Raw genomic sequence first — 57671 nt, 5'->3', positions numbered from 1 at the left:
TCCGTGGCGATCACGCCGGAGCCGAGGCCGCGCTGCACCATCTCTTCTTCCCCGCCCCAGGGGGAACGGGGTTGGCCGAAGAACCGGAAGAACTGCTCCATGTCGCCGCCGTTCGGCCCGAGGGATTGGGCGGGCCGGATCACGCGGCTGCTGGTGACGGTGACCACCGAGGGGACAACCTCCCGCGCCACCGCCGTGAAGGCTCGGCTCATGTTCTTGGCCGCCTCGACCGCCTCGCGATCCGCCGGCTCCATCGCGCCGGCCGGCGTCACGACGGCGTCTCGGAGCCCGAACGCGCCGCTCCCGAAGGCGGCGCCCAGAGCCGCCGCCAGGACGAGCGCCGCGACGTACAATCCGGCCCTCCTCCTCCGTCCGTTGCTGTTCATTTCATCTCTCCTTTCCGTACCGTTTGTGATTTTTCGAGGGAAGGGGCTCGCCCCTCTTGTTCGTCTGTTTTCACCGGCGGGGGGATGCGCGGTTCCCATAAAAGATAGAACCGGTCCCCGGCTCGGACAAACCGGCCCCTCCCGCGCGCCGGAACGCCTTCTCCGGCGCGGCGTTGCGCCCGCCCTCCTCCGGCCCGCGCGGGCACCGCCGCGGCATCCTTCTCCCGTCCGCCGGCAGAACACCCTGGATCGCCGTCTTCATTCTTCATACAATCCGGGCGGAAGGAAAGAAGGAGGACTCGCGTTGATCAACCGTTGGATTCTGCTCGGCGTTCTGGCTTTCTTGGTGATCGCGGGCGTGGCGGTTTTCGTCGTTTTCGCGCCCGCCCCCTCCGACGAGAGGGGGACCGACGGCATTTTGGTCCCCCGGGGACCGGTGGGAGTGCTCGACCGGCCGCCCGAGGAGATCCTCTGGAATCCGGTCCGCGGGGCGCGCTCCTATGGCGTGGAAATCATGGACGCCCGGCAACAGTTATTGTGGAAAGGACCCGCCGACCGGGAGTCGATCCTCTTCCCGGCGGAGTTGGAGGAGCGCGTGCGGGGGGGAGAAACCTTTTTCTACAGGATCACCGCGCGGGGCGCTCTCGGCAAAAAGCTGGTCTCCTCGGAGGCGGTTCTCTTCCGCTGCCGCCCCCCCGCCGATTCCACCGGCGATTGAGAAGCGGCGGGGCGGCCGGGACTCCTTCTTGCAAGAGAGAGGATCAGGAGGGGGAGAGGGGACGGCCTGCTTGGGCCGCCACCTTGAAACCATATGGAACACATAGAGTTACGGTAAGGACACCCAGCGCCCCCGGCGGGCGACGTGACCGATCGACACAGGGAATGTGGTCGTTTCGATGCACGGAGGAGGCGAAGATGAGAGGAGTCATGGGGACGATCGCGGCGGCGCTGATCCTCGGGATCGCGCTGACCGGATGCGGCAAGTCGATCGAGATGGAGCGTCTCGATCCGACCACCGACCTGCAGTACAACACCAAGTGGTCCCACGTGGACAACCAGAAGGTGGCGGACGAGCTGGTGGAGTCGATGCTGAACGCTCCCTGGATCGCCGAGTTCACCGCGCTCAACCAGGGAGAGCGGCCGGTGGTGATCGTGGACGACGTGAAGAACGCCACCGCGGAGCACATCGACGTGGAATCCCTCACCGACCTGATCCGGACGAGACTGGTCAAATCGCAGAGGGTCCGCTTCTTGAACAAGGAATCCCGCGACTCGATTCTCGAGGAATACAAGTACCAGCACTCCGGCGTGGTCGATCCCTCGCGTGCGGTGCGGACCGGCCGGCAGGAGGGGGCGATGTATATCCTCACCGGCGCCATCGCCTCGATTCAGTCGACGCTGGACAAGAAACGAATCGTCACCTACAAGACGACGCTGGAACTGACTAACCTCGAAAGCGCGATCATCGAATGGACCGACGACGTGGAAATGGTGAAGCACTTCGAAGCGCGGGGGACCAAATTCTGATCTCCGAATCCCCGCGACTTTTCGCACGGCGGCCGGGTCCGCGCCTTTTTCGGGCCCGGTCCGCCGTCCTCCTCGCGCTTCTCGCGCCGCTCCTGCTCGCCGGTTGCGGCGTCTCGGGCCTCCAGAAGCGGCGCGCCGGCTACACCCTTTTTTACAACGGCGACATGGAGGGGGCGGCGGCGGCGCTCGCCGACTCGACGGACGATAAAAACCGTCTCCTCTACGCCCTCGACCGGGGGGTGATCGCCCACACCTCGGGCAGGCCGGAGGACTCCAACCGTTCCTTCGCGAGGGCCGAGGACTACATCTTCGAGCTGGACGTCACCGACGTTTCCGATCAGGCGTCCTCTTTTCTCGTCAATGATTATCGCATCGCTTATAAAGGAGAGGACTTCGAGAAGGTCCTGGTCCATCCCTTCAAGGCGCTCAACTATCTCGCCCTGAACGATCCCGACGCGGCGCTTGTGGAGTGCCGCGCCCTCAACAACCGGCTGGTGGAGATCAACGAACGGCACGGAGGAGAGAGCGTCTACAACGACGACGCCTTCGCGCGCTATCTCTCGGGAATCATCTACGAGTCTCAGGGGAACCGGAACGACGCGCTCGTCGACTACCGGCTGGCCGATTCCGCCTTCGTCGGCTACGGACGAAAATACGGAACCCCCTACCCGCCGTCTCTTCAGGCGTCCCTTCTCCGGCTCGCCGAGGCGCAGGAGATGGGCCATCTGGTGGACGCCTTCCGGGAGCGTTGGCCGGACGTGAAGTGGGTCCCCTGGCCGGAGAGGCGCGCGATGGCCGAGGTGGTTTTCGTCCTCGAGACGGGCCAGGCGCCGGTGAAGGAGCAGGCGCGCTTCGACGCCGTCGCGGGCGAGGAGGACGGCGCCCCCACCGTTCTCTCCATCGCCTTCCCCAAGTATCGGGTGATCCCCCCCGAGGTCGGCCGGAGCGTGCTCCGCGCGGGGGAGCGCGCCGCCGGGGACGAGCTTGTGGAGGACGTCTCCTCCATCGCCGTCAAGGATCTCCGGGACCGCTACGGCCGCGTGGTCGCCAAGGAGATCGCCCGCGTGGCGGCGAAGACGGTCGCGTCGGAGCAGGTGAAGCAGAAGAACGAGATTCTCGGCTTCCTTCTGAACCTGGTGAACAGCGCCAACGAGCAGGCGGACCTCCGGAGCTGGGAAACGCTGCCGGCGCAATTCCGGATCGCCCGCGTTCTCGTGCCGCCCGATCTCCCCTTCCCGCTCTCCGCCGACATCTACGCCCCCGACGGGCGCAAGATCGAAACCGTCGGTCTGGGCGAATGGACCCTCCGCCCCGGCGAGACGCTCTTTCTCTATCACAGGACGCTTTACTAGCCCGGATCGCGCGCGCGCTTTCCGCCGCGGGTTCGGCCCGCGGACCGCGGAGTCCTTTTTCAGCGGGAGCGCGTGACGCCGATCCGCGGGCAGAGCGCCTCCACGACGCAGAGGGAGCAGAAGGGGGAGACCGGTTTGCAGACCTGCCGGCCGAAGACGATCAATAGACCGTTCAGTGTTTTCCAGTGGCGGCGGGGGAGCTTCGCCCGGAGCGCCGCCTCCGTCTCGTCGGGGGAGCGGGTCGCGACGTAGCCCCAGCGGTTCACGATCCGATGAACGTGGACGTCCACGCAGATCCCCGCCTTGTCATGGGCGCGGATGAGAACCAGATTCGCCGTTTTTCGTCCCACGCCGGGGAGGGCGAGGAGCTCCTTCATCCGATCCGGGACCCGGCCGCCGTGTCGTTCGATCAGGATCCGCGCGATCTCACGCACCGTCCGCGCCTTGTTCCGGTAGAAGCCGACCGGGTAGATCGCCTTTTCGATCGCCGCCGTCCGAAGGCGGACCATCGCCTCCGGCGAAGGCGCGATCGCGAAGAGCCTCTCCGCCGCGCCCTCGGTGGTCTCGTCCTTGGTGCGGAGGGAGAGGACGCACCCGATCAGCGTCCGGAAGGGATCGCGCTCCCGCCGCCGCTCCGTTCCGTCTCCGTGCACCGGGTCCTTCCAGTTCGGCCGGTCCCGGCGGAGCGCGGAAAGCACGCCGTCGATGTTTCTCTCGTCGATCACGGGAGGCTCCTTTTTCGCCGCCCGCCCATTCTAGCGCGAAAACCGGTCGCCGAGGCTTCGTTGACGGGCGCGGGGACCGTTGTTATTCTCGGGAACCCCGGCCGGACCGGCCGGGTGTGAGCGGCGGCAAGGCTCCCCTTCGACATAAGGAGATGACGTTGGACGCGGACCTGCAGGCTGTGGAACGGCTGAAGGAGGCGCGGGAGAAGATCCTGGCCGAGGTGCGGAAGGTGATCGTGGGGCAGCAGACGGTGGTGGACGGCCTCCTCACCTGCCTCCTGGCGGACGGGCACTGCCTGCTCGTCGGCGTGCCCGGTCTCGCCAAGACGCTTCTCATCAGTACGCTCGCGAAGGTGCTCGACCTCGAATTCAACCGGATTCAGTTTACGCCGGACCTGATGCCGAGCGACATCACCGGCACGGACATTCTCGAAGAGGACCGGGGGACGAACCGGAGAAGCTTCACCTTCATCCGCGGCCCGGTCTTCGCCAACATCGTTCTCGCCGACGAGATCAACCGAACGCCGCCGAAGACGCAGGCGGCGCTCCTCCAGGCGATGCAGGAGCACGAGGTCACTGCCGGCGGGCGGACCTACGACTTGGAGCCCCCCTTCTTCGTGCTCGCCACGCAGAACCCGATCGAGCAGGAGGGGACCTATCCGCTTCCCGAGGCGCAGCTCGATCGTTTCATGTTCAACCTTTGGGTCGACTACCCTAAGGAGGACGAGGAGCGGACCATCGCCGAGACGACCACCAGCGCCTATGAGGCGGACCTCAAGCGTGTGCTCTCCGCCGCCGAGATCAACGACCTGCAGCGGCTGGTGCGCCGCGTGCCCGCCCCCTCCCACACGGTCCGCTACGCGGTGCGGCTCGCCCGGGCGACCCGCCCCGTCCTTCCGGGATCGCCCGATTTCGTGCGCGATTGGGTGAGTTGGGGCGCCGGACCGCGCGCCTCCCAGTACCTCCTTCTCGGCGCCAAGACGCGCGCCGTGCTGGACGGACGGTACGCTCCTTCCGTGGAGGACGTGATCGAGGTGGCCCCCGCCGTGCTCCGGCATCGGATCGTGACCAACTTCACCGCCGAAGCGGAGGGAGTGGAGGCGCTCGACATCGTGCGCCGCCTGATCGAAGCGGTCCCGCGGGACGAGCGATGAAGACGGACCGCGAGAGCCGGCGCTTCCTCGATCCGGAGGTGGCGGCGCGGCTCTCGCGCATGGACATCAAGGCGCGGCTGGTGGTGGAGGGCTTCGTCGCGGGCCTCCACAAGAGCCCCTACCGCGGCTTCAGCGTCGAGTTCGCCGAGCACCGCCAGTACATGCCGGGCGATCCCCTCCGCCACGTGGACTGGAAGGTCTACGCCAAGTCGGACAAGTTTTACGTCAAGGAGTACGAGGAAGAAACCAATCTCCGCGCTTATCTGCTCCTCGACGCGAGCGGCTCCATGGGCTACGGCTCCGGGGCGGTCACCAAGTTCGTCTATGCCGCGCAGCTCGCCGCGGCCCTCTCCTATTTGATGCTCCGCCAGCGCGACTCGGTGGGTCTGGTCCTCTTCGACAAGGAGGTGCGCCGCTTTCTGGCGCCCCGCGCCTCCGGCGTCCACCTGCACCGGATCCTGCGGGAGCTGGAAGGGGCGTCGCCGTCGGAGGAGACGAACACGGCGGGCGCGCTCCGCCGCCTGACCGAACGGATCCGCCGCCGCGGCCTGGTGATTCTCCTCTCGGACCTGATGGACGACCCGGACCAGGTGCTGACGGCGCTCCGCTACTTCCGCCACAAGAAGCACGAGGTGGTGGTCTTCCACATCCTCGATCCGAAAGAGGTCCGCTTCGACTTTACCCGCGAGGCGCGTTTCGAGGACATGGAGAGAGAGGACCGCCTGCTCGCCCAGCCCTGGCGGATTCAGAGGGAGTACGCCCGGGAGGTGGAGCGCTGGCGGGACCGCTACCGGCGCGAGTGCGGCGAGCATCGCATCGACTACAACTTCATCGAGACCACCACGCCCTACGACACGGCGCTCTATGCCTATCTGGCGAAGCGGGCGCGGCTCGGTTAGCGGGGCGGGGTTCCGGGGTCAGCGAACGCGGGGAAAGAGCAGGCGGTAGGCCTCGCGGCCGGCCGTGTCCACCGCGCGCACCAACACTCGGCGCCGGCCCGGTCCGTTGTAGATGTGGGGGGCGCTCTCCAGAGGCAAGGCCCGGGAGCGGCCGGTCCTCTCCGCCGTCCATCCGGGCGCGAAGGTCTCCCCGTCCCAATCCCAATCGACGGCCCACTGATCGATTCCGTCCGTCCAGGAACATTCCCGCGCGTCCGATCCCTCCTCCGCGCCCGGATCGTAACCGTCCAGGCGGATCGTCCGCGCCCGCCCCGGCGCGCGGCGGAGGGAGGCGCGAAGCGACGGCAGCGGCGGAAAAGAGGTCGCGCCGCCGTTCTCCTCCTGTTCGTCCATCAGATCGGTGGGAATCGGGACGAGGAGCACGGGCGGGCCCGCGGCGGAGAGACGCTCCGCCTCCTCCGCCGATCCCGGGAGGAACTCCCATGCGAGGAGGTGCGCTCCCCCCTTTCCGCGGGCGCGGGCCGCGCGCCGAATCGCCTCGGGGCCGGGCCGCTCCTCGGGGCCGAAGACACGAACCACCGCGTTCCCCGTCCGGCCGTGGAAGGGGTCGGCGTTCTCCGCCGGCTCGGCGCCGTACCGCTCGAGGAGGAAGCGCCGGTAGTCGCGGTTCGCTTCTTCCGGCGAGGAGCCGTTCGCGCCGAAACGCTCCAGCGTCCAGAGGGCGCGGTCCGCCCCGTCCAGGTCGAGCAGGCGGAAGGGGGGGACCCGGTCCGCGGCGAGGAGGCGTTTCCGCGTCACCCGAATCGCGGCGGGGCTCCGGTCGCAGGCGATCCAGCGGCGGCCGAGGCGCTCCGCCGTCGCCGCCGTCGTTCCGGATCCGCAGAAGAGATCCGCCACCAGGTCGCCCGGATTCGTCGAGGCGAGGATCATCCTCTCCAGGAGCGCCTCCGGTTTCTGTGTCGGATAGTCCAGGCGTTCCGGCTGGTTCCCCCGGAGGGCGGGAATGTCGAACACGTCCCGGCAACGCACCCAGGTGAACCGTCCGCCGCCGTCGTCGTGGATCTCCACGTTGGAGAAGCCGTACCGGTGCATCAGGTAGGATTTTTCTTTTTGCGGGTTCCAGGTCGCCCGGGCGGGATCCTTTACGTAAAAAAGTATGTTGTCGTGCTTGCGGCCGAAGCCGAGGCGGTCCGGCGCGCCGCCGGTCTTGTAGAACCAAATGATCTCGTTGACGAAGGAAGAGGCGCCGAAAACCGAGTCGAGCATCAGGCGGAGCGGGGCGGCGACCCGATAGTCGACGTGCACGTAAAGGGCGCCCCTCGGAGAGAGCAGCTCCCGAATTCGGAGGAGGCGTTCCTCCATCCGTGTGAGATAGGCGGGGAGGCCGCGGGCACGGCCGTCCCGGTAGGCGCGCGCGCCGGAGCGCGGGCCGGCGCCGGAGGGCGCGGGGACTCGGAAGTCCGTCCCGGTGGCGAAGGGGGGATCGATGTAGACCATGTCGACGCGCCCGCGATAACGGTTCAGGAGCGCGTCCAGAACGGGCAGGTTGTCCCCGCGGATCAAGAGATTGGGTCGGCGGGCGCGCCCGCCGTAGCGCTCCCGCTCCCGGAAGCGGAGAACCGGACGGCTCGTCTCCTCCGCTTCGTCCCCGTTCCGCCGGCCCGTCCACGAAAGGGAAACGCCCCGGGGATCGCGGGCGATCTTCCGGTGAACCTGCCGACCGGGCGTTCTCTTGTTCCCGGTTTTTTTCAAGTGAGTCCTCCGCTCGCGAACGTCTCTCCCGGACGGGCAGAATATAGCGGGCGCCATTCTCCGCGGCCAGGGGATTGTGCGGCCGGGCCGGCGGCGGCCGTCGCCGGTCGCGCCGGTGCGGAGAGAGGCGTTTGCTTGACACGCCTTGCGTCGACATGCTACGTTTCGCGCGTATTCCGGGTATCGCGTCGCGTTCGGCGGATCCCGAAGGCTGACCGGAGGAGGGCGACGGAAGAGCGTTTCGGTTCGCACAACGAAAGGGTCATCGTCCGCTTCTCGTGACCGGCTCGTCGCGTACGTCGGCGGGCAGGGGGTGCTGGGTATGCCGTCGAGAGAGGAACTCGGAAAAAGGATCAAGTCCGTTCGGCTCGAAAAAGGTTTGACCCTGAAGGAAGTCGAGCTTCTCTCCGGCGTCTCGATGACGCACACCTCGCAGATCGAGCGGGGGATGACCTCGCCCACCGTCGGCGCCCTCGAAAAACTCGCTCGGGCGCTCGACAAGACCGCCAGCTTTTTTATCGAGGAGAACGCGCTCGAGGAAACCTGCCGGGTTTGCAAGCCGGACCGGTCGATCCTCTCCAACGAGGAGCACGGCGTTCGTCTCGAGAGCCTCTCCAACGGCATTCCGGGCGGGATGCTCCACTTTTATCATCTCGTCGCCGAGCCGGGCGCCAAGCCGCCTACCCCGCGCTCCCATGCGGGGGAAGAGGCGATCACCGTCCTCAAGGGGAGCCTGGAGGTCGTCATCGGCGAGGAGCGGTACCGCCTCAAGGCGGGGGACAGCATCCACTACAAATCGGACCAACCGCATTATTTCTACGCATCCAACCGCCACGGCGCCGAGGCGATCTGGGTGGGAACGGCCGTCCCCCTCTTCTGATTCGGGGATCGAAATCGGATCCTATTGCGACGCGTGATCGCGGGCTGCGATCCGGTTTCTCCGTCGCCCGCTTCCTCATCGTAGCTCGGGCTACGACTCCGGGAGCGGGCTTGTCCGAAACCGGTCTCGCTCCGCGCTCCCGCGCCTCATGTACGGATCCGATTTCGATCCCCGAATCTGTTTCGTGCGGAATCGCGAACGTCGTGACGAATTCCCCTCCGCTCCTCCGAACCGAAAGAGGGAAAATCAAGGGCGGTGGAAACCGAACGGACGGGTAATCCTTCTCGGAGTCCGGGGCGTGCCGCCCCCTGGGTGGGTTCGTGATCGCCACGGAGTTCCCACAAGGGTGCGACCTCGCGCGGCCATTTTTCACGCACCTCGAGAGGTGGGGGCCCCCGTCCCGCCCCTTCTCCTCGAAGGATCACGCCGTCCGTCCGGGAAAGAAGCGGAGAGGATGGCGGGAGAGGGTGAGGGTGCCTTTCCTTCCACCCCCGGCTCTCCCTCCGGGGCACGGTGTGGGGAGAGGGACGGACGGGTAATCCCTCTCGGAATCCACTCCGTGAATCCCGGCCGGTTTCTTCCCTCCTTGCCCCCCGTCTTCCCCCTTCCCTTCCGTCGTGTTAGATTGAACCGGTTCGAGCCCCGGCGGTCGGACCCGGGCGGATTATTTCGGTGTGCAATGCGGGCCGGCCCGTGGCCGGTGTTTTCCCGTATCCCTTTGGTGGAAAATGACTTTTCTGCAATCGATCTTTCTGGCCGGGTTGGCCGCCGCGCTCATTCCGGTGTTGATCCACCTTCTGAACCGCCCCCGGGCTCGGGTGGTGCGTTTCAGCACGCTCGAGTTCATCCGGCGCCTGCAGATCAAGAAGTCCCGCAGGATCCGATTCCGCGAGATCCTGCTCCTCCTTCTCCGGGTCGCGCTGATCGCGCTCCTCGCCCTCGCCTTCGCCAGACCGGCGCTTCGCGGCGCCGCCGCCGGCATCGGCGGGCGGGCGCGCACTTCCGCCTGCATCGTGCTGGACGCGAGCTACAGCATGGGGTACGGGGAGGGGGACCGTACCCTTTTCGACCGTGCCAAGGAACGGGCCCGGAGCGCGGCCGATCTGCTGCAGGAGGGGGACGAGGCGCTTCTGCTTCTCGCCTCCTCTTCGCCCGAATCGCGCTTCGAGCGCCCGACCCATAACTTCCGTCTTCTCGATGCGGAGATCGATCGGGCGGTTCTCGGCGCGCGCGGGACCGATTTTTCCCTCTCTCTTCTGGAAGCGGCGCGCGCGCTGGAGGGATCGAGGAACGCCAACCGCGAGATCTATCTCGTCAGCGACATGCAGAGAATCGGATTCGCCGACGCCGGCGCGGCGGGAGCGGCGATCGCCGAGGCGGGCATCCGGCTCTTTCTTCTCCCGGTGGGGGAGGGGGCGCGCCCGAACCGGGCGGTGACCGGCGCGGAGCTTTACGAGCCGAGGCGTTTCGGCGAGACCCTGCGAATTCGGGCGACGGCGATCAATTACGGCGAAGAACCGACCGAGGGGCTCGTCACCCTGCTGCTCGACGGCGAGCGCCGGGGCACGTCGCCGATCCGCCTCGAGCCGGGAGGAACCGAGTCGGTTCTTTTCTCGGTCCTTCTCCGGGGCGGCGGGACGCACGCGGGGGAAATCCGTCTCGACGACGATCCCCTTCCTCGAGACGACGCCTTCTTCTTCACATTCCACCGGCCCGACCGGCTGGAGGTGCTTCTCGTCGGCGATCCTTCCGGCGAGGGGACGCGCTATCTGAGAAACGCCCTCGACCCGGACGGGAACGAGGGCGCCGAAGGGGAGGGGGGGATGATTCACGTCCAAACCGCCGACCCGAGTGAACTCCGTTCGATCCGCCTCGACCGTTTTCACGCCGTGTTTCTTGCCGGGCCGGCCGTGCGGGACGAGGGGGTGGTCGCACCCCTGGAGGAATACGTTCTCGGCGGCGGCGGCGTGGTGATCGTCCCCGGCGACGGAATCGACGTGGGCTTTTATAACCGCGTCCTCCTCCCCCGTCTCGCGGGAAACGTCCGTTTCGGGCCGGTGGCCTCTTCCCCGGGCGGGCTGCCCGCCGGCGTCGATCGTTTCGACGCCGAACATCCGCTCTTCACGGTGTTCCGCCAGGGGCTCGACCGGGCGCTCCGCGACCTGCGCATCTACCGCCACCTCCGCATCGAAACGGACGCCGCCGCCCGGGCGGTCGCGCGCATCGCCGACGGCGACCCGCTCCTGGTGGAGGCGCGGCGCGGGGCGGGCCGCGTCTTTCTCTGGGCGGTCGGCGCCGACCCGGAGTGGAGCGATCTCCCGACGCGCCCCTTCTTCCTCCCCCTCGTGCACGAGACGGTCCGCTATCTTTACTCCGGCGGCGCCCTGCACATGGGAAGCCTCGCCGTGGGCCGCTCTTACCGGAAGGACGTCACCGGGCTCGTCCTCGGAGAGGAGGTCCTCTGCCGCACCCCGCGGGAGGAGGTGGCGCTCCAGCCGAGAAGCGAGGGGGACAGGCTGCTCCTCGAGTTCGACGGTACCGGTCTCCCCGGTTTTTATCGGATCGAGTCGGAGGGGTTCGACGATCTCTTCGCGGTCAACCCGGAGACGGAAGAGTCGGACCTCGCCCCCCTTCCGGAGTCGGAGTGGGAGGAGCGTCTCGGCACGGACCGCTTCACGGTGATCCCGGAGAAGCAGCGCCCGGACCGGCCCGTCCTTCAGGCGAGGTACGGCCGGGAACTCCGGCGGGAACTGCTCTGGCTCGCCTTCTTCGTCGCCGTGGCGGAGCTGGTGCTCGGCCGCGGGCTGCGCCGCTCCGCTCCGATCCCGCGGGACGACTGATGCTGACCGACCTACGCGGAATTCTCCACGACACGCGGCCCTTTCGGGAGATCCGGCGCCGATTCGCGGAGGGGGCGCGCGTGGTGCCCGTCGAAGGGGCCGGAGCGTCGGTCCTCTCCTTCGCCGTCGCCGATATGGTGGAAGGAAGCGACGCGTCGGTGCTCCTCGTCCTTCCCCGGCCGGACGACGCGGAGCTTTTCGCCGAGGAACTGGAGGGGATGCTCGGCGAGGACCGCGTTTTCCTTTATCCCTCATGGGAACTGCTCCCCTACGAGAAGCATTCCCCCGGCCTGCATCTCACCGCCATGCGCCAGCGCGCCCTCGCCCACCTGATCCGCGGCGGCCCCGGCGTGGTGATCGCCGCCCCCCGGGCGCTCCAGATCCGCGTCGCCCCCCGGCGGGTGACCGCAGAGTACCGGGTCGAAATCAGCCGAGGCGGCGAGATCGACCTCGATCGCCTGAGCGAGCGGCTTGTTCAGATGGGTTTCACGCGGGCGCCCGTCGCCGAAGACGCGGGGGCGTTCGCCCGCCGCGGCGGCATACTGGACGTCTTCCCGGCCGGGAGCCGCATGCCGTTTCGCGTCGAGATGTTCGGCGACGAGATCGATTCGATCCGCGAATACGACCCGGAATCGCAGCGTTCCATCCGGGATCTGGACGCCGTGGAGCTGGCGCCGCAGCGCGAGTTCCCCCTCCCCGACGAGGCCGTGCGGCGCGCGCAGGAGGCCGCCCCGCCCGGCGAGGAGGGGGACCTGCTCGGCCGGGGGGCCCACTTCGAAGGGATCGAACGTTGGCTTCCCCTCCTCTTTCCGGACGCGGAAACCCTCTTCGATTATCTGCCCGCGGAGGCCCGCGTGGTTCTTCTCGAGGAGAGGGAGGCGATGGGCGCCGCGCTGGAGATGTGGGAAGAGGCGGAGCGGTTTTTCGGGAAGGACGCCGGCCCGGAGTCTCCCCCGCCGCCGGCCGCCGCCTTCCTGGACGCGCGCTCCCTCGAAGAGAGAATCCGCTCCTTCCCGCTCCTTTCGGCGCGCCGCGGCTCCCACGGCGGCGGAGCGGACGCGGTCGCCGTCGGCGCCATCCCGTCGCCTCCCTTCCTCGGCCGGACCGATCTCCTCCAGTCGGAATTACGGGGTTTTCTGGACAAGGGGAACCGCGTCTGGATCCTCTGCGACAACCAGGGGCAGGCGGACCGTCTCGCCGAGATTCTGGAGCCGTTCGAGGGGATGATCGCGGTCGGCCTCGGCCGGCTCCGGCGGGGATTCCTCCTTCCCGGCGAGAGGATCGTCGTCCTCGCCGATCACGAGATCTTCCGGCGGCTCCGCCGCCGCCGCCTCGATCGCCGCCGCCCCCGCGGCACGGTGATCGATAGCTACCTCTCCCTGAAGACGGGGGATTACGTGGTCCATGCCGGCCACGGCATCGGGCGGTTCCAGGGGATCGAGAGGATCGAGGTGGAGGGGACCGGGCGGGACTGCGTCGTCCTCGCCTACGCCGGCGGCGACCGCCTCTACGTCCCCGTCGATCAGATGAACCTGCTGCAAAAGTACAGCGGCGCCGACGCGGCGCGGCCCTCCGTCGACCGGATCGGCGGCACGGGCTGGGAAAAGACGCGGGCGAAGGCGAAGCGCGCCGTCCGCCACCTCGCCAAGGAGCTGCTCCGTCTCTACGCGACCCGCCGGGCGCGCCCCGGTTTCGCCTTCTCGGCGGACGGAGTCTGGCAACGGGAGCTGGAAGATTCCTTCTTATATGAAGAGACGGAGCACCAGGCCCGGGCGGTGCGCGAGGTGAAACGGGACATGGAGTCCACCGGGCCGATGGACCGGCTGGTCTGCGGCGACGTGGGGTACGGCAAGACGGAAGTGGCGGTCCGGGCCGCGTTCAAGGCGGTGCTCGACGGCAGGCAGGTGGCGGTGCTCGTGCCGACCACGCTTCTCGCCCACCAGCACCTCCGCACTTTCAGCGACCGCTTCGCCGGTTTCCCGGTGCGTGTGGAGGCGCTCTCCCGGTTCCGCCGCCCCGCCGAGACGCGGGAGGTCCGGGAGGGGCTCGCGCGGGGGAGCGTGGACGTGGTGATCGGCACGCACCGCCTGCTGCAGAAGGACATCGTCTTCCGCGACCTGGGCCTGATCGTGGTGGACGAGGAGCAGCGCTTCGGCGTCGCCCAGAAAGAGAAGCTGAAGAGGCTGCGGGAGACGGTGGACGTGCTCACCCTGACCGCCACGCCGATCCCGCGCACCCTCTACATGGGCCTCGCCGGCGCCCGGGATATCTCCATCATCGACACGCCCCCCAAGGACCGGCTGCCGATCATCACCGAGGTGATCGAATTCGACCCGAACGTGATCAGCGCGGCGATCCTGCGGGAGTTGGACCGGGGCGGGCAGGTCTATTTCGTCCACAACCGGGTCCGATCCATCGGCGCCATGGCCGCGTTCCTGGGGCGCCTCGTGCCGGAGGCGCGGATCGGCGTCGGCCACGGGCAGATGGCGGAGCGCCAGCTCGAGGGGGTGATGCTCGATTTCCTGGAGCGGAAGATCGACGTGCTCGTCTCCACCATGATCATCGAGTCGGGCCTGGACATTCCGAGCGTGAACACCATGCTCGTCAATCGCGCGGACCGCTTCGGCCTCGCCCAGCTCTATCAGCTGCGGGGCCGGGTGGGACGGTCGCGGCACAGAGCCTACACCTATCTGCTCGTGCCGAAGGAGCGGGCGGTGACCGAGGACGCCCGCAAGCGGCTCGAAGCGATCGCCACCTACACCGATCTCGGCTCCGGCTACCGGATCGCCAGGAAGGACTTGGAGATCCGGGGGGCGGGGAACCTGCTCGGCGCGGAGCAGCACGGTTTCGCCGCGTCGGTCGGTTTCGAGATGTACTGCAAACTGCTCGAGGAAGCGGTGCGGGAGCTGCGCGGCGAAGAGGGCCCGGCCCGCCGCGAAACGCGCCTGGAGGCGAGCGCCGACAGCTATCTGCCGGACGACTACGTGGGGGACCCGGACCTGAAGGTCATCCTGTACCGGCGTCTCGCCGAGACCTCCTCCGTCGAGGAAGTGGAGAGGATCCGGGACGAGGCGGAGGACCGCTTCGGACGGCTGCCGCCGGAGGCGAAGAACCTCTTCGACCTGCGCGGGGTGAAGCTCCTGGGCGAGGCGGCGGGTGCCGAGACGATCCGGCTCGATCCGCGGCGGATCCGGATCCGCTTCCCCGAAGGGGCGCCGGTGCCGCCGGAAAAGGTGCGCGCCCTGGTCCGTTCGTCGGCGGAGCCGCTCCGCTTCGACGCCAGCCGCGGCCTCCTGATCGAGATCGATCTGCCCCCGGGCGCCGACCCGGCGGAAAGGGCCACGAAAGTCTTGGCGGGCCTTGTCTAGTTTGCTAGAATGAAACACTTTAGGATATTCGTCTATCCATGGGCCCGCGTTGGGGGTCCGGGAAAGGAGTGTGGACATGTCCCGCGGAACGATGTACGGGATCATCGGTCTGGCCGTGATCGCGGCGCTGCTCGTTTTCTCCTGCGGCGGGCCGAAAGACCCGGTCGTGGCGAAGGTGGGGGATCACGGAATCACCCTCGGCGATTTCAACATCGCCTACAAGGCGATCACCATCTTCAACCGGCCCCCCTTGGTGACCTACGAGGACGCCGAGGCGTTTCTGCAAACGCTGATCAACAAGGAGATCCTGGTCACGGAGGCGAAGAGTCGCGGACTGGACCGGGATCCGCTTCTGCAAAAGGCGCGCGAGAACTGGTTGATGGAGCAGTGCATCCGCACCCTGTTCAAGGAAGTCGCCGAGGCGGACATGCAGATCACGCTGGCGGAAGTGGAGGACTACTACCGCCGCGCGCGCTCGCAGGTGCGGGCGCGGCAGATCCTGGTGGGGACTCTCCCCGCCGCCGAGGAGATCCGCCGCAAGCTCGAAAAGGGCGAAGACTTCGCCGTCCTCGCGCGGGCGAATTCGATCGACGAGGCGAGCCGCGCCCTCGGTGGAGAACTGGGGGTCGTCGACCACGGCCAGCTCGATCCGCCCTTGGAGCGGGCTGTTTTCAGCCTGAACCCGGGCGAGATCTCCGAACCGGTTCGAACCGCGCTGGGCTTCCACATCCTTCAGGTACAAGAAAAAATCGAGCCGAGCATGGATGATTTCGAGGAACAGCGGCACGCCTGCGCGGCGGAGCTGCGCTCCCGCCGGCGGAACGAGAACTGGAGCACCTACCTCGCCGAGGTCGAGTCCCGCCTGGACATTCGGTTCAACGACGAGAACGTGCACGCCTTCAACGACGCGCTTCCGCCACGGGAGAATGCCCAGTCGAGCGATTGGTATCAGAAGATGGACGACGCCTTCCGGGCTCGGGTTCTCGCGGAGTACGCCGGGGGGACGTGGACCGTCGGTGAGTTCCTCGGCCAGTACGGCCCGGACGTCGGCGGTCTCCCTTTCCGGTCGGAGGACGCGGACATGATTTACAGGGTGTCCGAGGCGGCGATCGTCAACAAGTGGAACTACGACGAGGCGAAGCGGCGCGGCCTGGACCGATTGGACGAAACGATCCGCGCCGTGGACCGCAAGGAGCAGGAGCGTCTTCTCGAATTGCTGCACGACGATCTGGTGAAGGACGCCGTCGTGCCGGACGAGAAGGTGCGTGAGCTTTACGAGGAGCAGAAGGCGGCGCTGATCATGCCCGACCGCGCTCACCTGATGATCATCAACACCCCCGATGTAGAGATGGCCAAGGAAGCTCGCGACAAACTTCGTCGCGGCGTCCCCTTCGAGGAGGTCTCCAAGGAGTATAACGAAGGCGCCCTCCGTGAGCTGGGCGGGGACATGGGGATGCGTCTCCGATCGAACATCGCTCCGGAACTCATTCCTTACGCCTTCGGCCGGCTCCGCCCCGGTCAGGTGAGCGACGTGGTCCCGCACCGGCAGGGCTACTTCGTGGCGAAGCTCGTCGCGTTGGAACGGGAGCACCCCATGACCTATGAAGAATCGGAGCCGGAACTCCGCGGCATGCTGCTCGCCGCCACGCAGGACTCCGTTTTCGCCGAGTGGATCCTGGCGAAGCGGGAGGAGGTTGGCGTGGAAATCTTCCCCGAGTCTCTCAACTTGATCGTCGAGGAGGCGGAAACCGAGGAGCCCTAGGATGAACAACCGAGCCGCCGTGTCCGTCGCCCTGGCGCTCTTTCTCGCGGCGGCCGCAGGTCCGGTCCTCTCCCAGGAGGTGGACCGGATCGTGGCCGTTGTCGGGGAGACGCCGGTGCTGGCGAGCGAGCTGAGGGAGGAACTGGCCGTTTACGCGGCGGAGCCCTCCCTGAAACGGCTCCCGCCGGACGAACTCAGACGCATGGCTCTGAATAAACTGGTGGAGGACCGTCTCTTTCTGGCCCATGCCGAGGACCAGGGAATCCGCCCCTCCGAAGAGGAGGTGGAGGAAGCTCTGGAGGGGAGCCTGGACCGCATGCGCTCCCAGTTCCCGACGGAGGAGGACTTCCTCGCCGCGCTCGCTTCGGAGAATCTCACCCTCGGCGAACTCCGGCGCCGGTACAGGGAAGAGGTGGAGAAATCACTCACCGTGCGCATGGCGGTGGACCGCGAGGTTCGCTGGAAAACGGAAGCGACCGACGCGGAGGTGCGCCGTTTCTACGACGACCACCTGGCGGATCTGCCCGATCTGCCGGAGCGTTACGGGATCGCGCAGATCTTCCTGAAACCGAACGCGGACAGCTCGGCCGAGGGGGGCATCATCGCCGCCCTCGAGGAGCTGCGCGGGCGCGTGCTCGCCGGCGAGTCCTTCCCCGACCTGGCGGTGGCGCACTCCGAGGGTCCCTCCGCGCCGAACGGCGGCGACCTCGGCTGGTTCGGCCGGGGGGACATGGACCCCGCCTTCGAGGAGGCGACTTTCGCCATCGCCGAACCGGGGGGGATGAGCGGCGTGATCCGCTCCCGCTTCGGCTTCCACCTGATCCAGCTCGTCGCCCGGGACGGGGAACGGGTCCGCGCGCGGCACATCCTGAAGATCGTTCCCGCCGGCGAGGGTGGATGGGACGAGGCGCGCGGGCGCGCCGCCGCGATCATGGACTCGCTCCGGGGGGGCGCCGATTTCGGCGGTCTGGCGATGCGACACTCCGATGACCGCGAGACGGCGGCCCGGCGCGGCGACGTCGGCGTTTTCGCCTTCAGCGACGTGACCGGCGAGATGCGGCGCGTGCTCTCGGAACTGAAGCCGGGGGAGTACAGCGAGCCGTTGGAGACGGAGGACGGCGTGCATATTTTCCTCCTCAAGAATCGATACGAAGCCGGGAAGCCGGGCTTCGGGGAGGTGGAGAGGGAACTCCGCCAGGCCGCCCGCGCGGAAAAACAACAGAAAGCCTATGATCGCTTCGTGGAAAATCTGAAGAAGAGTTACTACGTGGAGATCAAGGACGGGACCGAGGACGCCGCGGCGGGGGCGGAAGCGCCCCCCGCATCGCGGGATTGACCGGCCGGGCGCCGACCGGTTCCCCCACGGGGTAGGGACGCAGAACGGTGGTATCCCTCATCAACGCATCGAAATCCTACGCGGCCGGCGCGGCGGTCCGCGACGTCACCTTTCGGATCGAACGGGGGGAGTTCGTCTTCCTGATCGGTCCGAGCGGCGCGGGGAAAACGACGCTGCTCAAGCTGATCCACCACCAGATCTTTCCGTCCGCGGGGACGGTGGCGGTGGGCCGCTTTCGCAGCGACGCCATCCGCCGGTCCGAGATCCCCGAACTGCGCCGTCACATCGGTTTCGTCTACCAGGATTTTCGCCTGATCGGCGACCGCAGCGTTTTCGAGAACGTCGCCCTCGTCCTTCGCGTGACCGGCGCCCCCCGCCGCGCGATCCAGAGGCGGGTGCAGGAGACGCTCGGACAGGTCGGGCTGATGGGCCGCATGGGGGACCGGGCGGACGAGCTTTCGGGCGGGGAGATGCAGAGGGTGGCCATCGCCCGGGCGCTGGTGAACCAGCCCTTCCTGCTCCTCGCCGACGAGCCGACGGGGAACCTGGACCCGGAGACGGCCGCCGGCATCTATGATCTTCTGGAACGTGTGAACATCGGCGGCGCGGCGGTGCTTGTGGCGACCCACGACCAGGGCCGCGCCCGGGCGAGCGGACACCGGATCATCCGGCTCGAAAAGGGGAGGCTCGCGCCGGAGCCCTCGCCGCCGCCGCTCCGGCGGTTCCCCTCCGATCCCGCCGCCCCGCCGCGCACCCCGTTGGAGGGCTGAGGCCCGCGCAGGGAGAGACGGTGACGCTCACGCAGATCGAGCACGTGTTCCGCGAGCTGCTCTACGGGCTCCGTCGGAACCTCCGAAGCCACCTGGCGCCGGTGACCCTGATGGCGTCGGCGCTCTTCGTCTTCGGCCTCTTCGTGATCGGCACCGTCAACCTCCGCGAGACGATCCGGATCGCTCAGGAGCGAGTGGGGATCGCCATCTATCTCCGCGACGACGCGGACGAGGCGGACCGGGCGGAGCTGGAGGAGGTGCTCTCCAGACTCGGCGGCGTGCGGGCCGTTCGCTACCGCACCAAGGAGGAGGCGCTCGAGTCGTTCCGGGCGACCCTCGGCAGCCGGGCGTATCTGCTCGAGGGAGTGGAGGGGAATCCGCTCCCCGCCTCTTTCGAGCTGGATCTGTACGACGATTGGAAGTTCGCCGACCGGATGGGCGCCATGGCGGAGGAGATCCGTCGAATGCCCGGCGTGGACGTGGTGGTTTGGGGGGAGAGCTGGGTGGAATCGCTGGAGCGCTGGATCTACTTCTTCGTCGCCATGGACCTCTTTCTCGGCGCGGCGCTCGGCGTCTCCACTCTGCTCGTCGTCGGAAACACGATGAAGCTCGCCATCGAGGGAAGGCGCGACGCGATCCAGGTGCTCCGCCTCGTCGGCGCGCGGCCCTGGCAGATCCGGCTCCCCTTCCTGATGGAAGGAGCGCTTCTCGGCCTGCTCGCCGCGGCGATCGCCCTCTTCCTGCTCGACAGGAGCTGGCGCTTCGCCGTGGAGCGGCTCTCGGGCGTCCTCTTTCTCGGCGGCGGCGGCGCGGCGGCGTTTCTCCTGTTCGGCGCCGTGCTCGGCGGTTGCGGGAGCCTGCTCTCCCTCCACCGCTATCTGCGGGTGAAGCGATGAAGGCGCGGCGGATCGCCCGTTTTCTCCCTTGGGCGGCGGCGTTTCTTCTCGCCGCGGGCGTGCCGGCTCTCCTCGCCGCCTCGGAGGAGGAGGAGATGGAGAAACTCCGGCGGCGGATCCGGGAGACCCGCTCCGAAGTGGAGCAGCTCGCGGGCAAGGAGAGCGGTATTCTGACGAATCTGATGAAGCTCGACGAGGACCTCGCCCTCACCAACCGCCTTCTCTCCGGCCTCGAACAGCGGCGGCGGAACATCGAGTCCGGCCTGGAAGAATTGACAGAGGACGCGCGGGAGGCGGAAGAGGAACTCGGGCGGCGGCGCTCCCTTCTCCGTGATAGGCTGCGGGCGCTCTACCAGTACGGCGGTTATCACGAGTTCGAGATCCTCTTCAGCTCCCGTTCCGTGACGGAGCTGGTGGGGCGCTTCGAGAACATGGTCCGGATCGTGAGCCGCGACGACAATCTCTACCGCGCCGTTCTGGACGACCGGGAGCGGGTCCGCCGCGCCCGGGACGAGCTGGCGGAGCGGGACCGGGAGATCCGGTCCATCGAGGCGGAACGGGCGCGGGAGAGGCGCGCGCTTTTGCAGAGCCAGGCGGGCCGGCGAAAGCTGTTGCAGGACGTTCGGGGGGAGAAGGAGAGCCACGAGCGGCTGATCGCCGAGATGGAGGAAGCCTCCCGGGAGTTGGAGAGGATCATCGCCTCCCGGGTGCGCGACGCCGAGGAGATCGGCGGCCCCTCGCTCTTCGACGGCGGGGCGGCCCGTCTCCCCTGGCCGGTGGGTGGATCGGTGGTGCGCGGCTTCGGGAGCCGCCGCCATCCCGAGTTCGGCACGGTGGTGCGGAACAACGGGATCGACATCGACGCTTCCGGCGGGGCGGAGATCCGGTCGGTCGCGCCGGGGAAAGTGGAGTACGTAAGTACCCTTCCCGGCTATGGAAACTGTATTATTGTGCGGCACAGCGGAGGGTACTACACCCTCTACGCGCACGCGTCGGAGGTGTTGGTCGCGGCGGGGGCGCGCGTCGCCCAGGGAGACGTTCTCGCCACCGTCGGCGGGAGCGGCTCGGCGACCGGCGGCTCTTTTCATTTCGAGATCCGGAAGGGGACCGAACCGTTGGACCCCTTGCGCTTTCTGAGGGAAATCCGATGACCTGCGATTACATGGAAATCCGGTTCAAAAGGGGCCGGCAACAGTGGTACGCCAACCCCGAGGGGGTCGCCGTCGAGGTGGGCGACCTGGTCGTGGTCCGCGCCGATCGGGGGGAGGACATGGGCCGGGTGGTGCACCGCGCCGAGACGCCGATCCTTCCGCCCGGCGAGGAGGAGAGCCTCTTCGAGGTGGTTCGTCCCGTCGACGCGAGGGACGAAGAGGCACGCATGCGGAACCGCACGCGCGAAGAAGAGGCGCGGGAGATCTGCGTCACGCGGATCGAGGCGCGCAAGCTGGAGATGAAACTGGTCGACGTGGAGATGCAGTTCGACGGGAACAAGATCACCTTCTACTTCACCGCCGAGAAGCGGATCGACTTTCGCGAGCTGGTGAAGGATCTGGCGTCGACCTTCAAGACGCGAATCGAGCTCAGGCAGATCGGCGTGCGGGACGAGGCGAAGCGGTTGGACGGCTGCGGGCCCTGCGGCCGGAGGCTCTGCTGCTCCGGTTTCCTGCGCGGCTTCAGCCCGGTGACGCTCCGCATGGCTCGGGATCAGCACCTCGCCCTCGCGCCGAACAAGATCTCCGGCGTTTGCGGGCGGCTCATGTGCTGTCTCGCCTACGAGAGAGAAGAGTATCTGCGGGCTCTCTCCGAGTTCCCCAAGGTGGGCACGCGGGTCCGCACCGAGGACATGGAGGGGAAGGCGCTCAAGGCGGACATCTTCACCCGGACCGTGACCGTTCGCACCTCCGAGGACAAGGAGGTGCGGGTTCCCCTCGAGGCGATCCGAGAGGAGCTGCGGCACGATCGCTGGATCCCCCGGAAGACCGGGCCGCGCTAGGCCGCCGGCCCGCGCCCGCATCCCCCGCTTCGCGGCGGAGCCGATTCCGATCCCGGCACCGATAGGACGGACCGATGGAACGCTATTATCTCACCACGGCGATCGACTACGTAAACAGCCGGCCCCACATCGGGACGGCCTTCGAGAAAATCGCGGCGGACTGCGTGGCCCGCACCAAGCGGCTCCGCGGCGCGGACGTTTTCTTCTCCATGGGGAACGACGAGCACAGCCAGAACGTGGAGAAGGAGGCGCGCGCGCGCGGGCTCGACCCGTTGGTCTACTGCGGGCGGATGGCGGAGGAGTTCGAGTCGATCTGGTCGATGCTGAACCTCTCCTACGACCGCTTCGTCCGGACCACCGAGCCGGCCCACGCCCTGGCGGTTCGGGAACTCTTCCGGCGGATCGAGGAGAAGGGGGACGTCTACCGCGACGTCTACCGCGGCCTCTACTGCGTCAGCTGCGAGAACTTTTTACAGGAGAAGGATCTCGTCGACGGCTGCTGCCCCGTCCACGGAACCGAGCCGGACGCCATCGAGGAGGAGAACTTCTTCTTCCGCCTCACCCGATACCGGGACCCTCTCCTGGCGCACATCGAAGCCTATCCGGAGTTCATCCTCCCGGAGATCCGGCGGAACGAGATCGTGAACGTGCTGAAGGGGGGGCTGTTGGACGTCTCCGTCTCCCGGTCGAGCCGGGGATGGGGGATTCCGCTCCCCGCCGACCCGTCCCACGTGGTTTACGTCTGGTTCGACGCGCTGATCAATTACCTCACCGCCGTCGGCTTCCCCTCGGACCGGGAAACCTACGAGCGCTACTGGCCGGCGGACCTCCACGTGATCGGCAAGGACATCACGCGCTTCCACTGCGTCATCTGGCCCGCCATGCTCCTCTCCGCCGGCGTTCCCCTGCCGCGCACCGTGTACGCCCACGGCTTCATCTCCGTGGAGGGGAAGAAGCTCTCCAAGTCCCTCGGCAACGTGATCGATCCGAGGGAGATGGTGGAGCGTTTCGGCGCCGACACGGTCCGCTACTATCTGCTCCGCGAGGTGAGCTTCGAGCGGGACGGCGACTTTTCCGTCGGCCAGCTGGTGGGGCGGCACAACGCGGACCTGGCCAACGACCTCGGCAACCTGCTGAACCGGACCGCCGGCATGGCGCGGAAATACCTGGGCGACGGGGTGTTCCCCACGCCGAGCGCGGGCGAGGACGACCGTGTGTTGCGGGACGAGGCGGCCGCCGCGGCGGAGCGGTACGCCGGCGCGATGGACCGCTTCGAGTTCCACAACGCCCTCGCCGCCGTCTGGGATCTGATCCGGCGGGCGAACCGCTACATCGAGGAGTCCGCTCCCTGGAAACTCGCCAAGGAACCGGAGAGCCGGGCCCGTCTGGAGACGGTGCTCTACAACGTCGCCGAGGCGCTCCGGATCACCGCGGTGCTCGTCTCGCCGGTGATGCCGGCGAAGGCGGAGGAGTTGGCGGCGGCGCTCGGCGTTCCCCAAAGCGCCGGCGGCATGCGTTTCGAACGGGATATCCCCTGGCGGGACGAGCCGGGCGAGGGGCGCTCCTTCCGCGTGGAGAGGCCGCTCTTCCCCCGGATCGAGGTGGAGGGGGAGGCCACTTGATCGACAGCCACGCCCACCTGACCTTTCCGGAATACGGCGCGGACGCGCCGGAGATGCTGCTGGATCGGGCGGGCGCGGCGGGCGTGGAGCACGTGATCTGCGTCCCCTACGACATCGCCTCCAACGAGGAGGTGGTCGCCCTCGCCGCCCGGGAGCCGCGCACGAGCGCCGTGGTCGGCATTCACCCCCACGAGGCGGACCGTGTGACGGACGGGGACCTGGCGCGAATCGAGGAACTGGTCGCCGACCCGCGGGTGGTCGCCGTCGGCGAGTTGGGCCTCGACTACTACCGCGACTACGCGGACCATGGGAACCAGCGCCGCCTCTTCGAGAGGCAGCTCGAAACGGCGGCGCGGGCCGGAAAGCCGGTGGTGATTCACGACCGGGAAGCGCACGACGACGTGCTCGCGATCCTGCGGGAGCGATCGGGGGACCTCGCCGGCGGGGTGATGCACTGCTTCTCCGGCGGCGAGGCGGAGCTGGAACGCGCCGTGGACCTCGGCTTTTTCATCTCCATCCCCGGACCGATCACCTTCGCCAAGAAGCCCGGGGGGAGGCTGGAGCGCGTGGCCCGTCTCTGCCCGGAGGACCGCCTCCTCATCGAGACGGACTGCCCCTGGCTCACGCCGGAGCCGCATCGCGGCCGCGGTTTGAACGAGCCCGCCTTCGTCCGTTTCGTGCTGGAGCGTGTCGCCGCCGTCCGGGAGCGGGGCGTCGAGGAGATGGACCGAATCACCGCCGCCAACACGCGGCGTTTGTTTCGCCTGGAGGAGTGAGTTGGCGGAGGAGCGGCGGACACCGGCCGGCGCGGCGCGGGCGCTCCGGGAGGCGGGGCACCGGCCGAGCAAGAGCCTGGGCCAGAACTTCCTCGTCGATCCGAACCTGCTCCGCAAGATCGCGGACGCGGCGGATCCGACCGGACGGGAGAGGGTGCTGGAGATCGGTTCCGGACCGGGAACGCTGACCGCCCTTCTGGCGGAACGGGCGGCCCGGGTCGACTCCGTCGAAATCGACCGGCGGTTGATGGAGGAACAACAGCGCTTTCTCGCGGGTGTAACCAACGTCCGCTTCCATTGCGTGGATTTCCTCGATTTCGACCCGGGCGCGGCCGAGGAGGGAGGCCGTCTGGTCGTGGTCGGCAACATCCCCTATCATGCGACGTCGCCGATCTTGGAGCGCCTGCTGGGCTGGGCGGACCGGATCGACCGGGCCGTCCTCTGCCTCCAGAGGGAGACGGCGGAGCGGATCGCCGCCGCTCCCGGTTCGCGCGCCTTCGGACGTCTCTCCCTGGCGGTGCGCTACCGGGCCGCGGTGGAGCCCCTCTTCCGCGTCGGCCCCGCCGCCTTCCGTCCGCGCCCCCGTGTGGAATCGGCGGTGATCCGCCTCCGTTTCTACGACCCGCCGCCGTTTCGTGCGAAGGACGAGGATCTCCTCTTCCGCCTCGCCCGCGCGCTCTTCGGCGGGCGCCGCAAGATGATCCGAACCGGCCTGCGCCGTTTCGGTTCCTTCACTCCCGAGCAAATTCGATCGGTCGAAAAGAAGAGCGGGGTCTCCCTGGCCTCGCGGCCGGAGGAGCTGGACGTGGCGGCGTGGTGCCGCCTCGCGGACGCGGTGGGATCAACGGCATGAGCGGAACGGGCGCGGCGACGAGAGGGGTGATTCTGCTGGCGGCGGCACTCGCCCTTTTCTGCTTCCCCCCGCTCACCGCCGCCCAAACCGCTTCGGGGGACGAGGAGTTCGAGGAGGTCCGCACCGATTCGATCTGGATCCTCGACCTGGAGGGGGACTCGCTCTGGGTCGATTCCCTCAGCGCCGATTCGATCCGCGCCTACGTGGTGCAGGAATCGCTGGCCGCCATCCCCTCCGTCTCCATCGCGAAAGTGAAAGAGGGCTTCCATCCCTCCTGGACGGTTCGCGCCAGCGACATCCGCGGAAACAGCAACCTCTCCAACGAGTTCAAGCTGGATTACGCGCTTCGCGACAACATGATCTACAAGAACCAAGTCACCCTCGAAAGGAGGCGGTCCGGCCGAGCGGACCGGACCAGCTCCTCACAGGAGTGGAAGAACGACGTTCAATATTTGTTTCACGGAAACATGAAATTGGGGCTCGGCTGGAACCGCAGAACGAGCAACGACGACGACCAGCGGCAGACCATCGACCTGGTGCGGGACATGATTCTTTTACGCGCGATCTATTCGCGCGATCTCTGGCGGGGGATCCGGCTGACGTTGAACATGAACGGGGGCGTGGAGAACCGGAACAAGACGACGGACACCAAGGCCGATGGGAGCCAGCGGAAGGAGGAGAAGAGGGGAAACTCGAAGAACGCCAACGTGCTGCTCAATTATTCCCCCTCGCCGGATCTCGACGTCGAGTTTTCCGGAGATTTCCAGCGAAAGGGATTCTCGCTCACCACGTCGGGGACCAACGTCGAGGAAAAGGAGAACCCGGACAACAACGACCGGACCGACAACGCGACCTTCCGGCTCCGCTTCGACAAGTACGAATTGTGCCATGTGAAAGTGAACGCCTCCGCGGACGACAAACAACAGTCCTTCGCGAAAAGCACCGGCGCCGGAACGGCCACCGGCGAGGTGGAGACCGTGGACGAGTGGCGCCGCTCCTTCGATGTCCAGCTTTCCGGCGACGTCACCGAGGCGACGGGGTACGAAGCCAATGCGCGCTACTCCGCCGCGAGCCGGCGTTATCGGATCGACAAAGGGCAGTCCTCGGACCTGCTCGACTACGGCGCGGAGGTGGCGCTGAACCAGAGCCTCCCCGCCCGCGTCCGGAGCAGGCTGGTGTTGAAACGCTCCGTCGGCGAGGACACCTACTATCCCGACGCGGGGATGCCGGACCGCACCGGCAAGGCGGACAACGGCTCCATGGTCCTGAACCTCTCCAGGACTCTCTGGAATAACACGCGCCTCCGCGCCGCCGGCAGTCTGCAGATGACCAGCCGGTCCTTCGTCGATTCCACCCAGGACAAGGACGACCTGATCAGCCGGGTCTCTTTCGATCTCAACTACGAACCGGAGGGGAAGCTGCGGGGGGGCGCCCAGTTCTCCCTCGACGAGAACCGCACGGTCAACATCCACAGCTCGCGCGCCTCGAACAACCAGACCCGGCAGACATGGATGGTGGCGCCCACGGTCGAGTACGCTCCGATCCCGTCGCTGAAGTTCCGCAGCTCCTATCGCATGTCGCTGGTTTACATTTTCAAGGACGTCGACGAGGACCTGAACACCATGACCCGGATCTCGGAGCTGCGCTCCACCGCCGGATGGGCTTTCGCCAGGGGCGGCTCCTTCGATTTCGAGTATCGCTTCAAGCTGAACGAGAGCGGCAGCTTCGAGAAAGAGGGGTCCACCCGGCGTTTCGCCCGGGACCGGGAGGACTCGAATCAGAAGCTGACCCTGCGGGTCTCCTACACACTGCCGGGTGATATGCGGATCGAATCGGGCCAGTTCGTCGAGGTGGTGAAACGGTACAGCCTGAACGAGGGGAAGACGCTGGAGCAGCACGACAGGAAGTTGCAGATCTACAACCAGGTCTCCTGGCGGCGGTCCGTCACCGGTTGGTCGAGACTGGTGATCCAGGCGAAGCAGAGCCAGGACGCCGCCATCCCGCTTTTCACGCGCACCGGCGTTCTCCGGGACGAGACGCACCGAACCGAATGGGAGCTGCAGGGGACGTTCACCATCGAGATGTAGGACGGGGAAGGAGGGGAGGCATGACGCGGAAACGGAATGGGAAGGACGCGAAAAGCGGGCGCCGCGCCGCGCGCGCCGCCGGGGCGGCGGTCCTTCTCGCGGCGGTTCTCCTCGCGGGGGGCTGTTTCTTCTCCCCCCGGGACGCCGAGGAGGCTTCCACGGGCGAATCCGCCGTCGAACCGGCCAAAACCAAGGAGGAGGTGCTCACCCTCCTGCAGGTCTCCTACGAGAAGTTCTACGAGGCGCAGTACCAGGTCCTCCTGTCGGTGGATTTCGCCTTCCACCCGGACCGGACCGACTCGAGCGAGCTGGCCGACGCCGGCGTCACCGGTTATCTCGCCCCCTGGGGGAACTACGAAGAGATCGACACCTTCAACCGCCTGCTCTCCTGCTTCAACAGCGGTTCGGAGAGAATCGGCTATATGATTCTGGAATACACCGGCGATCCCGTCACCACGGATTCCTCGGTGAGCGGCTATTCCACCTACGAAAGTGATTATCGCGTAGGCATTTACTATTTTGACATCGCGGCCGCCGCCGATGACAGCCTCGTCTTCGACGGCTCATTGAGACTCTATATCCACGACGAGGGGGACGCGTTCCGCATCTATCGCTGGGACGATTTCCGCAAGGGGAACCTCTCCACATGGGGCTATTACAAGGGACAGGTGGCGGGGGGGCAGGATTATTGTCCGTAAGACCGGATTCACCCTCGGTCGCGCTTCCGGCGCGGGAGGGCTAAACCCCCTGGATGGAAAGCCGATACGTGGTAAGAACGGCTCCGAACGGGCCGCGGGAGCGAGTTGACAGCGGGCCCCCCATATGGTATTGTTAAGACGTCCTACGGGTGCCTGCGAATCATCCCCTGCCGCGTCCCCGCGCGGATGCCGGATCGAATGTTTTCCAAGTCGGATTGACGATGAAAGCGGGAGGAATCTCCAGATGCTTCCTAAAACGAAAAAGGGGATGATCCCCAAGGTGATCATCCTGGCGGCCGTGATCGGCCTCTTCCTCTACGGCTGCGCCCTGAGCCCGAGCGATGATGATGACCCGATTATCAAGCCGCCGGTCACCTACAACCGTTCCGCGCCGGACAGCCTGATTCTCTTCCTGCAGAACGCATATAACGAGGGGGACAGCGCCAAATACGAAGAGTGCCTCGATTCGATGTACGTCTTCGAGCTGATTCCCGGCGGCGTCGAACAGGACTCTATAGAGTGGTGGGACAGGGTGGACGAGCTCCGGATCGCCGGCCGCATGTTCGACGCCTGGACCAACGCGGACGGACAGAGGGTGAACAACATCAGCCTCTCTCTCACGAACATCTATAAGCAGCAGGACAACACCAGCTTCGGTCCCGATCTCCCGCCCCCGGGCGAGACGTGGTGGCGGGTCACCGCCTCCGTCGACCTCCGCGTGGAGGTGGAGAATCCGCAGTCGCCGGACGGTGTCACCCTCTTCCTGGTCGCCTCGGACCAGGAGTGGATCGCCCGCCCGGATCCGAACGAAGAGGGGCTCTGGACGATCTTCCGGCAGTACGATAAAGAAGGGTATAACTAGTTCGTCAGGCGACCGACCGATCGAGCAACTCGCCTGGGGGCGGCTCCGCGGAGCCGCCCTTCTTTTTGGGGCCGGACACCTTTTCGACGCGCGAAAAGAGAATCCGGTTCCGATTCTCCCCTCCCTCCCGGCGATCCCCGCCGCAACCTCTTCCGGGCGTCGGGAAAGGCGTTGACACCTGAGCCGTTCCGCCGGTATCGTGTACTCTTTCCGTCGAGTACGGGGGCGCCGGAGAGCGGCCCCGCGGCTTCGCGGGCGCCGCCGGCGCCGATCGTCCGAAGGGAGAACGGGACCGGTCATGAGAGGTTTCGCCTGCATCCTGGCGGCCCTGTTTCTGTTGGCGCCGGGCGCGGCGGTTCGGGGCGACTCTCCGGACGGTGAACCGCCGAAGCTCGCCTTGATCGTCGACGATTTCGGCTACTTTTACGACGACACGGTGCGCGGTTTTTTAGCGGTCGACGCGTCCCTCACCATGTCGGTGATTCCGGGTCTCCCCTTTTCCGAACGGATCGCCGGGGAGATCCGCGGGGCGGAGAAGGGCCTTTTGGCCCACCTCCCCATGGAGCCGATCGACTACCCGGAGAAGGATCCCGGGCCGGACGCGCTCTTCACGAACCAGAGTGACGCGGAGATCCGCGCCCGGGTTCGGCGCGCCCTGGATTCCTTCCACCGGCTCGACGGGGCGAACAATCACATGGGATCTCGCGCCATGCAGGATCGACGGCTGGTGCGGATCGTCATGGAGGAGATCGGGGACCGGAACCTCTTCTTTCTCGACTCGAAGACGGTGGCCTGCCGGGTCGGCCGGAGAACGGCGGCGGCGGCCGGCGTCCCCTGCCTCGAGAACGACCTGTTCTGGGACACCGGGTACAGCACGAGGGAGGAGATCGCGGAGGGGCTCGACCGGCTCGCCCGCGTCGCCCTGGAAAGGGGCTTCGCGGTCGGCATCGGCCACCCCCGCCCGGTCACCTTAGAGGTGTTGCGAGAGAAACTGCCCGAGCTGGAAGCGCTCGGCATCCGGCTGGTCCCGCTCGCGGAGCTGATCCACGGGCAAAGGATCGCCGCGAGAAACGCCGCTCCGAACGAAGGGGGGGGCGGATCGGATCATCGAGGCGCCGCGGCAGCGGCCGCCGCCGTGGTCCGGTAGCCCCGTCGGCGGAGCGGGAACGAACGACCGGAGGAAGCACCGGATGGGTAAGAACCGGTTCAGACTGCTGCTGGTAGTCGTGGCGCTCGTATTGAGCGCCTGGTACGTGTACCCGACCATCCGGCTCGTCACCCTCGGCAAGGAGGGACGGGCCGCGATGTCCGAGGAGGAGCAGGAGGCGTTGCGCTCGAAGGCGCTCCGTCTCGGGTTGGATCTTCAGGGGGGGATGCATCTCGTCCTGGAGGTGGACAAATCGAAGCTGAGCGAGGAGGACGCCGAGGACGCCGTCGACCGGGCGTTGGAGATCATCAGCAACCGCGTCGACCAGTTCGGCGTCGCCGAGCCTTCGATTCAGAAGCAGGGGCAGGACCGGATCCTGGTGCAGCTGCCCGGCGTGCAGGACGCGGTGCAGGCGAAGAAGCTGATCGGCCAGACGGCGCTGCTCGAGTTCAAGCTGGCCCGCTCCGCGGCGGAGTTCACCGAAACGCTCCGCCGGGTCGATGATTTTCTCTACACCCGCGCCGAGACGCAGAGGGCCGCCGCCGAAGAGGCCGGCGAGACGGAGGAGGAGATCGCCGACGCCGATTCGGCGGGCGCCGACAGCGGCGCGGTGGAGGATCTCTTCGCCGACGAGATGCCCGAAGAGGATGTGGTCTCCAAGGCGCCTCTCACCTCCAAGCTCCGCTTCTTCCGGACCGGCGAGCAGGACAACGCCTGGGTGCCGGTGGAGATGGTCCTCGCCGTGGATTCCCTGCTCCAGGTTCCCGGCGTGAAGGGGCTCATCCCCTTCGGCGCCGCCTTCGCCTGGGGGATGGAAGACGTGGACTACGGCGGCCAGATGATGCGCGCCCTCTATCTGCTCAACGATCGCCCCGAGTTCACCGGCGCCATGCTGGCCAACGCGGAGGTGCAGACCGGTCTCGATCCGAACCGGCCGAACGTCCCGGGCGTGACGCTCACCATGACCGGCGAGGGGAGCCACATCTTCTCCCGCGTGAGCGGCGCCAACGTGGGACGGCGGCTGGCGATCGTGCTGGACGGCAAGGTGCAATCCGCGCCGACCATCATGGACAAGATCCGCCACGGCCGCGCCTCCATCACCGGCAACTTCGACTTCGACGACGCCAAGGTCCTGAAGATCGTCCTTCGGGCGGGCGCTTTGCCCGCGGACCTCAGTTTCATCGAGGAGAGGACCGTCGGTCCGTCGCTGGGCCGCGACTCGATCAACATGGGCGTGCGGGCCGCTCTTCTCGGCGGTCTCGTGGTGGTCTTCTTCATGATCCTGTACTACCGGGGCGCCGGCGTGATCGCCAACGTCGCGCTTCTGTTGAATCTCTTGTTCCTGATGGCGGTGATGGCCGGGCTCCGGGCGACGCTGACCCTCCCGGGCATCGCGGGCATCATCCTGACCATCGGCATGGCGGTAGACGCCAATGTGTTGATTTTCGAGAGGATTCGCGAGGAACTCCGGAACAAGAAGACCGTGCGCGCCGCCATCGAGAGCGGCTACAGCCGGGCGTTCCGGACGATCTTCGACGCGAACCTCACGACGTTGATCACGGCTTTCGTGCTTCTCCAGTTCGGCACCGCCAGTATCAAGGGATTCGCGGTGACCCTGAGCGTGGGGATCGTCTCTTCCATGTTTACCGCGCTGGTTCTTACACGGCTGATCTTCGACTTCATCGTGGATCGTTTCTCCGTGAAGAATCTGAGCATATAGCGTGGGCGGGGAGGAGTTTCACCGATGCAGTTCCTAACGAACACGAACTTCGAGTTCATCAACCACCGCCGCAAGGCGTTCGTGGTGTCCGCGATCCTGATCGCGATCGGGCTCTTTTCGATCCTGTTCCATAAGGGCCTGAACTATTCCATCGATTTCGTCGGCGGATCGATTCTGGAGGTGCGTTTCGACGAGCCGGTTCCGACGGGCGACATCCGTTCCTCCGTCGCCTCCACCGGCGTGGGCACTTTCGAGGTGCAGAAATTCGGCGATCCCCGGGAGATCCTGATCCGGGTGGAGAAGTCGAGCGAATCGGGCGAGCTGGGGAGCACGCTGCTCGCGGCCTTCCAGCGCGATTTTCCCGATCGGAAGGCGGAGTTGCGGCGCGAGGAGAGCGTGGGGCCGCGCATCGGCGCGGAACTTCGGAAGAAGGCCTTCCTGGCGATTCTCTTCGCCCTGCTCGGCATTCTGATCTACATCTCCTTCCGTTTCGAGTTCCGCTTCGCCGTGGCCGCGGTGATCGCGCTCATCCACGACGTGCTCATCACCCTCGGCGCTTTCTCGCTCTTCAACATGGAGATCTCCCTGGCGGTGATCGCCGCCTTCCTCACCATCGTGGGGTATTCGCTGAACGACACGATCGTGGTGTTCGACCGGATCCGGGAGGATCTGCGGCTCTATTCGCGGCAGCCTTACGACCGGGTGTTGAACACGGCGATCAATCGGACCCTCTCGCGGACGATCCTCACGTCCACCACGACGCTGGTCGTGGTGCTCTTTCTCCTCTTCGTGGGGGGGAGCGTGATCCGCGATTTCTCCATCGCCCTCACGGTGGGCGTCGTGATCGGTACCTACTCGTCCATCTACGTGGCGAGCCCGATCCTCGTGGAGTGGTTCGGTTGGGCTTCGGCGCGGTCGAAGTCGAAGCGAATGAAATAAAACTTCCGTCCTCCGGCGGGTACGTTTTTCTCGGAAACGGGACACCCGCCGGAGCTTTTTTTGCCTGCGCGGGGCTATCCTACCTCATTTGAAGACGTTACGGCCATGACCCTCACGGGGGTCGTGGCACGGCCCTTGCGATTCCCTACGTAAATCCCCGAAAAGAGGGGCCGCACGCTCCATGCGGCGGTCCGCGGAGGCGGCCGAAGGATGAGACGAGTCCTGGCTCTGTTGGCGTTTCTGGCGCTGGTCCCGGCGGCCGGCGCGGGCCCGTCGCCGGGCGCGGCCGATCCTCTCGCCGTGTTCGAGGACGTGGCCGAGGCGTGGCGCTCCGGAGACCCGGCCCGCATCGCCCCGCACCTGGGGCGCCGGGGCTTGCGCCTCTCTTTCGCAGGTCGCGCGCCGGAGGGGCGTTACTCCGCCAACCAGGCTCTTTTCCTGCTGGAGGACCTCCTGCGGGAGCCGGGCACGGTCCGCTTCGCCTTCCTCCGCTATCGCAATCTGGACGGCGGAGAGGGGCGCCCGAGCGGCGTGGCCGAGAGGATCCGCCTCGGCGCGGACGGCGCGCCGGAGCGGGAGATGGTCTTCATCTCGCTGGTTCGCGAGGAGGGGCGCTGGATGCTGGCGGAGATGAAGGGGACGCCGGGACCGGAGCCGGGTCCGAAGGCGCCTCGCTCCTCCTGAGGCGGCGCCGGCGGGAAAGAGGGGACCGCGGCGGCCGGGCGGTGTAGAATGGGCCGCGTCGATGACGGAGCCGGGGGGCGGGACGCCGCCCCGCTTGCATGATGGGCCGGCCCGAACGAGGGGGATCGCACCATGTCTCCCGCCATCCGCGGCGACAGAACGTCCTTTGGGATCACCGCGCTCCTGGCGGCGGCGGGCACCGTCGCCTTTCTTCTCCCGGGCGCCGATCCCTCCCGTATCCCACTCCCCTATCTCGCGGTCGCCGCGCTCCCGCCGCTCCTCCTTCTTCTCCTTCGCCGCCGATCGTTTCGAGCCGCGATTCTGCTCCTCGCCGTGCTCCTCTTCGCCGGGTCGGCGGCGGTCCGTTCCGGGCTCCTTCCGGTCCCCGGTGAGGGAGAGGAAGAGGGGAAGCGGGAGAGGAGTGTGGAGAGGGCGCGGGAGGCGCTGGCCGTCCGGATCGACTCTCTCGCCCTTTGGGCGGACAGGATCGCCTCGGACCGGGAAGTCGCCACACGGATCCGGGCGGGGGATCGCTCCCGGGAGAGGGAGACCCTCTTCGACCTCATCGCCGGCTACGGCGCGCGTTTCTCCTCCGGGCCTGAGGGGGAGGGGCTCGCCGTCGATCTCTATCGGGAGCGGGACGAACCGGCGCTCGCCTGGTGGGGAGATGTCCCGGAGCGCGGGGACACCGATGGGGATGGGCTGATCCGTCTCGCCACCGATCCCTTCCGCGTCCTTCTCGTGGTGGAGTCGCCTGTCCGCGCGGCCGGGAGGCGCACGCCGGCCGGCCTGGTCCGTCTCGTCTGCCCGATCGGGCCGAACCCCGAATTGGAGGGACGCCTCGAGAGGCCCGTCCCCTTCGCGGACCGTCTCGGTCGCGAGATCGGCGGCAGGGTCCTCTTCCGTCCGGGTGAGGGGGACGAGGGGGAGGCGATCCGTTCGCCGGCCGGGACGGTCATCGGTTCGGTTCGGGTGGTTTTTCCTCCGGCCGGTTCCCGATCCGAGTCGTTCTCCCGTCTTCTTCGGGAGGGAGGCGGCCTTCTTCTCCTCTTCTTCTGGGTGTTGTTTCTTCCGTGGAGGCGCGCCGGGGACGGGGCGGCCGCTCCGTCGGACCGAGTTTCCCTGCGCGGAATCGTGCGCCGGACCCCGGTCCTCTCGCTCCTCGCCCTCCGGGTGATCCTGCTTCTCTTCCGTTTTCCTCACCCCTTCGCGCCGAGGGGGGATCTGGTCGGTCCGGATTACTTCGCGTCACCGCTGCTCTTCGGCGCTTTCCGGTCGCCCGCGGATCTCTTCCTCACCGTCGCGGTCCTCTTTTTGGTCTGTCTGGTCCTTCGGGAAAGGGCGGTCGCGGCGGAACGACGGCAAGGGGAGGGGAAGCGCTCCTTCCGCCCGGCGTTCTTCGCGGCGACCCTGGTCCTCCTTTCCGCGGCCACGATCGGTTTCAGCCTCCTGATTCGGGAGATCCTTCTCTCCTGCAATCTGACCCTTTATGACGGACCGAATCCGGTCGGGTCCCTCCCCTCGATGGTGTTGGAGGTCTCCCTTCTCCTGCTCGGCGCGGCCTACCTTCTTCTCGTGGACGCCGGGTTCGCCCGCTCCGCCGGCGCCGGCGCGCTCGGGGCGGACCGCGCCTCCCGTCTCGCCGTGGCGCCCCGGATCTTGGTCGGGGTCCTGCTCGGCGGCGCGGTGCTCCTCTTTTCCCGCCTGATGATCCGGGGAGGGGAATGGCTGCTGCTCGCCCCGGCCGCGACCCTCTGCACCGGGCTCCTCCTTCTCTATCTTCTCCGGGGACGGGGCTGGCGGATTTGGAACGGCCTCGCCTTCGTCATCGCCGTGGCGATCGTTTCTTATCCGCCGATCCGCGTCGCCCAGGAGGAGACGACCCGCCTCGGGATCGAAGAGAGGGCGCTCCGGTTCGCCGAGCCGACGGACGAGTGGAAGCGCTTCCTCCTCGAGGAGACGCTGCATTTCTTCGAGACCGATCCTCTTCTGGCGGAGAAGCTCGCCGCGGACCCGACGCCGGACATGGAAAGGGAGGCCTTTCTCGCCTGGGTGAGGAGCGGGCTCGGCCTCTACGACTACAGCGTGGAGATCCGGATCCTCGACAGGCAGGGGGCGGTGGTGAGCCAGTTCGCCATGGACATGCCTCCCGAGTCGGCGGTCCGGTCCGCCTTCGTGTTCCGGGACGTGCGGGCCGCCGAGAAGAGGCGCATTTACGAAGGGCGGCGGCGCGTGGCGGGGGAGGCGGTGGAGATTTACACCGGCGCGGCTCCCCTCTACGCCGAGGGAAAGCTGGTCGGCGCCGTGCTGATCCGGATCCCCTACTTCTATGAAAACCTGGAGTACGCCTCCAAGCTCCCCGCCACTTCCTACGAGATCTTTCGCAACTACAGCACACTGGAGAGGACGCTGGTCGACGAGGGGGAGACGATCCAGGTGCTCCTCTACGAGAACGGGGAGATCGCGCGGACCTCCGGCGACGTCTATCCGGAGGAGACCGCGCTCGATTCGACCGTCGTCGCCGCGATGGCCGGCGGGGGGAACGTCTGGGCGCCGGTGCGGATCGGCGGGCGGGAATACCGGGCGTTCCACACCGCGCGCCGCGACCCGGAGCGGGGCGGCGTGCTCGCCTTCGCCCTTCCTGTCGCCGACTGGTCCGACCACCTTCGCGCCTTGATCCACGTGGTGCTCACCGATCTCCTCCTGGCGGTGGCGGTCCTCCTCGTGCATCTTCCTCTTCTGGCCGCCCTCTCCCTGCGCGGCGGCGCGCGGCTCCGCTTCGAACCCACCTTCCAGGACAAACTGGTGCTCGCCTTTCTTCTCGTGGCGCTCCTTCCGGCGATCCTGCTCGGCCTGGCGGGGAGAAGGATGGTGGCGGAGCAGCTGCGCGAGGCGGGAGAGAGCGAGGCGCGGACGGCGCTGCAGGCGGTCCGGCACGCCCTCGACCAGGACGTGATCCGCGAGGCGGAGGAGATGGCCCAGAGCACGCTCGTCCGGCGGCGCGTGCTCGGCATCCGTGAGGACGAGGAGATGGTCGACCTGGAGCTGTCGCTCAAACGGTTCGCCCTCTTCTCCCCCGAGGGGGAGCTGATCCTTCAGAACGGAAAGATCGGGCCGGTGAACCGCGAGGCGCTCCGGGAGGCGCGGGAGCGGAGGACGCCGGTGACCGCCTTCCAGCGCGCCGACGGCCTGGCGGTGACGGCGATGGTGGGGATCGCCATGGAGGGGCTGGAGGAGCGGCTCGAGGGGATCCTCCTCCTCTCGCGGCCCATCGACGAGGAGTGGACCGCCCGGCTCGGCGAGAGAATCGGCCGGGACGTCTCCTTCTTCGAGGGGGGCGCGATCCGGGCCTCCACGCGCTACGAGCTCTACCAGGCCGGCATCCTCGCGCCGCGCCTCCCCGCCGGCGTCTTCGTTCCTTTGGAGTTAAAGGGTGAGAAGATGCGCTTCGCCGACGAGCGGGTGGCGGCGACCCGGTACCTGGTCGGCTATCGCTCGCTCCTCGACTTCGACGGACGGCCCGTGGGGACGCTGGCGGTGCCGCTCCTCTTCCGGGAGAGAGAGGCGCGCCGCAATCTGGAACGGGCCTACGCGGCGATCACCTACCTCACCTTCTTCACAGTCGTGGTGATCGTCGGCGTGGCGGAGGGAATGGGTCGCCGGATCGCCCGTCCCATCGGCGAGATGGCGAGGGGGATGGACCGGATCCGCGAGGGGGACCTGGAGCTGACGCTGCCGGTGCGGTCGGGCGGCGAGATCGGCAGGCTGACCGCCGCCTTTAACCGGATGACCCGGGAGCTGAAGAGGAGCCAGGACACGCTGACCGAGAGGACCCGCTACATCGAGACGGTCCTCGGGAGCGTCGGCGCCGGCGTGATCGCCTTCGATCCGGAAGGGAAGGTGGCGAGCGCCAATCGCGCGGCGCTGCAGATCCTGGAAACGGAGCCGGGCGAGATCGACGGCGGGCGGCTGGACCGCGTGGCGGGCGGGCGGTTCGCGCCGCTCCAGAGGATCGTCGAGAGGGTGCGGGTGGACCGGGACCGCCCCCGGGAGGAGGAGGCGGAGATCGCGCGGGGGGAGGGGAAGATGACGGTGCGCGTGGTGGCGACGGCGCTCGCCGACGAGGAGGGGCGCGCCCTCGGCAAAGTGATCGTCTTCGAAGACCTGACGGCGCTGATCCAGTCGAAGAAGCTGCTCGCCTGGGGGGAGATGGCGCGGCAGGTGGCGCACGAGATCAAGAACCCCCTGACGCCGATGAAACTGTCGGTGCAGCATCTCCGCCAAGCCTTCCACGACGGCGACGCCCGTTTCCCGGATCTGCTGGACGAGTCGGCGGACCTGATCATCGAGGAGATCGACAGCCTGCAGAGGATCGCCACCGAGTTCTCCACTTTCGCGCGGATGCCGCGTCGCGAGATCCGGCCGGTGCCGGCGGCGGCGGTGATCGGCGAGGCGGTGCGTCTCTACGCGGAACGCCTCGGCGAGGGGCGCATCGAGTGGGAGGTGCCGGAGGATCTCCCGGTGCTTCAGGTGGATCGGGAGGAGGTGCGCCGTCTCCTCATCAATCTGCTGGAAAACGCCGTGCATGCCGCCGGCGACGGCGGGACGGTCCGGCTCACCGCCGGCGTCGCCGATGGATCCCCGTCCAACGATGAGGGGTGGGAGATCTGGGAGTCGACCGTCGAGCGGCGTTTGGAGGGGCGGATGGTCGAGATCCGCGTACGCGACGACGGGCCGGGGGTCTCCGACGCGGCCCGGGGCAAGCTCTTCGAGCCCAACTTCTCCACCAAGACCGACGGAACCGGTTTGGGGCTCGCCATCTGTCGGGCCATCGCCGGCGACTACGGCGGGTCGATCGTCATCGGCTCCACGCCGGGGCGGGGGACGGCGGCGATCGTCTCCCTTCCGGTCCCTCCGGCCCGCTAAGCGGATCCTCGTCCCTTGTGTTACTCTGTTCCGATCGGGTTTCCGGACCCGGAGGGAGGAATCACCGGTGAGTCTCACGAACCGATCGCGCCCGCGCGCGGGACGGATCGCGTTGTCCGCGGCGGCGGCGCTCCTTCTCCTTCTCGCGGCCGCGCCGTGCGCTCTCGGCGACGCCCGTGACGAGGAGGCGGGTTTCACCGTCGCCCGGATCCGCTACGGCGGCGGCGGCGACTGGTACTCCGATCCCACGTCGCTGCCGAATCTGCTGAGCGGACTCCGGGAGAGGACCGGCCTGATCGTCCAGTCCCGGGAAGCGCGCGTGGAGATCGCGGACGAGGAGCTTTTCCGCCATCCCTTCCTCTACATGACCGGCCACGGCCAAATCCGTTTCTCCCCGTTCGAAGCGGAACGCCTCCGTTACCATCTCGTCCACGGCGGTTTTCTGTGGGCGGACGACAACTACGGGATGGACGAACACTTCCGCCGCGAGATCCGCGCGGTCTTTCCCGAAGCGGAGATGGTGGAGCTTCCCTTCGACCATCCGATCTACCATTGCTTCTATGATTTCCCGGAGGGGCTCCCCAAGATCCACGAGCACGACGGCAAATTCCCCCGGGGGTACGGGATCTTTCACGACGGGAGGCTCGTTGTTTTTTATACCTATGAGACGGACATCGGCGACGGGCTCGAGGACGAGGACGTGCACAAGGATCCGCCGGAGAAGCGGGAGGCGGCGCTTCGGATGGCGATCAACATCGTGACCTACTCGGTGAGCCATTAGAGAGGGGACGATGGAAAACGATCGCGCCTATCGGATGCTGCGGACGAAGCTGACCCGCCTGCGGCGCGGCCTCGTCGCCATGGAGGCGGCGGTGCTGCTCCTCAGGCTCGCCGGCGTCGCCGCCGCCCTGCTGGCGCTGAACGTGTTGATCGGCTTCGCCCCTCTCCCGCCGCCGGCGCGCCACGCCCTCGCCACCGGCTCCCTCGGTCTCCTTCTCCTCGCCGCGTCGGTCGGTGCCGGCGCCCTCGTCCGCGGCCGCCCGCGTCTCGACCGGATCGCCGCCGAGGCGGAACACTCGGCGCCGGAGCTGCGGGGGGATCTCATTCGCGGCGCCCTCGACCTCGGCGGGCGCGGCGATCTGGCCGCCCACGGCTACTCCCTCCCGCTGGTCGGCGCGCTGATCGACCGGGCGCTCCGCGACTCCGCGGCGATTCGTCGGCGCCGGGTGGTCGGCTGGGAGCGGCTCCGGCGCGCCCTGCCGATCCTCCCCTTCGCGGCGGCCGCGACGGCCGCGCTCCTTTTCCTTTTACCGGACAGAACCGGCGTCGTCTTTCGATCCATCGGCCCCTTCGACGCGAAGAAGATCCTCGCCGAGATGGGGCTCCGCGTCGCGCCGGGGGACTGCGACGTCCGCGAGGGGGAGGAGGTCGCCGTGGAGGCGCGGTTCGACCGCTACGACGGCGGCGACGCGCGCCTCTTCGTCCGCCCCGACGGGGGAGAGAGCTGGAGCGTCTATCCGATGGGCGAGCGCGCCGCCGCGACGGGCCGCCTCTTCGAAGGGCGGATCCCGGCGGTGGAGCGGGACGCTTTTTACCGGATTCGTTTCGACGGCGGCGAGAGCCCCCTCTTCCGGATCACCCTGGTCCGCCCGCCGGTGCTCGCCGGGATCGCCTACCGCCTCCGCCGCCCCGCGTACGCCGGTCTCGCCGAGGAGCGGATCGACGAGAACCACGGAAACGTCCGGGCGCTCGTCGGCACCGAGGTGATCCTGGAGGGGCGCGTCCGCGGACCGGTCCGGGAGGCGCGCATGGAGATCGAGGGCGGAGAGGCGCTCCCGCTCCGCGTGGCCGGCGACTCCCTCGCCGGATCGTTTACGGTTGAAGAGCCCTTCGCCTACACGATCGTTCTCGTCGACGGGCGGGGGAACCGCAACGAGGACCCGATCCGTTACGAGGTCGTCCCGGTGGAAGACGAGAAGCCCTTCGTTCGCGTGGTCCGTCCCGGCGAGGACATCGAGCTGGACCGCGAGATGAAGGTGCCCCTCGATTTCGCCGCCCTCGACGACTTCGGCGTCTCCCGCGTCGACCTGGTCTGGTGGAAGAACGAGGGCGAAGAGAGCCGGGAGAGCCTTTTCGCCACCGAGCACCGGATCGCCCGGGTGGAGCGGGGACGCGAATGGGACCTTTCCGGCGAGCCGCTCCTTCCGCAGGAGACGATCCGCTACCGCCTCGAGGCGTGGGACAACGACGCGGTGAGCGGTCCCAAGCGGGGCGTGAGCCGCACATTCACCCTCCGCATGCCTTCGCTGGCGGAGATCTTCGCGGAGGTCACCGGCGGGCAGGAGGAGGAGATCGAGGACCTGGAGGAGATCTACACCGAGAGCCGTTCGTTGGAGGAGAAGCTGGACGAGCTGGCCCGCGAAATCAAGGAGAGCGAAAACGTCTCCTGGGACGAGAAACAGAAGATCGAGAACGCCCTCCGGAAGCAGAAGGAGATCGAGGAGGCGCTCCGGGAGGCGGCGGCGGAGATCGATCGGGCGACGGAGCGGCTCGAGACGGACCGGCTGATCACGCCCGAGACGGTGGAGCGGATGATGGAGCTCTCCCGCCTTCTCGAGGAGGTGGCGACCGACGAGATGCGCGAGGCGCTTCGGGAGATGCAAAAGGCGATGGAGAGCCTCGACCGGGAGGAACTCGACCGGGCGATGGAGAATCTGGAACTCTCCCAGGAGGATTTTCTGGAGCAGCTCGATCGGGCCATCGATGCGCTGAAACGCTTCAAGGATCTCCAGGACATGGACGCCCTCGCCGAGGGGCTTCGCCAGATGGCGGAGAAGCAGAGGGAGCTGCGCGAGCGGACCGAGAGCGCCGAAGGGGAGGAACTGGAGCGGCTCGCCGAGGAGCAGGAGGCGCTCAAGGAGGATTTCGAGAAGATGAGCGGCGAGATGGAGGAACTCGCCGAGAGAAGCGCCGAGCGGGGGGACCAGCTCTCCGAGGAGATGAAGGAGGCGAGCCGGGAGACGAAGGAGCGGCGAATCGGCGAGAAGATGGACCGCGCCTCCGACGAGATGCGCGATCAGGACGGGACGGAGGCGACGTCGGCGCAGAAGCAGGCCGAAAAGGACCTCTTCGATCTCTCCTTCCGTCTCCGCGAGACGGTGGACAGCATCTGTTCCTGTTCCAAACAGAAATCGAGCGCCGCATTCGGCGAGAGCGTGCAGGACCTCCTCTATCTCTCGAAGCGCCAGGAGGAGATTCTCGGCGGAGACGAATGGAGCCGGCGCTCGCCGATGGACGCGCGGCGCTCCCTGGCGGAGCGTCAGCAGGACGTGGTCTCCGGGATCGGCCGCGTGATGGAGAAGGTGCGCGACGTCGGGCGCGACGTGCCTCTCCTCTCGTCGCAGGTGCTCGATCTTCTCCGCCGCGCGCGCCGGCACGCCGAGGGCGCGATCGGCGAGATCGAGCAGGGGAACCTGAGCCTCGCGAACAACAGCGGACGGGAGGCGATGCTCCACATGAACCGCTCCGTCGTCGAGCTGCTCCGATCGATGGAGAGCCACAGCGCCTCCTGTCAGAACCCGAGCGGCCAGGGCGGGATGCCGCGCATGCAGCAGATGACGGAGAGGCAGAGGCAGTTGAACGACGCGAGCCAACAGCTCCCCACTCCCTCGGCGAACCCGACCTCCCTGTCGATGCAGGAAAGGGCGCAGCTCTCGCGCATGGCGGCGGAGCAGCAGGCGGTCCGCAAGGGGATGGAGGATCTGATGCAGGAGGTGGAGGAGGGGGGCGATCTGGCGGGGCGCCTCGACGAGATCACCGAGGAGATGCGAAAGGTGGAGCAAGAGCTGGAGAACGCGGACCTCTCGCCGGAGACGAGGGAGCGGCAGGAGAGGATCCTCTCCCGGATGCTCGACGCGCAGCGTTCCCTTCGCGAGCGCGGTTACCGGAAACTCCGGCGCTCCGAGACGGCTGGGGAGGCGGCGGCCCGCGAGACGCCCGGCCCGCGCGGCCCGGTGGGACGCGAGCTCGAAGAGATGCGGGACGATCCCTTCCGTGAGGACGGTTTCGTCTCGCCGCCCGAGTACGAGGAGCTGATCCGCGCCTACTTCCGTGCCCTCGAGGAGCGGAGGGGCGCTCCATGATCGCCCTCGCCGTCGGCGCCGCCGTCTTTCTGGTCTATCTCGTCACCCTCTGCCCGACGGTCTACCTGGGCGATTCGGGGGAACTGATCACCGCCGCGGCGACCCTCGGCGTGGCCCATCCGCCCGGCTATCCTCTTTACGTTCTCCTCGGGCGGTTGGCGTCGTTCCTCCCCTTCGGGACGGTCGCTTTTCGTCTCAATCTACTTTCGGCGATCGCCGCCGGCGCCGCCGCGTCGCTCTTCACTCTCGCGCTCCGCGACCTGCTCGCGCGGGGGCGCGCTCCGGGCGGGGAGAGCGCGCTCTCCCGTCGAGCCGAAACGGTCACGGCGGTTCTCGTCGCGCTCCTCTTCTCCTTCTCCCTCACCGCCTGGTCGGAGGGAGTGAAGGCGGAGGTGTACGCGCCGAACCTCGCCGCACTGGCGCTCCTTCTCTTCCTTTCGGGAAGGAACGTCCGCCCCTCGGCCGTCTTCTTTCTCCTCGGTCTCGCCGCCGCCAACCACCAGACGATCCTGCTTCTCGCGCCCGGACTGGTCTATCTCTACGCGCGCCGGCGCGCCTGGAGCGCCGCCTCCGCGGCTCGTTCCGCCGCGGCCCTCGCGGGCGGCCTTTCGCTCTACCTCTTCCTTCTCGCGCGGCCGGACGGGCCGGAGCTGTTCGCCTGGAGGAAGCCGAACGACATCGCCGCGTGGATCGCCCACGTGACCCGCGCCCAGTACGGCGACCTTTCGGCGCACCCGCGATCCCTCACGCTCTTCGCCGGCCAGATCCTCTTCCTGATCCGTCTTTTCCTGCGGGAGATGCTCCCCGCGGCGATCCTTCTCCCCTTCGGCGCGATCCTCGCCTGGCGCGGCGGCTCCCGGGAGGCGCGCGCGACGACGATCCACTTCGCCCTCTTCTCCCTCGGATTGCTGCTCCTGTTGAACCACGGCGTGGACGCGCGGGACGGATCGATCGCGACGGTCTTCTACCTCCCGGCGATTCTTCTCGGTTTCGCCGTCGCCGCGCCCGCCGTTCACCGGATCGCGCTACGAATCGAGGAAGCGGCTCCCCGCCTCTCGCCGGCCCTCGGCCTCCTCCTCGTTCCGGTCCTTCTCTGGAACATCCGCTCCGCCGACGCGCGCGGATTCACGCTCGGCGCGGACGCCGGCCGGGCGATGCTCGACGCCTGCGGCCCCGGCGCCGTCCTTCTCACCGAGGGGGACAACGCCACCTTCCTTCTCTTTTATGAGCAAAGGATCGAGGGGAAGCGTGAGGACGTGACGCTCCTCGACCGGGACCTGAACATCGGAGCCGGGCGTTTCGCCCCCGAGGGCGGAGCGGTCACGCGGGAGGTTCGGGATCGCGCCGTGGAGAAACTCGTCGCCTCCGGCCGCCCGGTCTACTCCGTCACGCGCTTCACCCGCGACCCGATCGCCGGAAAGCGCCTCGTCTCGGTCGGTCCTCTCTACCGTTTTCTCGAGGAAGGGGAGACGCCGGCGCCGACGCGGCTCGAGCGTTTCCACAAGGAGGGCTTCGACGCGCGGCGCGACTACACGGCGCGGCGCTTCGCCGTATCCTACCTCTCCCGCTGGTACGATCACTACCGGACCGTCGGCGACGGGGAGGGGATGGCGGGCGTGGCGGCGCGGATCGCCGAGGCGGGGCGGGGGCTTCGAGAGACGCATCTCGCCCTCGGCCAAGGGATCGCCGCGTCGGGAGACACGGCGGCGGCGGTGGCGGAGCTGGAGCGATCCCTCGCCGTCGATCCGGATTACGCGCCGGCCCGCCGGGACCTGGCGGACCTTCTCCTCGCCTGGGGAGAGCACGAGCGTGCCTGCCGGGAGTACCGCCTCCTCGCCGAGCGCGCGGAGGGACGGGCGGGGGATTGGCTCAACCTCGGGAACGCCCTCTTGGTCGACGGGCGGCGCGACGAGGCGGCGGAGGCGTATCGCGACGCGATGGACGCGGGGGACGGGGACAGCACGGCGCTCGTCGGCGCGGCCGCGGGATACAACCGATTGGGCGATCATTCCGGGCAGGCGGAGGCGCTGGAGCGGCTTCGCCGGACGCGCCCCGGAGGATTCGACCGATATGAAGAATTGGGCGACGCGCTGGAACTCTCCGGGCGGCTCGAGGAGGCGCTCACCGTTTTTCGCGAGGGGGCGGAGCGCGACCCGACGGACGCGTCGCTCGCCTATAAAAGCGGCCTCGCCCTTATCCGGCTCGGACGCCCCGGCGAGGCGGAGAAGGAGCTGGAGAGAGCCGCCCGCGCGGACAGCGCGCTCGCCGGTCCGGCGAACGCCCTCGCCTATCTCTACGTCTCCCAGGGGAGGGATCCGCGGGAGGCGCTTCTTTGGGCGGAACGGGCGGTCCGGCACGCCGGTGAAAGGGAAATCGGTTACGCGGAGGACACCCGCGGGCTCATCCTCGCCCGGCTCGGCCGGACCGACGAAGCGGAGCGCGCCTTTCGCCGCGCCGTGGAGACGACGCCGCACTACGATTGGATGGCGGTGGCGGAGGCGTGCGATCACCTCGCCGATCTTCTGGCGACGCGGGGCGACCGGGAGGGGGAGCGGCTCGCGCGGGCAAGAGCCGATTCGGTCCGGGGGGCGAATCGTTGAAAGGAAAAGGATTCATGAAGGCGAGGCGATCCGCGGACTCCGGCGGATGGGGGAAGGTATTCGCGGCGGCGGCCTTCGCGGCGCTTCTCCTGTTCGCCGCCCGGGTCTCGGCGGCGGATCCGCCCGACCGGAACGATGACGCCCGTTACCAGCGTCAGATGGAAGAGGCGGGCCGTTTGCTCCGCCGGGCGGACGCGGAGAGGGCCGCGCGGATCTACGCGGATCTTCTCGAGCAGCGGCCCGGCAACAGGGACGCCTTCATCGGATTCGTCCGGGCCAGGATCGCCGCCTATCAATTGGAGGGCTTGGAGGACGGCGTGAAGGCGCGGTCGGCCCTCTCGCCCGAAGACGCGGAGATCGCCCTTCTGTTGGGCGACGTGCGCTCCGCGGCCGGCGATCCCTCCGGCGCCGTCGCCGCGTGGCGCGCCGCGCTCCCCCTCTTCGAGAATCCCGAAGACGGATACCGGGAGCTCGCCCGCCGCATGTCGGAGAGGAGGATGTTGATCGACGCGATCGCCATCCTCCGCGAGGGCCGCGCGGCGCTCGCCGGCGGCTATCTCTTCGCCGCCGAGCTGGCGTACCTCTACGATCTCACCGGCGACGGACCCGCGGCGGCGCGCGAGTGCGTCCGCGCCGTGGCGACGGACGCGATGAAGGGGGCCGAGGGATTGCGCCGGCTCCGCGAGCTGCGGGGGAACGGCCTCGTCGCGCGCTACCCCATCGACACGATGCGGGCCCTTCTCGACTCGATCCCTTCGCGGGCCGCCCTCCGGGAAGTGCTCGCCGCGTGCTACATGGACGAGGGGGCCTGCGGGCCGGCGCTCGCCGAGTACGAGGAGTTGGAGAGAGCGCAGCCGCGCTGCGGCGCCTACCTTCTCTCCTTCGCTCGCGGCGCGGTAAAGGGAGAATGCTACGAAGAGGCGGCCCGCGCCCTGGACGCGACGGTGAACCGCTGCGACCGCCCCTCCACGCTGCTCGAAGCGCTCTTCCTTCTCGGCCGCGTGCAGAGGAGCATGGGGAGCCCGGAAAAGGCGGTCGGCACCTACGAGAGAATCGCCGGGGAAACGCGCAACGCCCGCGAGGCGCGACGGGCGCGATTCGAGCAGGCGGCGGTCTACGCCGAGGACCTGGGCGAGCCGGAGCGCGCCGTCCCGATCCTGCAGGCGCTTCTGGAGGGAGCCGAGCCGGGGGAAGGGGAGACGGAGATCCGTTTCGCTCTCGCCGGGGCGCACCGTCTCTCGGGCGGTTTCGCCGGGGCGCTGGCGGAGTACGAGGCGTTGGAGCGGCTCGGCGGGAGCGACGAGATCCGCGAGCGGGCGATCTTCGAGAAGGGGCGGACCCTCTTCCTCTCCGGCGATTTCGAAGGCGCCCTCGTCGAGTACCGCCGGGTGATCGATCTCTATCCGCTCGGCGCGTACCTGAACGACGCCATCGAGGCGTCGATTTTCATCGGCGACAATCGGGACGCCGGCGACGGACCGCTCCGCGCCTACGCCGAGTGCCTCCTGCTGATGGAGAACAGACGCTACGAAGAGGCGCGGACGCGGATCGAGGAGATGCTCGGTACGCTACTCCTATCGAACCTGCGGGACGAGCTGACCTGGCAGCTCGCGCGGATCGAGGAGGAGGAGGGCCGCTACCGGGACGCGATCCGGATCCTGGAGGAACTGATCGGCGAGTACCCCGAGGCGCGCCTCGCGCACCGCGCACGGATGCGGATCGGCGACATCCTCGCCGAAAGGCTCGGCGACCTGACCGCCGGCGTCGCCCAGTACGAGCGTTTCTTGGTGGACTATCCGAACAGCATTCTCGCCGAGGAGGTGCGTCGCAAGAGGGCGAAGGCGGAGGGACGAAATGAGATTTAAACGCAAAGCGATCGTAGCGGCCGCGATTCTCCTGGCGCTCGCCGCCCCCGCCCGCGCCGAAATCTGGCTCGTCCCGATGGATCTGGCACAGACGGACCACCTGAAGGCGTACGGCGTCGCCTACTGGGCGCTCGAACAGGGCGTGAAAATCCAGTGGCTTCTCAACTATCGGGCCGGCTCCTTTCTGATGGAGGGGGGCGCTTTCCTGGAGAACCGGGCGCGCCTGCAGGGGGTCCGGATCGAAGAGATCTCCGCGGCGGAACGAACGCGGATTCTCGATCGCATCGAAGGGGAGAACATGGCCGCCGTGCTCCTCGAGAAGGCGCCCAAGGTGGCGATCTACACGCCGCCGAACAAACAGCCCTGGGACGACGCGGTCACTCTGGCGCTCACCTACGCCGAGATCCCCTATTCCACCCTCTGGGACGACGAGGTGCTCGCGGGCGAGCTGGAGAAATACGACTGGCTCCACCTGCACCACGAGGACTTCACCGGCCAGTACGGCAAGTTCTACGCCAGCTTCCAGAACACGGACTGGTACCGCCGGCAGCAGGCGCTCTACGAAAGCCGCGCCCGCGAGGCGGGTTTCGACAAGGTCTCCGAGCACAAGAAGGCGGTGGCGCGGAAGATCCGGAACTTCATCTCCCGGGGGGGCTTTCTCTTCTCCATGTGCTCCGCCACCGACACCTACGACATCGCCCTCGCGGCGTGGAAGACCGACATCTGCGACGTCATGTACGACGGCGATCCGCCCGACCCCAACGCCCAGGCGAAGCTCGATTTCTCGGAGACCCTCGCCTTCGAAAACTTCCGTCTCGTCATGAACCCGCTCGTCTACGAATACTCCGACATCGACGTCTCCAACTACGCCCAGGCCGATCCGGAGCGGGATTACTTCACCCTCTTCGAGTTCTCCGCCAAGCACGACCCGATCGCCTCCATGCTCACCCAGTGTCATGTTTCGGTGGTGAAGGGATTTCTGGGGCAGACCACCGCTTTCCGGCGTTCCACCGTCAAGAAGGAAGTGGTCGTGCTCGGCGAGAAGGAGGGGAGCGACGAAATCAAATATCTGCACGGCAATTTCGGCCGCGGCACCTTTTCCTTCCTGGGCGGCCACGACCCGGAGGACTACCAACACGCTGTGGGCGACCCGCCCACCGACCTCTCCCTCCATCGCAATTCCCCCGGCTACCGCCTGATCCTGAACAACATCCTCTTCCCGGCGGCGAAGAAGAAGGAGCAGAAGACCTAGGCGGGATCCCGCACGAACTTCCCGCCGCGGTTCCGGCTCGCGGTCCGCGGGGTCTCTTCTCTCGGTTCAGGGTTTTCTGGGGATCGCATCCGGCTTGGCGAGGACGGTGAGGAAGTAATCCTCGCCGTATTTGGCGTGGCGGATCCCGCGGTAGTTCTTCCGGACGGCGTCCTCAATCAGCACCTTGCGGACCGGATGGAAGGCGAGCCGCCCCTCGGCGTCCTCGCGCACGATGATCAGGTCCGGATCGTCCTTCCAGAAATCGACCCGCGTGTATTCCCCCATCGCCAGTCTCCGGTTGTTCAGAGGCACGTTGGCGATGTCGATCGCATGGAGCCGAGAGACGTAGGGGATCGCCCCGGTGTCCAGAACGGCGATCACCGTCTCCGGCGGAAAGTCTTCGCGGAGCCACCGTCCGATCCGGAGATGGGCGGCGCGCAGCCCCTCGCCGATCCGGTGGGCTTGCTCGATCCGCGACGGGAGACGTTCCGGATGAAGAGCCCAGAGGAGGAGTACCGCGGCGAGCACGGCCGCCGCCGGAAGCGATCGCCGCGATCGGCGAGGCGGCGAGCAGATAGAAAAGCGGTTGCAGGTGCAGCACGAGCCTCCAGTCCCACGCCATCACCGTGAGCATGTTCCAGAGGACCGGCGCCGCCGTGAGCGCCATCGCCCAGAGAAGGACGCCCCAGCGGGGGACGCTCCGCCGCGCGATCCGCGGAATGAGGGCCGCCGCGGCGAGGAGGAGGATCGGGCCCAGATGGATCGCCCGCTCCCTCAGATAGGGAACGCCGGCGTGAGCGATTCTCTTTGCATAGTAACTGTTCGGAAAGGGAAGATCGTAGGTCGAAAAGCGCCAAATGAAATACGGGAGGTAGAGGGCGAGAAAGGGAAGAAGGGCCGTCGCGCATTCACGGACCGCGCGGCCCGCCCCTTCGCGCAGGCGGCGACCGCGATCGCCCTCGCCGCCGCCAGAGGATCGATCCCGCACCGGATCGCCGCCGCGGAGAGGGCGACCCAGAGGAAGCTGGTGTATCCCTCGACGGGGACCGCGTCGTCCGCGTTGAAACTGGGCGCGCCGCCGCGGGCGATGTTGTCGGCGTCGCGGAAGGTGATGTAGCTGTCGTCGATGACGAAACCGCGGAACAGGAAGACCAAAACCGCGTAAAGAAATAAAAAGAGAAGAAGGGGCGCGTAGCGCCGGAGACCGCGGGCGCGACCTTCGCCGGATTCCATCGCGCTCTCTTTCCGGGCCGCCGCCGCCACCGTCTTTCGTCTCCTCTCCGCCTCGGATGGTCTCCTTTTCGTCGAAACTATCCGCGCCCGGCCGGGGTTGCAAGCCGATTTCCCCGTCTCCCCCGCGCGGAGCGATCCGTCCCCGCCGCGGCTTCTTAAGTTCAAGTTGCGCGTGTTCTTGACCGATCATTGGGGAGAGAGACCGCGGCCGGAGGTGCGTTTTTTGGCCGGGTCGATGGGGGAACTCCATGTCCAAGAACGGGTTCCGCATTTTCTTGGTCGCCGTGGCCGTGCTGGTCACCGCGGCGGCGCTCGGCTCGGTCGTCTTCGGCGTCGGAATTCCCGACCAGGGGAGCGCCGCGGCGGTGGTGCTCGTCTTCGGCGGGCTGGTCAACTCCGTGTTGATCTACCTGCTGCTCCGGCCGGGCCGGCGGGCGATGTCCCGGGACGAGCATATCGCCGTCGAGTTCCGCCACGAGGTCGAGCGTTTTCTCGGCGAGATGGGCCGGCCGTTGCGCGGCATCCGCGGCGAGGACGCTCCTCCCCCTCGCGCTCCCGCCCGCAAGCCGCCCGAGCCCGTGGTCGACCGCACCCGGCTACTCCCGCCGGAGGAACTGCTCGGCCGGATCACCGAGAACCTGGAGATCCTCGGCGGGTATCGGGAGGATCTGGCCGCCCTCCTCGGTCTCTATCGTCTTCTTCAGGACGGCGACCTCTCCGAGGAGGATCGCGGGAAGGCGCGCGAGGAAATCCACCGCTTCGAAAAAGTGGTGGCCCTCCCCTTCCTTCTGGAGGACTCCGGATCGGTCCAGCACGACACGGGCCGCCTGCTGGAGGACCTCCGGCGGCAGCTGCTCTCCGGCGAAGACACGGCGGAGATCCGCGAAGACTGGTCGCCCGTGGACCTGAACGACGTGGTGGAGCAGGTGATCCGAAGCATGCCGGAGGACCGCGCCCGCAGCGCCTGGTTCGAGCGCCGCCTGGGCGACCTCCCTCCGGTTCTCTCCCGCCCCAACACACTCTTCGAGGCGCTCTACTACGTGCTCGACGCCTTCCTGGAGACCGCCGGCGCCGGCAAGGCGATTCACATCCAAACCTCTCTCCGCGATGAGCAGGTGCGGGTCGGCTTCCATATCGGCTCCCTCTCCGACGGCGGCGAGGCGCTTCGTGCCGATCGACGCCTCCGGGCCGCCGCCGGCCTCTGGGCCGAACTGGGCGCCGAGCAGAGCGTGGGGGACGGCAGGGCGCTCGTCCGCCTCCCCGCCCACGGCCCGATCTCCTACCACTCCGAACCGTCCCGCGCGCGTTCCGTCGAAAAAACCGGTTGACGCTCTTACAGTTCCGGTGCTACCGTGCATCCCGGTTCTGCGGATATTCGCTTCCCGGGAGCCCATTCCCGGGGGAACGGACCGGCTCCACCGCGCCCGCCCGAGCGTCGGTTTTTCGCCCGGCGGAGGAGGCGTCGCGGACCGGTGGGATCCCGAGTTGCCCGAGGGGGTGGCTAGGTCGTGATGGGAGGAGATGGAGTGATGCCGACGAGCTTTCCGTCCTGTAAGCAGTGCGACAAAGGCGTGCTTTTGCCGCTTTCCGACTACGGGCGGGACGGAGCGACGATCCAGTTCAAGGCGTGGGTGTGTTCCAACCCGGACTGCGGTTACAACATCCGCATCGACAACGGGGAGATCAGTCTGGGGCGCCGCCTCGGGCAATCGATCAAGTAGCCCGCCCTGCTGCGGATGGGGAAGGGAAGAGCGGCCGCGGCGCTTCTCTTCCCTTTTTCTTTTTACACGAACCATCAAGAGGTGATCGGTGGAAATTCTCTCTCCCGAGGAGATGCGCGAAACGGACCGGGTCGCCATCGAGGAGATGGGGATCCCGAGCCTGGACCTCATGGAGTGCGCCGGCTCCGCGGTGGGCCGGGCGATCCGTGAGCGGGTGGGCATGACGCAGGGGCGCGTCGTGGTCCTCTGCGGCAAGGGGAACAACGGCGGCGACGGCATGGTGGTCGCGCGGTGGCTCTCCTCCCGCGGCCAGGAAGCGGAGGTGATCCTCTTCTGTCGAGGCGAGGACCTCCGTGGGGACGCGGCGGTCAACTACGCCCTCCTTCGCGATCTTCCCGTGCCGCTCCACGAACTTCCCGACGATTCCCGGGACAGCTTCGCCGCGGAGCGCATCGCCGGAGCGGATCTTCTGGTGGACGCGCTCCTCGGCACCGGTTTCGCCGGCGCGCCGCGGGGCCGCGTCGCCGAGGCGATCCGCCTCACCCACCGGTGGCCCGGTATGATCGTCGCGCTCGACGTCCCCTCCGGCGTGAACGGCGCGAACGGCGCGGTCGAGGGGGACGTGGTGCGAGCGGACTGGACCGTCACTCTCTGCCGTCCCAAGCAGGGGCTCTACCTCTATCCGGGCCGAGAGTACGCCGGGCGGATCGTCACCGTGCCGATCGGCATCCCCGCCGACGCGCTCGCGCGTGTCGGCCCCAAGACCTTTCTCTTCGACGAGGAGAGCGCCTCCCCGCTCATCCGGCTCCGGCGGCGGGACGCCCACAAGGGGAACTTCGGCCGGATTCTGATCGCGGGCGGTTCCCCCTGTCTGACCGGCGCGCCTCTTCTGGCGGGTCGAGCGGCGCTCCGCTCCGGCGCCGGGCTGGTGACGCTCGGCGTCCCCTCGTCGCTTCAATCCCTTTATGCGGCAAGGGTGATGGAGCTGATGACCCTCCCTCTGGCGGACCGCGAGGGGACGCACACCGGCGAGGGCGCCCGGATCTTCCTGGACGATCCGGGGCGCTTCGACACCCTCGCCGTCGGCCCCGGTTTCGGCCGCGGCGGCGATCAGGAGGCCTTCGTCGACGAGGTGCTCGCCCGTTGGGAGGGGCCGGTGGTCTTCGACGCCGACGCGCTGCGCACCCTCGCCGGCAAGGAGGACCGCATGCGCGCCTCCCGGGCGAAGGTGATTCTGACGCCGCACCTCGGCGAGCTGGAAGCGATGACCGGCGCGACGCGGGAGGCCATCGTCGAGGACCGGATCGGCTTCGTCCGCCGCTGGGCGGAGAGGGTGGGGGCGATTTTAGTGCTCAAGGGGAACCCGACGCTCGTCGCCGATCCGGAGGGGTACGTGTCGCTGAACACGACCGGAAATCCGGGGATGGCGACCGCCGGCTCCGGCGACGTGCTGACCGGCATCGTCGCCGCCCTTTTGGGGACGGGGCTCGGCGCGGCGGACGCGGCGCGTCTCGGGGTCTGGCTGCACGGCCGCGCCGGCGACCTCGCCGCGGGCCGGAAGGGGGAGGCGGGGATGATCGCCGGCGACCTCGTCGAGGCGCTTCCGGCGACCCTGCATCCCCTGGAGAAAAAGGCGGGGCTCGAGCGATGAACGCCGCGGAATTCAGCGAGCGCGGGCTGATCGCGTCGTTCCGCGAACTCTTCGCGGAGACGAGCGAGAGGACCCTCCTCGGCATCGGCGACGACGCGGCGGTCCTGCGGACCGGTTCGCCGACGCTGGTGATCACCACCGACGCCTTCTCCGAGTGGGTGCACTTCCGCGTGGATCACATCGCCCCCGACCAGCTCGGGGAGAAGATGGTCACCGCGACGGTGAGCGACTGCGCCGCGATGGGGTGCGTCCCCCGCTGGTTGACGGTCGCCCTCGCCGCGCCTTCCGAGACGCCGGCGCACAGGATCCATTCGATCTACGAGGGGTTGAAGCGCGGATGCGAGCGCTACGACTGCGACCTGGTGGGAGGGGACACGGTCCGGGCGATGAGCGATCTGTGCGTGTCGCTCACCGCCGTCGGCGAGCCGTGCGGAGAGAGTGTGCTCACCCGCTCCGGCGCCGCGGAGGGGGACGACCTCTATGTGACCGGGAGGCTCGGAGGCCCGGCGGCGGCGATTCTTCTCCTCCGGGAGGCGCCGGAGAGATCCACCGAGGAGGCGTTCCGCGAGGCGATGTTCCGTTTCCTTCATCCCGAGGCGCGGATCGCGGAGGGGCGCCTTCTCGCGACACGGCTCGGCGCGTCGTCGGCGATCGACATCAGCGACGGCCTCTCGGCGGATGTCGCCCACCTCGCCGAGGAGAGCCGCGTCGGCTTCCGGGTCGAGCGGGAGGAGCTGCCCGTGCTCCCCTCCGCGCTCGCCGTCGCCGAGGCGCTCCAGGTTCCCGGCGAGCTTTTCGCCCTCCACGGAGGCGAGGAGTTCGAACTACTCTTCACGCTCGATCCGGGGCGCGAGGAGGAAGTCTACGCCGCCTTCGACGAGGCCGGCCTTCCCGTCCCCACCCGCATCGGCGCCGCCGCGGCGGCCGAGGATGGGATCCTCCTCGTCGACCGCCGCGGCGACGGCGAACCTTTGATCGACTCCGGCTTCGATCACTTCGCGGGGGAGGGCTGATCCCGCCCTCTTCCGTTCACGCACGCGTACCGCCGCAATAATCCCAATCGCGATCGGGATCACTATCTATTATGAATCCCCCCTCCCATATACGGGAGAGGGGATCCTTCTCGGCTTCTCGCTTCGTTTTCTCTCCACTTCTAGGCGCGTGTATCTTCCTTTTCTTTCCCCTTCATCGTCTTCGCCAAACCGCCCAATCCGCCGCCCACCACGAGCAAAGAAGCCGCCGCCCCGCCGGCGAGGATATGCTGGATCTCCTGATACGCGCCGGTACCGCTGAGTCTGTGCGACGTCATCACCATTGCCAGGCCCCAGACGCAGGCGTTCACGATGATGACCGTCGGAATCACCACGGACGGCTTGTTCATGTCCTTTGCTCCTTTCCTGATCGCCTCTATGAATATCGAAGTGGGCCGCCCGAGTGGAATGGTGAAAGAATGTAGGGCGAAAAACCGATCTTTTGAAACGCCTTTTCGGGGCGCGCCATCCTACTCCTCTCCGTCTTACCAGACTCCCGGTATCAGCCGATAGCTCACGCGCCGGGCATAGTCTTCATAACCGACCAGCTCTTCTCGCAGCATCTCGTCTTCCTTCGCCGTTCTCACGACAAATAAAACATCGATCGCCAGGCCCGGTATCAACGTGTACCAGGAACCCAGCGCCGGACCCAGACAAAGAAAAAATATCAAAATCCCCAAATACATCGGATGGCGTATATACCGGTACGGTCCCGAGGTGACCACTACTTGTCCCCGTTCTTCTTGGATGCGGGCCAGGCGGGACAAGTAGGTGTTCGTCGTCACCGTCCAGAAGATCAGCGCTACGCAAACGAGTAGTCCCGCCCAAGCCGACACCTGCACGCCGAAAGGGACCTTCGACCATCGGAAACGGCCCGCATCGAATCCCGCGAGAATAAATACAGGCGGTAAAAGTGCGGTGTATACGGCCAGAATAATCTTGTCCCAGCGTTTCACATTCCGGGCTATCCGGCTTCTTTCTCGCAGCTGTTCCGGATCCTTATAGGTCCCCCAAAGTGCGTAGAGAAGGAAAACCACCCCGAGGGAAAGGAGAAATACCCAGGCTTGCGGCCAATCCCATCTGCCGGCCGGGAGGAACAAAAGTGCGGCCAGGATCCCCAGCAGAAGAAGCAATCGGCTCACGAGTCGAGTCATTGTCACTCCGGTTTTCCCCGACACGACAATCCCGTTCCGGCAAAACAGCCGGGGAGGCAGCTCCCTTCGGTGCGTTGCCGAAAGGAAAAGCCCGCCATTATACAGAACACTTCGAAACGAACGGAATGGAACTCCGTCTCTATGGGCCCTATCGGACCCCTTCGCATCGCGGGACAACGCTCCCGTACCTCACCAACGCCTTCTGAAAGCGCTCCCTCAAGCGATCTTCGACGATCCTCTCTCCGGCGAGCCGTGCGAGCACTCCCGAGACCAGCCGCTCCTGATCCTCCGGGCTCCACGGCGCGAGATACTCCCCTATGTCCCCATCCCGAGGATCGCTCAGGTCCAACGCGAGGATCGGGCCGTCGCATTCCGGATCGAGCGCCGCGAGGCGGACGATCCTCTCGGCCGGAACGCTCGCGGTCCTGAAACGCACCGTTCTCTCTCCGGCGTCGTAGACGATGCTCCACTGGGTGTCTTCCTGAGCCGTCGAGGCCAGGATGGCGAACGCATGGGGGACCGGATCGGTCGATGACCGCCCGCGCTCGAACTCCCGCAGCATCGTCGCGGCCCGCACGAAGCGTTCCGGTGACTCGTGCCCGTCACTCACGGAGAGTGTCCCGCCGAATCCCGTAAAGTTGGAAAGATAACGTACGGAGTTTTTGTACGTGTCGTTGGTCAGCACGGGGATCGGCAGGCCGGAACCGTGGTGAACGATTCGTTTCCCGTTCAGGAACTCGATGACCGCCGCGTCGCCGGAAGCGTCCGCGACGAAGTAATGCAGTCCGAACAAGAGGGGGCGCGGAGAGACGTCCGGTCCGCGCTCGATGACCTCCGCCACCGAGGCGTGCGCGTCCAGCTGGTACTGAATCCACTGCAGTTCATTGACGACCGGCCGTTCGTCCGGCGGCGGGAAGCGACTCGGCCAGTACGCCAGTTCCTCGACCACGAGCCCCGCCTCGTTCATCCCTCCCAGAGGGAACTCGCGTCCCAGTTGATTGAAGGAGACGCTCGCGTAGGTGGAGACCCACTCGAGCGCCCTCTCCGTCGAATCCACAAACGCCTTTTTATGCAGACCTCGGGGATTCAGACATAAGACGCCCTCCTCGATCGACCAGTCCAGATTCTTGCCGACGATCGCCCGCCCATCCCCGCAGAGACAAAAGGAGGTGCATCCCCCCGCCGCCGACATCTCCGCTCCGGCGCCCGTAAGCCCGATGGCACAGGAAAAGATCCAGATGAGTCGAACGATCCTCTTGTATCCGTTTGTGGCCGTCACGGTGCTCTTGTCCATTCTGTTCACAATGCCCCACCATCGCCGTGTGCATCCCGAAGCCGTTTATTGTACCACCTGACGGGGAGAGAACGACTCCGGCGAATAAACGGGTACAGTCACGATTTTTTTAATTCTGGGGACACAATACGGGTAATTCTGGGGACACAATACGGAATTACCCCGTTTCTTTGGGGGTTTGTATCTGGAGTGGCTTTGTGGGGTTCACCAGGGGCGGCGGAACAATCCGGAGACATGCATGTCCGTGATACTGGAGTTCAAAATATTCCGTATTGTGTCCCCAGAATTCGCAGAATTCCGTATTGTGTCCCCAGAATTCAAGAATTCAAGAATTCCAGAATTCCACAGAATTCCCAGAATTCCAGCCCGACTCTTGAATGGGACGGCATGAGGGCACGAACGAGCTTCTAGGACGCGAGTCGATCCCGGCTCGCACCGCCGATCGCGCCCGGTCTCTGACCGGACGAGCGCTCGGTGAAGATCCTCGATAAGTGTTTGGTGCGGAGCCCGATCTCCGCACCCACTTGGAAGCGAAGTCAGGACGTCGAGAGTGAACGGACTCCATCGTCGCCTCTCTTAAAAGACGGTGACCCAAGAGGATTTTTTGCCTTGCGCCCCGGGGGCCTTATAAGAGTTAGGTGGCCCCTCCACTCCTTCAGGCCCCCTGTCGCGCAAGGACCACGGCGTCGCGGCACCCATGCCAGAACGTCGTCTTGTGAGTCACCGACACCTGACTGCCCAGTTCAGACACGACCCCCATGATTCCGCCACGCGCCAAGTAGTCCATGAAGCACCTGTGATGCTCTGCCCCGCTCAGCGACTCAACGAGGTGCAGGACGGCAGCATGCGCGTTCCGCGGAAACGGAACGTGGGAATCGACCACCACAACATGCTCTGCCAGCCGCAACGCTTCCGCAAGCGCTAGAACGCGCTGTGGGGCGGGAAGCTCGTGCAGGAGAAAGAGCATTGTCGCATAGTCGAACTTCCCCAGTCCGGAATCATCAAGGCATGTGGCATCACCGTAGGTGAACCGGATGTCATCGAACCCCTTGTGAGCCTCCGCGAAACGGAGCATCTTGCGAGATAGCTCCACGCCGACAACCCTGCACGGCTTTGCCGCACGGAGATCGCGGCACAAGACACCGGTCCCGCTAGCGATGTCAAGTACACGCGCTCCCTCCGGCACAAGATCGACGACAACACGCCGTGCCTCCCCCAGCGGTCCATCATAGAAGGCGTGGTAGAACCACCCGTGACTCCACGTAGTCCGGTCCGCAGTACGAGGTGAGTCCTGACGCGGCATTGCCGGACACCTCCGTCCAGGGGTCACCTAACGCTTCACAGTACCGGCAGCAAAAAGCAGAGTGAGAAAAGAGCGGCGCTTTTTGCTGTCCGAGTGTATGTGATTGCTATGTGCTTTACCAATAAGCGGGATCATTGAATTCCTTAACGCACACGGGACGCTCATTAATGGTTGGAATTGACTCTCCCGTTAAAGATTGGCCGAGCCAGCCAAAGGGCATTGAAAGCTTTAGCGGAGCCTGAATCACATTTTCTGAAAGTGACCGAAACCCCACCTTTGAATAAAAGGATGGATCTCCATATGTGATGGCTACGGTCACAGAACGATTTTTCATTTCATTCAGACCATACTGAATTAGCGCCTGCCCCACGCCTTTTCCCTGATGAGAAGTGGCCCCTATTCCTTGGACAGTCAGGCGGCTGAGCTAAGGTGGACTCGGGTGTCTTGATCATGCCGCCGCTTCCTGATGAT

General features: G+C 67.1%; 43 protein-coding genes (1 of these 43 running past the window's edge). 34 read left to right on the top strand and 9 right to left on the bottom strand.

Annotation, left to right across the window (positions count from 1 at the left end; translation table 11 throughout):
• Window positions 1-386: the 5' portion of a Do family serine endopeptidase gene (locus JW958_02775; protein MBN1825162.1), read on the bottom strand. It extends 1117 nt beyond the left edge of the window; only the first 386 of its 1503 coding nucleotides appear in the window; it begins with the start codon at window positions 384-386; its stop codon lies beyond the left edge, outside the window.
• 304 nt (window positions 387-690) lie between these two features.
• Here JW958_02775 and JW958_02770 point away from each other — a divergent pair, with 304 nt between their 5' ends.
• The 3 genes from JW958_02770 to JW958_02760 all read left to right on the top strand — a co-directional run bounded on the left by JW958_02770 (window position 691) and on the right by JW958_02760 (window position 3265).
• Entirely contained in the window at window positions 691-1104 is a 414-nt protein-coding gene (locus JW958_02770; GenBank protein MBN1825161.1) for a hypothetical protein, read from the top strand.
• Window positions 1105-1301: 197 nt separating this feature from the next.
• Window positions 1302-1913: a penicillin-binding protein activator LpoB gene (lpoB, locus tag JW958_02765; protein MBN1825160.1), complete on the top strand. Its 612-nt coding sequence runs from the start codon at window positions 1302-1304 to the stop codon at window positions 1911-1913.
• Window positions 1856-3265, top strand: a complete 1410-nt coding sequence (locus JW958_02760) for a hypothetical protein (protein ID MBN1825159.1) — start codon at window positions 1856-1858, stop codon at window positions 3263-3265. Before lpoB ends, JW958_02760 begins: the two co-directional genes overlap by 58 nt.
• Before the next feature lie 59 nt (window positions 3266-3324).
• On the opposite strand, the gene JW958_02755 is transcribed toward JW958_02760, so the two are convergent.
• A complete protein-coding gene (locus JW958_02755; protein ID MBN1825158.1) occupies window positions 3325-3987 on the bottom strand; it encodes an endonuclease III in 663 nt (220 codons plus the stop codon).
• Between the two features lie 155 nt (window positions 3988-4142).
• Here JW958_02755 and JW958_02750 point away from each other — a divergent pair, with 155 nt between their 5' ends.
• Together JW958_02750 and JW958_02745 are read left to right on the top strand one after the other, a co-directional pair.
• On the top strand, window positions 4143-5144 hold the full coding sequence (locus JW958_02750) for an AAA family ATPase (GenBank protein ID MBN1825157.1): 1002 nt from the start codon (window positions 4143-4145) through the stop codon (window positions 5142-5144).
• Window positions 5141-6043, top strand: coding sequence for a DUF58 domain-containing protein (locus JW958_02745; protein MBN1825156.1), 903 nt, complete (start codon window positions 5141-5143; stop codon window positions 6041-6043). Before JW958_02750 ends, JW958_02745 begins: the two co-directional genes overlap by 4 nt.
• Window positions 6044-6061: 18 nt before the next feature.
• On the opposite strand, the gene JW958_02740 is transcribed toward JW958_02745, so the two are convergent.
• Entirely contained in the window at window positions 6062-7795 is a 1734-nt protein-coding gene (locus JW958_02740; protein ID MBN1825155.1) for a site-specific DNA-methyltransferase, read from the bottom strand.
• 322 nt (window positions 7796-8117) lie between these two features.
• Here JW958_02740 and JW958_02735 point away from each other — a divergent pair, with 322 nt between their 5' ends.
• The 25 genes from JW958_02735 (at window position 8118) to JW958_02615 (ending at window position 47813) form a co-directional block, all read left to right on the top strand.
• Window positions 8118-8675, top strand: coding sequence for a cupin domain-containing protein (locus JW958_02735; protein MBN1825154.1), 558 nt, complete (start codon window positions 8118-8120; stop codon window positions 8673-8675).
• 728 nt (window positions 8676-9403) lie between these two features.
• Complete coding sequence (locus JW958_02730; GenBank protein ID MBN1825153.1) at window positions 9404-11515, top strand: BatA domain-containing protein; 2112 nt, start codon at window positions 9404-9406, stop codon at window positions 11513-11515.
• Window positions 11515-14883, top strand: coding sequence for a transcription-repair coupling factor (gene mfd / locus JW958_02725; GenBank protein ID MBN1825152.1), 3369 nt, complete (start codon window positions 11515-11517; stop codon window positions 14881-14883). Before JW958_02730 ends, mfd begins: the two co-directional genes overlap by 1 nt.
• 76 nt (window positions 14884-14959) lie before the next feature.
• Window positions 14960-16645, top strand: coding sequence for a peptidylprolyl isomerase (locus JW958_02720; protein ID MBN1825151.1), 1686 nt, complete (start codon window positions 14960-14962; stop codon window positions 16643-16645).
• A 1-nt stretch (window position 16646) separates the two neighbouring features.
• Window positions 16647-17981, top strand: coding sequence for a peptidylprolyl isomerase (locus JW958_02715; GenBank protein MBN1825150.1), 1335 nt, complete (start codon window positions 16647-16649; stop codon window positions 17979-17981).
• Window positions 17982-18028: 47 nt separating this feature from the next.
• Window positions 18029-18751 carry an ATP-binding cassette domain-containing protein gene (locus tag JW958_02710; protein ID MBN1825149.1) on the top strand — a complete coding sequence of 241 codons (723 nt, stop codon included), beginning with the start codon at window positions 18029-18031 and terminating at the stop codon, window positions 18749-18751.
• Between the two features lie 20 nt (window positions 18752-18771).
• Window positions 18772-19647 carry an ABC transporter permease gene (locus JW958_02705; protein MBN1825148.1) on the top strand — a complete coding sequence of 292 codons (876 nt, stop codon included), beginning with the start codon at window positions 18772-18774 and terminating at the stop codon, window positions 19645-19647.
• The gene (locus JW958_02700) at window positions 19644-20798 is read left to right on the top strand and encodes a peptidoglycan DD-metalloendopeptidase family protein (GenBank protein MBN1825147.1); all 1155 of its coding nucleotides are present in this window, start codon (window positions 19644-19646) and stop codon (window positions 20796-20798) included. The genes JW958_02705 and JW958_02700 overlap by 4 nt, the downstream gene beginning before the upstream one ends.
• A complete protein-coding gene (locus tag JW958_02695) occupies window positions 20795-21640 on the top strand; it encodes a stage 0 sporulation family protein (GenBank protein MBN1825146.1) in 846 nt (281 codons plus the stop codon). The genes JW958_02700 and JW958_02695 overlap by 4 nt, the downstream gene beginning before the upstream one ends.
• A 74-nt stretch (window positions 21641-21714) precedes the next feature.
• Entirely contained in the window at window positions 21715-23262 is a 1548-nt protein-coding gene (gene metG, locus JW958_02690; protein ID MBN1825145.1) for a methionine--tRNA ligase, read from the top strand.
• Entirely contained in the window at window positions 23259-24038 is a 780-nt protein-coding gene (locus JW958_02685; GenBank protein MBN1825144.1) for a TatD family hydrolase, read from the top strand. Before metG ends, JW958_02685 begins: the two co-directional genes overlap by 4 nt.
• 1 nt (window position 24039) lies before the next feature.
• Window positions 24040-24891 carry a ribosomal RNA small subunit methyltransferase A gene (rsmA, locus tag JW958_02680; protein MBN1825143.1) on the top strand — a complete coding sequence of 284 codons (852 nt, stop codon included), beginning with the start codon at window positions 24040-24042 and terminating at the stop codon, window positions 24889-24891.
• Window positions 24888-26978, top strand: a complete 2091-nt coding sequence (locus JW958_02675; protein MBN1825142.1) for a hypothetical protein — start codon at window positions 24888-24890, stop codon at window positions 26976-26978. The genes rsmA and JW958_02675 overlap by 4 nt, the downstream gene beginning before the upstream one ends.
• Window positions 26979-26998: 20 nt before the next feature.
• Window positions 26999-27676: a hypothetical protein gene (locus tag JW958_02670; protein ID MBN1825141.1), complete on the top strand. Its 678-nt coding sequence runs from the start codon at window positions 26999-27001 to the stop codon at window positions 27674-27676.
• 244 nt (window positions 27677-27920) lie between these two features.
• Entirely contained in the window at window positions 27921-28538 is a 618-nt protein-coding gene (locus JW958_02665) for a hypothetical protein (GenBank protein MBN1825140.1), read from the top strand.
• Window positions 28539-28836: 298 nt separating this feature from the next.
• Window positions 28837-29685, top strand: coding sequence for a divergent polysaccharide deacetylase family protein (locus JW958_02660; GenBank protein MBN1825139.1), 849 nt, complete (start codon window positions 28837-28839; stop codon window positions 29683-29685).
• 43 nt (window positions 29686-29728) lie between these two features.
• Complete coding sequence (secD, locus tag JW958_02655) at window positions 29729-31405, top strand: protein translocase subunit SecD (GenBank protein MBN1825138.1); 1677 nt, start codon at window positions 29729-29731, stop codon at window positions 31403-31405.
• 24 nt (window positions 31406-31429) lie between these two features.
• Complete coding sequence (secF, locus tag JW958_02650) at window positions 31430-32344, top strand: protein translocase subunit SecF (protein ID MBN1825137.1); 915 nt, start codon at window positions 31430-31432, stop codon at window positions 32342-32344.
• A gap of 210 nt (window positions 32345-32554) precedes the next feature.
• Window positions 32555-33028, top strand: coding sequence for a hypothetical protein (locus JW958_02645; GenBank protein MBN1825136.1), 474 nt, complete (start codon window positions 32555-32557; stop codon window positions 33026-33028).
• 132 nt (window positions 33029-33160) lie between these two features.
• Window positions 33161-37954 carry a HAMP domain-containing protein gene (locus tag JW958_02640; GenBank protein MBN1825135.1) on the top strand — a complete coding sequence of 1598 codons (4794 nt, stop codon included), beginning with the start codon at window positions 33161-33163 and terminating at the stop codon, window positions 37952-37954.
• Window positions 37955-38066: 112 nt separating this feature from the next.
• Window positions 38067-38735 (top strand): DUF4159 domain-containing protein, encoded by a 669-nt coding sequence (locus tag JW958_02635; GenBank protein ID MBN1825134.1) that lies wholly within the window; start codon window positions 38067-38069, stop codon window positions 38733-38735.
• 10 nt (window positions 38736-38745) lie between these two features.
• On the top strand, window positions 38746-42096 hold the full coding sequence (locus JW958_02630) for a hypothetical protein (GenBank protein MBN1825133.1): 3351 nt from the start codon (window positions 38746-38748) through the stop codon (window positions 42094-42096).
• Window positions 42093-44696, top strand: coding sequence for a DUF2723 domain-containing protein (locus tag JW958_02625; GenBank protein ID MBN1825132.1), 2604 nt, complete (start codon window positions 42093-42095; stop codon window positions 44694-44696). The genes JW958_02630 and JW958_02625 overlap by 4 nt, the downstream gene beginning before the upstream one ends.
• A gap of 14 nt (window positions 44697-44710) precedes the next feature.
• Entirely contained in the window at window positions 44711-46561 is a 1851-nt protein-coding gene (locus JW958_02620) for a tetratricopeptide repeat protein (protein MBN1825131.1), read from the top strand.
• Window positions 46562-46571: 10 nt separating this feature from the next.
• Window positions 46572-47813, top strand: a complete 1242-nt coding sequence (locus JW958_02615; GenBank protein MBN1825130.1) for an asparagine synthetase B — start codon at window positions 46572-46574, stop codon at window positions 47811-47813.
• A 66-nt stretch (window positions 47814-47879) separates the two neighbouring features.
• Here the strand turns inward: JW958_02615 and JW958_02610 are convergent, their stop codons facing one another.
• Together JW958_02610 and JW958_02605 are read right to left on the bottom strand one after the other, a co-directional pair.
• Complete coding sequence (locus JW958_02610; GenBank protein ID MBN1825129.1) at window positions 47880-48341, bottom strand: hypothetical protein; 462 nt, start codon at window positions 48339-48341, stop codon at window positions 47880-47882.
• A gap of 246 nt (window positions 48342-48587) precedes the next feature.
• The gene (locus JW958_02605; GenBank protein MBN1825128.1) at window positions 48588-49046 is read right to left on the bottom strand and encodes a hypothetical protein; all 459 of its coding nucleotides are present in this window, start codon (window positions 49044-49046) and stop codon (window positions 48588-48590) included.
• Between the two features lie 248 nt (window positions 49047-49294).
• Here JW958_02605 and JW958_02600 point away from each other — a divergent pair, with 248 nt between their 5' ends.
• From JW958_02600 to thiL, 4 genes are all read left to right on the top strand, one after another.
• Window positions 49295-50374, top strand: coding sequence for a hypothetical protein (locus tag JW958_02600; protein ID MBN1825127.1), 1080 nt, complete (start codon window positions 49295-49297; stop codon window positions 50372-50374).
• A 198-nt stretch (window positions 50375-50572) separates the two neighbouring features.
• Window positions 50573-50767 (top strand): hypothetical protein, encoded by a 195-nt coding sequence (locus JW958_02595; GenBank protein MBN1825126.1) that lies wholly within the window; start codon window positions 50573-50575, stop codon window positions 50765-50767.
• 88 nt (window positions 50768-50855) lie between these two features.
• Window positions 50856-52418: an NAD(P)H-hydrate dehydratase gene (locus JW958_02590; GenBank protein ID MBN1825125.1), complete on the top strand. Its 1563-nt coding sequence runs from the start codon at window positions 50856-50858 to the stop codon at window positions 52416-52418.
• Window positions 52415-53431: a thiamine-phosphate kinase gene (gene thiL, locus JW958_02585; protein ID MBN1825124.1), complete on the top strand. Its 1017-nt coding sequence runs from the start codon at window positions 52415-52417 to the stop codon at window positions 53429-53431. The genes JW958_02590 and thiL overlap by 4 nt, the downstream gene beginning before the upstream one ends.
• Window positions 53432-53571: 140 nt before the next feature.
• On the opposite strand, the gene JW958_02580 is transcribed toward thiL, so the two are convergent.
• The 4 genes from JW958_02580 to JW958_02565 form a co-directional block, all read right to left on the bottom strand.
• On the bottom strand, window positions 53572-53799 hold the full coding sequence (locus JW958_02580) for a hypothetical protein (GenBank protein ID MBN1825123.1): 228 nt from the start codon (window positions 53797-53799) through the stop codon (window positions 53572-53574).
• A 135-nt stretch (window positions 53800-53934) separates the two neighbouring features.
• Window positions 53935-54603: an isoprenylcysteine carboxylmethyltransferase family protein gene (locus JW958_02575; GenBank protein ID MBN1825122.1), complete on the bottom strand. Its 669-nt coding sequence runs from the start codon at window positions 54601-54603 to the stop codon at window positions 53935-53937.
• A 148-nt stretch (window positions 54604-54751) separates the two neighbouring features.
• Window positions 54752-55906, bottom strand: a complete 1155-nt coding sequence (locus JW958_02570) for a linear amide C-N hydrolase (protein ID MBN1825121.1) — start codon at window positions 55904-55906, stop codon at window positions 54752-54754.
• Window positions 55907-56552: 646 nt separating this feature from the next.
• Entirely contained in the window at window positions 56553-57200 is a 648-nt protein-coding gene (locus tag JW958_02565; GenBank protein ID MBN1825120.1) for a class I SAM-dependent methyltransferase, read from the bottom strand.
• Window positions 57201-57671 lie beyond the last annotated feature (471 nt).

This window comes from Candidatus Eisenbacteria bacterium, from assembly GCA_016930695.1.
GTDB lineage: Bacteria > Orphanbacterota > Orphanbacteria > Orphanbacterales > Orphanbacteraceae > JAFGGD01.
This window is presented reverse-complemented; position numbering and strand designations above follow the sequence as displayed.

Excerpts from the sequence above, each read along its gene's own strand:
- lpoB (MBN1825160.1), top strand. The coding sequence starts at position 1,302 with ATGAGAGGAGTCATGGGGACGATCGCGGCGGCGCTGATCCTCGGGATC.
- JW958_02760 (MBN1825159.1), top strand. The coding sequence starts at position 1,856 with ATGGACCGACGACGTGGAAATGGTGAAGCACTTCGAAGCGCGGGGGAC.
- JW958_02750 (MBN1825157.1), top strand. The coding sequence starts at position 4,143 with ATGACGTTGGACGCGGACCTGCAGGCTGTGGAACGGCTGAAGGAGGCG.
- JW958_02745 (MBN1825156.1), top strand. The coding sequence starts at position 5,141 with ATGAAGACGGACCGCGAGAGCCGGCGCTTCCTCGATCCGGAGGTGGCG.
- JW958_02735 (MBN1825154.1), top strand. The coding sequence starts at position 8,118 with ATGCCGTCGAGAGAGGAACTCGGAAAAAGGATCAAGTCCGTTCGGCTC.
- JW958_02730 (MBN1825153.1), top strand. The coding sequence starts at position 9,404 with ATGACTTTTCTGCAATCGATCTTTCTGGCCGGGTTGGCCGCCGCGCTC.
- mfd (MBN1825152.1), top strand. The coding sequence starts at position 11,515 with ATGCTGACCGACCTACGCGGAATTCTCCACGACACGCGGCCCTTTCGG.
- JW958_02720 (MBN1825151.1), top strand. The coding sequence starts at position 14,960 with ATGTCCCGCGGAACGATGTACGGGATCATCGGTCTGGCCGTGATCGCG.
- JW958_02715 (MBN1825150.1), top strand. The coding sequence starts at position 16,647 with ATGAACAACCGAGCCGCCGTGTCCGTCGCCCTGGCGCTCTTTCTCGCG.
- JW958_02700 (MBN1825147.1), top strand. The coding sequence starts at position 19,644 with ATGAAGGCGCGGCGGATCGCCCGTTTTCTCCCTTGGGCGGCGGCGTTT.
- JW958_02695 (MBN1825146.1), top strand. The coding sequence starts at position 20,795 with ATGACCTGCGATTACATGGAAATCCGGTTCAAAAGGGGCCGGCAACAG.
- metG (MBN1825145.1), top strand. The coding sequence starts at position 21,715 with ATGGAACGCTATTATCTCACCACGGCGATCGACTACGTAAACAGCCGG.
- JW958_02675 (MBN1825142.1), top strand. The coding sequence starts at position 24,888 with ATGAGCGGAACGGGCGCGGCGACGAGAGGGGTGATTCTGCTGGCGGCG.
- JW958_02670 (MBN1825141.1), top strand. The coding sequence starts at position 26,999 with ATGACGCGGAAACGGAATGGGAAGGACGCGAAAAGCGGGCGCCGCGCC.
- JW958_02665 (MBN1825140.1), top strand. The coding sequence starts at position 27,921 with ATGCTTCCTAAAACGAAAAAGGGGATGATCCCCAAGGTGATCATCCTG.
- JW958_02660 (MBN1825139.1), top strand. The coding sequence starts at position 28,837 with ATGAGAGGTTTCGCCTGCATCCTGGCGGCCCTGTTTCTGTTGGCGCCG.
- secD (MBN1825138.1), top strand. The coding sequence starts at position 29,729 with ATGGGTAAGAACCGGTTCAGACTGCTGCTGGTAGTCGTGGCGCTCGTA.
- secF (MBN1825137.1), top strand. The coding sequence starts at position 31,430 with ATGCAGTTCCTAACGAACACGAACTTCGAGTTCATCAACCACCGCCGC.
- JW958_02645 (MBN1825136.1), top strand. The coding sequence starts at position 32,555 with ATGAGACGAGTCCTGGCTCTGTTGGCGTTTCTGGCGCTGGTCCCGGCG.
- JW958_02640 (MBN1825135.1), top strand. The coding sequence starts at position 33,161 with ATGTCTCCCGCCATCCGCGGCGACAGAACGTCCTTTGGGATCACCGCG.
- JW958_02630 (MBN1825133.1), top strand. The coding sequence starts at position 38,746 with ATGGAAAACGATCGCGCCTATCGGATGCTGCGGACGAAGCTGACCCGC.
- JW958_02625 (MBN1825132.1), top strand. The coding sequence starts at position 42,093 with ATGATCGCCCTCGCCGTCGGCGCCGCCGTCTTTCTGGTCTATCTCGTC.
- JW958_02620 (MBN1825131.1), top strand. The coding sequence starts at position 44,711 with ATGAAGGCGAGGCGATCCGCGGACTCCGGCGGATGGGGGAAGGTATTC.
- JW958_02605 (MBN1825128.1), bottom strand. The coding sequence starts at position 49,046 with ATGGAATCCGGCGAAGGTCGCGCCCGCGGTCTCCGGCGCTACGCGCCC.
- JW958_02600 (MBN1825127.1), top strand. The coding sequence starts at position 49,295 with ATGTCCAAGAACGGGTTCCGCATTTTCTTGGTCGCCGTGGCCGTGCTG.
- thiL (MBN1825124.1), top strand. The coding sequence starts at position 52,415 with ATGAACGCCGCGGAATTCAGCGAGCGCGGGCTGATCGCGTCGTTCCGC.
- JW958_02580 (MBN1825123.1), bottom strand. The coding sequence starts at position 53,799 with ATGAACAAGCCGTCCGTGGTGATTCCGACGGTCATCATCGTGAACGCC.
- JW958_02575 (MBN1825122.1), bottom strand. The coding sequence starts at position 54,603 with ATGACTCGACTCGTGAGCCGATTGCTTCTTCTGCTGGGGATCCTGGCC.
- JW958_02565 (MBN1825120.1), bottom strand. The coding sequence starts at position 57,200 with ATGCCGCGTCAGGACTCACCTCGTACTGCGGACCGGACTACGTGGAGT.